This window comes from Neisseria sp. HMSC078H04 (genome assembly GCF_001838135.1).
Taxonomy (GTDB): Bacteria; Pseudomonadota; Gammaproteobacteria; order Burkholderiales; family Neisseriaceae; genus Neisseria.
The window spans coordinates 114,538-172,208 of the sequence record NZ_KV835825.1 but is presented as its reverse complement, the minus strand read 5'-3'; the positions used below and the strand labels follow the sequence as shown (position 1 = coordinate 172,208).

Below are 57,671 nucleotides of genomic sequence, written 5' to 3'. Positions count from 1 at the left end.
CCGACAATATTTTTGATATATTCAATAAAATATCTGATACTAAATTAATTTCTTTTGGCCGACCCGACTCCAACGCAATCCATCTTGCAGTTTTATATTGTGCCAAACCTGGCAATCCTATTTTGTCAGAATGGCGCAAAACTGCTCAAGATCGTTTAATCAACAAACCCAAACAATATCCATGGAGCTATTTTGGCAATGGTATTATTAATCCCCTATTTAAAAAACCAGAATACAGCGATAGTTTTTATATCATCGACCGCACACAAAGTGGAAATATTTTAGAATCTGTTGCATTCCCTAATTCGCAAGATCCGGTTTCAGATTATAAGAAATTTTACTTTGATGAAAAGTTTGGTTTCCAACCAAATATTCTAGATAAAGTTACCTGTGGTGTTATCTCTCTACATAACTCTTGGTCGCCAACCATCTACAAAAATCTTTATGACAAAGAGACACTATTCTTGAAATCAGAGCCTATTGTTAAACTTCTATCATATGTTTTAAATAATAACACAGGGAAATCCTATATCACCTTGCCTATTTTAGAAGCACAAATCACTTCGAAATTAGACGCCAATGGGATTTCATATAAGAAAAAATATTTTAAAAATTTATTGGTTTTAGACTTTTCCGTAAACAATGTAGACTTCGCATTCGATATCAGTGAAAATCAAGCAAATTTTGATATAGACATTATTTTCCGCAACACTTCATCGGAAATATGTAAGAACTTATCCCACTTTAGAAAGATTTCCTTCAATGGCAATAAAGGCAGCCTTCTTTCAAACGCTAATGGGGAGAATATTTGGAGAGAGATCTTAAACTCTTACAATTGCATAAAAAACGATATTACACATGATAAAAAAATTAATATTAGAACAGATGCTCTGATTGATTTAAGAATGTTCAAACTTGTAAACAATTTACTAATTTTAGAAGGCATCGGCATTCTTACAGGCCAAAGTGCCAAAGAATACAGCGATATTGATTATAAATTGATCATTAAAAGCCAATCTAGCGAATTTGTGAAAAGTCTGGCAAAAGTCCATCGCCCAGATTTAACTGCAACCTACTCCTTTCACCCGAGCATTTCCTACGACAAATGTTGGTTTGCCACACCGGGCTACAAAGGCATAGACATCTCGGACATACCTCCCGGAAGCTACGAACTATTCTTAAAAATCAAAATCAACGGCTTTGATACGACTTTCGTACTTAAATCTCAAAAACCGGTTTACTTTGAACATGAAATAGTGGACTTTTATTTTTCTGAGCAAGGCAATCGGCTAATTATTAAACAAGATTTGAAAAATGCTCATTTAGGCACGGTAGATGTGTTTTATGTACCTAAAAAATTTAAATCTGAAAAAATCAGTGTAACCGGTTATTATCAAGATGAATTCAACAACATTATTGAAGCACCATCAGGCCTGCATAATGTACAAGTCCAATTTTTCGGTAAAAATAATCGTGTTGTGCTACACAACAACTCAGCCTTAAAAAATACTTTTATTGAATTTAAAGGCAATAACGGAACCTTCAGCATTGGAGAAAAAGCCGGTATTTTCGGCACATTTCGTGTTGGCCATGATTGCAACATTAAAATTGGTAATGGCGTAACTAGCACCAATCCCGTTTATGTAACTTGTGCCGAAAAAACCAATATCCATATCGGCAATGATTGTATGCTGGCTACCAACAACCAAATCCGTACCGATGATTCGCATGGTATCTATGATTTAGACACCGGCAAACGACTCAACCGTTCCAAAGATATTTTTATCGGTGACCATGTGTGGCTAGCCTATGGTGCAACCGTGTTAGGTGGTGCACATATTGGTAGCGGTTGTGTGTTGGGGGCATTTTCTCTAGCCAAGAAACAGTTTCCTGAAAACTGTGTACTGGCTGGTGTGCCTGCAAAAGTGATGCGTGAAAATATTTTCTGGAAACGCCCTCTTTTGCTCAATAATCCATACGCAGAAGATGAAATTGCTTATCCGGATATATAAGAAATCCTAGCGTTGTTTACACTTTTCCTTTTCTGCCTGAAGATCAATTTTAGGATTTTAGGTATTGTTAAAAATGACGAATGGCACGACAACATAGTTCTTGATAATCCGAAATCCTAAAACAATCCTTTCAGGCAGAAGATAAAAGCCGTTTTGCATAAGAGTGTAAGCAACCCAACAATTTCCAACTGAAACAATTCGTATAATTTATACTTTTAAATATAGATAGGTCGTCTTGAACACTTTCAGACGGCCTGTTCCACAATTCTGTATAAGGAAAACGCTATGAGCATACTCGTTACCGGCGGCACGGGCTTTATCGGCTCGCACACCGCAGTTTCCCTGACTGCATCAGGCTACGATGTTGTGATTCTTGACAATTTATGCAATTCGTCTGCCAACATCCTCCCGCGCTTGGAAAAGATTACTGGCAAGTCTGTGCCTTTTTACCAAGGGGATATCCGTGATCGTGAAGTGTTGTGTCAAATCTTTGCAGAACACGATATTGATGCCGCCATCCATTTTGCTGGCTTGAAGGCAGTCGGTGAAAGCGTGGCCGAACCAATGAAATACTATGACAACAATGTGTCGGGCAGCTTGGTTTTGGCTGAAGAAATGGCGCGTGCCGGTGTATTTAAGATTGTGTTCAGCTCATCTGCTACGGTTTACGGCGATCCGGGCAAAGTGCCTTATACGGAAGATATGCAACCGGGAGATACGACCAGCCCTTACGGCACGTCGAAGTCTATGGTGGAGCGCATTTTGACGGATATCCAAAAGGCCGATCCGCGTTGGAGCGTGATTTTGTTGCGCTATTTCAACCCTATCGGTGCGCATGAAAGCGGTTTGATCGGCGAGCAGCCAAACGGTATCCCAAACAATCTGCTGCCTTATATCTGCCAAGTGGCTTCAGGCAAGCTGCCGCAATTGTCGGTTTTCGGCGATGACTATCCTACCCCAGACGGTACGGGTATGCGCGACTATATCCATGTGATGGATTTGGCGGAAGGCCATGTGGCGGCAATGCAGGCGAAAAGCGATGTTTCGGGTGTACACCTGTTTAATTTGGGTTCGGGACGTGCTTATTCGGTATTGGAAATCATCCGTGCCTTTGAGGCAGCCTCCGGTTTGACCATTCCGTTCCAAATCAAACCGCGTCGTGATGGCGATTTGGCCTGTTTCTACGCCGATCCCGCCTACACCAAAGCGCAGACCGGTTGGGAAACCAAACGCGATTTGGCGCAGATGATGGAAGACTCATGGCGTTGGGTCAGCAACAATCCAAATGGCTACGACGATTAAGTTGACCTGATACAGGCCGTCTGAAAGAGATGTTTTCAGACGGCCTCTTTATCTGAAAAACACACTTTCTGTCTGCTATAATCCGTTTATATTATTTTGACTATCCTCTGAAACTTATGAAAAAAATCCTTGTTACCGGCGGCGCGGGCTTTATCGGTTCTGCCGTTGTCCGTCATATTATCCAAAACACCCAAGACTCTGTCGTCAATGTCGATAAGCTGACTTATGCCGGCAATTTGGAATCTTTGACTGAGGTAGCCAATAATCCTCGCTATGCTTTTGAACAAGTGGATATTTGCGACCGCGCCGAACTCGACCGCGTATTCGCACAACACCAGCCTGATGCCGTGATGCACTTGGCTGCGGAAAGCCATGTCGACCGCTCTATCGATTCGGCAGGCGAATTTATCCAAACCAATATCGTCGGTACATTCAATCTGCTTGAAGCAGCCCGCGCCTACTGGCAACAAATGCCGTCTGAAAAGCGCGAAGCCTTCCGTTTTCACCATATTTCTACCGATGAAGTCTATGGCGATTTGCACGGCACAGACGATTTGTTTACCGAGACCACGCCATACGCGCCGTCCAGCCCCTACTCTGCTTCTAAAGCGTCCAGCGACCACCTCGTCCGTGCATGGCTGCGTACTTACGGTTTGCCGACCATCGTAACCAACTGTTCCAACAACTACGGCCCTTACCATTTTCCGGAAAAACTCATTCCTTTGATGATTCTGAACGCGCTTGACGGCAAACCGCTGCCCGTTTACGGCGACGGTATGCAAATCCGCGACTGGCTGTTTGTCGAAGACCACGCGCGCGCGCTGTATCAGGTTGTTACCGAAGGTGTTGTCGGCGAGACCTACAATATCGGCGGCCACAATGAAAAAGCCAATATTGAAGTCGTCAAAACCATCTGTACCCTGCTGGAAGAGCTTGTTCCTGAAAAACCGGCCGGCGTGGCACGTTATGAAGATTTGATTACTTTCGTACAAGACCGTCCCGGCCATGACGTACGCTATGCCATCGACGCTGCCAAAATCGGCAGGGAGCTGGGCTGGAAACCTCAAGAAACATTCGAATCCGGCATCCGCAAAACAGTGCAATGGTATTTGGACAACAAAACCTGGTGGCAAAACGTATTGAACGGCAGCTACCGTTTAGAGCGTTTAGGCACCGGAAAATAAGTTTTCAGACGGCCTGTTCCCATATTAGGCCGTCTGAAAATCACGCAAACACACACTACTCAGGAGAAAACCCATGAAAGGCATTATCCTTGCCGGCGGCAGCGGCACTCGCCTCTACCCCATCACGCGCGGGGTATCCAAACAGCTGCTGCCCGTGTACGACAAGCCCATGATTTACTATCCCCTGTCCGTATTGATGCTGACAGGAATCCGCGATATTTTGGTCATTACCACGCCTGAAGACAACGCCTCTTTCAAACGCTTGCTTGGCGACGGCAGAGATTTCGGCATTTCCATCAGTTATGCCGTGCAACCCAGTCCGGACGGCTTGGCACAGGCATTTATCATCGGCGAAGAATTTATCGGTAATGATAATGTCTGCTTAGTTTTGGGCGACAATATTTTCTACGGTCAATCGTTTACGCAAACATTGAAACAGGCCGCCGCCAAGACCCACGGCGCAACCGTATTCGGTTATCAGGTCAAAGACCCCGAGCGTTTCGGCGTGGTTGAATTTGACGAAAACTTCAACGCCCTGTCTATCGAAGAGAAACCGCAACATCCCAAATCCGATTGGGCGGTAACTGGCTTGTACTTCTACGACAACCGCGCCGTCGAGTTCGCCAAACAAATCAAACCGTCCGCCCGCGGCGAATTGGAAATTTCCGACCTCAACCAAATGTATTTGGAAGACGGTTCATTGTCGGTTCAACTTTTAGGACGCGGTTTCGCATGGTTGGACACCGGCACCCACGAGAGCCTGCACGAAGCCGCTTCATTCGTCCAAACCGTGCAAAACATCCAAGACCTGCAAATCGCCTGTCTGGAAGAAATCGCTTGGCGCAACGGTTGGCTTTCTGATGAAAAACTGGAAGAACTGGCGCGCCCGATGGCGAAAAACCAATACGGCCAATATTTGCTGCGCCTGTTGAAAAAATAATGTTTGAGGCCGTCTGAAACTTTTCAGACGGCCTTTAGATGAAAGATAAAACGATGAATATCATTGATACCGCCATTCCTGACGTAAAACTGCTTGAGCCACAAGTCTTCGGCGACGCGCGCGGCTTTTTTATGGAAACCTTCCGCGACGAGTGGTTTAAAACCCAAGTCTGCAACCGTACCTTCGTGCAAGAAAACCACTCCAAATCCGGCAAAGGCGTATTGCGCGGCCTGCACTATCAAACTGAAAACACACAAGGCAAACTCGTGCGCGTGGTTGTCGGCGAAGTATTTGACGTGGCTGTTGACATGCGTAAAGACTCCCCCACGTTCGGCAAATGGGTAGGCGAGATTCTGTCCGCAGAAAACAAACGCCAACTGTGGGTACCCGAAGGTTTCGCACATGGCTTCTATGTACTGAGCGATGAAGCCGAATTCGTCTATAAATGTACAGACTATTACAACCCCAAAGCCGAACACTCACTGATTTGGAATGATCCGACCGTCGGTATCGACTGGCCGCTGCAAGGCGAGCCGAACCTGTCGCCTAAAGACTTAGCAGGCAAAGTATTGGCTGAAGCGGTAACGTTTTAAAAAGTTTTAAAAATAATTCAGGCCGTCTAAAAGAATGTTCCTCTTTTCAGACGACCTACAATCCATTAATAACAATAATCGACGAAAACGCATTGTGAAAAACGCCTACATTCCCTCTCGCGGCATCCGCAAAATCCCCCATCTCTCCACCCTATTGCCTGAATTTCATATCTGCAAAGATGGGAAAGGAGCAGAGGCTGTGGTCGGCTGGGGTTTGCGCCCGACGACACACAAAGCGCGTGCGTTTGCCGCTGAGCACCAGCTTCCCTTTATTGCTTTGGAAGACGGCTTTTTACGCTCGCTCGGACTAGGCGTCTCTGGTTATCCGCCCTACTCCATCGTCTATGACGACATCGGTATCTACTACGACACCACGCGTCCTTCGCGTTTAGAACAACTGATTCTTGCCGCCCATACCATGCCGTCTGAAACCTTGGCTCAGGCGCAGCAGGCGATGGATTTCATCCTGCAACACCATCTGTCCAAATACAACCACGCGCCCGAGCTTTCAGACGATCATCCTTTACACTCCCCATCCAAACCCGGAACCGTCCTCATCATCGACCAAACCTTCGGCGATATGGCCATCCAATATGGCGGCGCAGACACCTCTACGTTTGAACTGATGTTTCAGACGGCCTTGAATGAAAACCCGCAAGCCGATATCTGGGTAAAAACCCATCCCGATGTTTTGTGCGGCAAAAAACAAGGCTATCTGACCCAACTGGCGCAGCAACACCGCGTCCATCTTTTGGCAGAAGACATCAATCCGATTTCTTTGTTGCAAAACGTCGATAAAGTTTATTGCGTTACCTCGCAAATGGGTTTTGAGGCGCTTTTGTGCGGCAAACCGCTGGCCACTTTCGGCCTGCCGTGGTATGCCGGATGGGGCGTAAGCGACGACCGCCATCCAAAAATCGACAGCCTTGTTCAAACCCAACGCCGCACCCCCCGCAACTTGCTGCAACTCTTCGCCGCAGCCTATCTACAATACAGCCGCTACCTCAACCCCAATACCGGCGAAGCAGGCAGCCTCTTTGATGTCATCGACTATCTGGCGACGGTCAAACGCAAAAACGACAAACTGCGTGGCGAGTTGTATTGCGTCGGCATGTCTTTGTGGAAACGCGCGGTTGCCAAACCGTTCTTTAACGTACCCTCTTGCCGTCTGAAATTTATCTCCTCAACCCAAAAACTGGCCGGGGCCAAACTGTCCGACGATGCACGCATCCTTGCCTGGGGCAACGGCAAAGAGGCCATCGTCCGCTTTGCCGAACAACACAACATCCCCCTACTGCGCATGGAAGACGGCTTTATCCGCTCGGTCGGACTCGGTTCCAACTTAGTACCGCCGCTGTCGCTCGTTACCGACGATATGGGTATTTACTTTAATGCCGAAACCCCGTCCCGTCTTGAACACATCCTGCAAAACCAAAACTTCGACGACCAAGACTTTCAGACGGCCTTGAAGCTGCAAAAAATGCTGACCGAAAACCACATCAGCAAATACAACGTCGGCAGTTCAGACTTCACCGCCCCGTCAACCGACAAAACCGTTATCCTCGTTCCCGGCCAAGTTGAAGATGATGCGTCTATCCGCTACGGTTCGCCCCAAATCTATCGCAATCTGGATCTACTCCGTACCGTACGCGAACGCCATCCCGATGCCTACATCATCTACAAACCACATCCCGATGTAGTCAGCGGTAACCGTATCGGTCATATTTCCCCTGAAGATGCTGCACGATATGCCGACCAAACCGCCGAGCAAGCCGATATCCTGACCTGTCTCCAATACGCAGACGAAGTTCACACCATGACTTCGCTGACCGGTTTTGAAGCCCTGTTGCGCGGCAAAAAAGTCAGCTGCTACGGTCTGCCTTTTTACGCAGGTTGGGGGCTTACCCAAGATCTGCTTTCCATTCAGCGCCGCAGCCGCAGGCTTGAGCTTTGGCAGCTGATTGCCGGCACGCTCATCCACTACCCCGACTACATCCACCCCGAAACCCATCAGGCCATCAATGCGGAAACTGCAGCCCAAATCCTGATACGTCAAAAAAATATGCAAAAAAACAACAACGGATTACATCGCGGGTATTTTGCTAAAAAATTCGGTAAAATCAAACAACTATATCGATCTTTCAAATAAACACCATCAAAGTTAACAATGCGTCATAAACCAGCTTCAATTGCGGCATCATTGCCTTTGCATCGTTAATACGCTTGGCGTATGCTTGAAAGTTCAACTCAAAACTATTACATAAAAAACAAAACCACATTGCGACATGAAACAGACCGTCCTCAAAAACAACCTGCAAAACCTGCTTGAAAGCGCAGAAAATATCCTGCTGCTTCAAAGTCCTGTCGGCGATTTTTTTCTGCGCCTTGCCAATTGGCTGACTGAAAACGGCAAAACCGTACATAAATTCAACTTTAATGCAGGCGACGACTATTTTTATCCGCCCACTCAAGCTCATACCGTTGTTTTTAACGACAACTACGATGCCTTTCCTGAATTTTTGCAAGAATACATCGTTCAACATCACATCCAGGCGGTTGTCTGCTTTGGCGACACACGCCCTTATCACGTCATTGCAAAACGCATTGCAAACGAAAACCAAGTCGGTTTCTGGGCGTTTGAAGAAGGTTATTTCCGCCCCTACTACATCACCTTAGAAAAAGACGGCGTCAACGCATTTTCCCCGTTACCGCGCCGTGCCGACTTTTTTTTGGAACAATTCCCCAAGCTGGCACAGCAAGAATACAAAGCGCCGACGCCGGTACGCGGCGGGTTTATGCCCATGGCCAAAAACGCCGTCCGTTACTATATCGAATTGTTCCGCAACCCGAACAAGTACCCGAACTACATCCACCACCGCGCATCCAATGCCGGCCATTACCTCAAACTGTGGTCGATCTCCATCCTCAAGCGTTTGAACTACTATATTGAAGACATCCAAATCGCCAAACGCGTGGAGGCGGGCAAATACGGCAAATTTTTTATTGTTCCCTTGCAGGTATTCAACGACAGCCAAGTCCGCATCCATTGTGACTTTTCCAGCGTCCGCAGCTTCCTGCTCCATATTTTGGCCTCCTTTGCCGCGCACGCGCCTGCCGATACCAACCTCATCATCAAGCATCATCCGATGGACCGCGGCTTTATCGACTACTCGCGCGACATCAAACGCTTTATCAAAAAACACCCCAAACTCAAAGGCCGTATCACTTACGTCCATGATGTCCCCCTGCCCGTTTTCCTGCGCCACGGCCTCGGCATGGTTACCATCAACAGCACCAGCGGCCTGTCCGGCCTGATTCACAATATGCCAGTTAAGGTTCTCGGCCGTGCCTATTATGATATTCCCGGCATTACTGACCAAAATACCTTGGCAGAATTTTGGAATCATCCGACACCGCCTGACAAAGAGCTGTTCCATGCCTACCGTATGTACCACCTCAACGTGACCCAAATTAACGGCAACTTCTACAGTCAGGTCTTTTTCCCCAACAAAAACACCTCCGACTCTTCTACACCAGCAACCTGACTTAGCGAAGGAAAAGTTCAGGCCGTCTGAAAAACATTTCAGACGGCCTGAAACAATCAATACCTTAGCTACTGCCATGTAAATAAAACACAAAAACCTGCATTTATCATTAACAATAAATTACAAAAACAGTATAATGACCGAGCTGTCATGAGCGCATACCGACTCAACCTGAGCTCTTTGTAACACACAAAATATGGATGTACCCCTAGGCAAAACAATATAACAAGCCAAACATCCTAAAGATAAGCCAGCAAGGCAATACACTCTGCAAAACTATACCGAGCAATATTTTTACAAAGCCCTCAACCGGTATCGCCACCCATATGCCGCAGCATCCGTCTTCCACTTTACACCCACCCGCAAACCATGACCGCCGCTCCTGATATCCTCTACCGGCAAGCCGCCGCCCTTTTGGAACAATCCAATACCGCCCAAGCCCTGCCACTGCTGCAACAGGCCGCAGAGCAGGGATATACGGAAGCTGCTTTTGTATTGGGCGACCATCTGCTGCAAAACGGTCATCCGGAGCAGGCACTTCCATGGCTGGAAGCCGCCGCGGCCCAACGCCATCCTAAGGCACTCTTTATCCTGCTGCAACAACGCGAACACAATGGTATCCCAACCGGACAGCTTCTTAACGACTACGCCTGGCTGGGTGAGCAAGGTCACCTCGAAGCCCAATTAATCCTTATGCGTTACCACGCGCAGCGCAACGATCCACAATCCCTTTACTGGGCGGAGCTTGCCGCTGCCCGATATGCCGCGCCTGCATATTACCATCTGGCACGCCATCATCAACGCCAAGGCGACGTTGCAACTGCCATCGAACAATACGAAAAAGCGGCAGCGCTCGGCGTGACTGCAGCCTGCTGGCAACTCGGTCAAATCTACTTCTACGGCACAGGTGTCAGCCCCAACCACGCACAAGCCGAACAATACCTCGAACAAGCCGCGCAAGCCGGCCACATCGCCGCACAAACCCTACTGGCCGACCTTCTTGCCGCCCAACGCAAACCCGAAGCCTTAGAATGGTATCGTCGTGCCGCCGATAAGGAGCAAGCGGAAGCACAGGCCAAGCTGGCCCAATACGCCCTGACCGGCGAACTTTCCGAGCGCGACCCATTCCAAGCGGCGCGCTATGCCAAAGCCGCTGCCGAGAAAGACCATCCCGAAGCCCTGAAAATCATGGGCGACCTCTACCGCTACGGCCTCGGTATCAAAGCCGACAACCATATTGCGCATGATTACTACCACCGTGCCGCCGCACTGGGTTCTGCCTCCGCCGCACAAAAACTCATCAGCGACGCCGCGCTGTACCATCCGCAACAATACGAACAAATCAAAACAGCCGCCCTGCAACAGCAACAAACTGAAACCATCTACCGTTTGGCGGAAGCACAAGCCCACGCCATCGGCTGTCCTGCCGACTACAATGCCGCGCGCAAAAATTACATGGAAGCGGCCGAGTTCCATCATAAAAATGCGGCGGCAGCCTTAGGTCGCATCTACCATTACGGCCTCGGTACAGCGCAAGACCCTCGGGCGGCTGCACACTGGTACGCCATCGCTGCCGAACAAAACCACCCTTCCGCCCAATACCACCTCGCCTGTTTTTACTATCACGGACAAGGTGTCGGCTGTCATGTTCCGACCGCCTGCTACTGGCTGCAGGCCGCCATCAGCAACGGCCACACTTCGGCCGAATCTTTAACATCCCTATTAGAACAATGGCGCCGCGAAGCGCATCATGCCATCGGACAAAAGGCCGTCTGAAAAGATTTACACTCGCATTTTTTGACAAACTTTAACTATTCCCCTAATATTTGCCAGTTATTTTTCACGGACACATCATTGTTTTCATTTCTTTCTGAAAACACCTTGTCCGCGCATCAATACCATGACACTCGGCGGATAACGCCAAGCGTTGAAACACACTACATCCGGAACAAAAACGGATGCTCGGAAAAACATTTCTAGGAGGTGAAACAACATGGAATGGGAATTCAACAGTTATTACACACTGATTGCCGCCACGCTCGTGTTGCTGGTTGGTAAATTTCTGGTTCAAAAAATCAAATTCTTAAGAGACTTCAATATTCCCGAGCCGGTCGCCGGCGGTTTGATTGCCGCTATCGTCCTGTTCGCCCTGCATGAAGCCTACGGCGTCAGCTTCAAATTTGAAAAACCGCTGCAAGATGCGTTCATGCTTATCTTCTTTACATCCATCGGTTTGAGCGCCGACTTCTCCCGTTTGAAAGCGGGTGGTTTGCCTTTGGTTATCTTTACCGCCGTGGTGGGTGCATTCATCATCGTCCAAAACTTCGTCGGTGTCGGCTTGGCGAGTGCATTGGGCTTGGATCCACTGATTGGCCTGATTACTGGTTCGATTACCCTGACCGGTGGTCACGGTACCGCCGGCGCATGGGGTCCTGACTTTGAAAGCAAATTCGGCCTGACCGGCGCAACCGGCTTAGGTATGGCTTCTGCAACATTTGGTTTGGTATTCGGCGGTTTGATCGGCGGTCCTGTTGCACGCCGTCTGATCAACAAAATGGGCCGTAAACCTGTCGTCAAAACTGCCAAATCCGACGACAACGATGCTGCCGACGACATCTTCGAACAAGCACAGCGTACCCGCCTGATTACTGCCGAGTCTGCTGTCGAAACCCTGGCTATGTTTGCCGGCTGTTTGGCATTTGCCGAAATCGTGGATGGCTACGACAAAGCCTTCTTCGACTTGCCTAAATTCGTATGGTGTCTGTTTGCAGGTGTGGTCATCCGCAACGTCCTGACTGCCGCTTTCAAAGTCAATATGTTTGACCGCGCCATCGACGTATTCGGTAACGCTTCCCTGTCGCTCTTCCTTGCCATGGCTCTTCTGAACCTGAAACTGTGGGAATTGACCGGTCTGGCAGGCCCTGTGACCATCATCTTGGCCGTACAAACCGTCGTGATGATTCTGTACGCCACTTTCGTTACCTACGTCTTCATGGGTCGCGATTACGACGCTGCCGTATTGGCGGCAGGCCACTGCGGCTTCGGTTTGGGTGCCACCCCAACTGCCGTTGCCAACATGCAGTCTATTACCCAAACTTTCGGCCCGTCACACAAAGCCTTCTTGATTGTACCTATGGTTGGCGCCTTCTTCGTTGACTTGCTCAACGCCGCCATCCTCTCCGGCTTTGTCAGCGTCATCAAAGGCTGATACTTCTGACATAGAAAAGCACTTGCCGCATTTACTTGCTGCAAGTGCTTTTGTTATGATAAGCACGTCAGGCCGTCTGAAAGGCCGTCACCTTCAGGAGTACCCATGTACAAAAAAACCGCTTCCATATTGATTTTAAGCACGATTCTGCTTGCTGCATGCAGCAAAGAAGAGCCCAAAGCCGCGCTTGATTGCGCCCAACCGGCCACACTGCAAAACATCCGTACCACCATCGAAGACACCCTCAAACAACAAGCGCGCTCCTTTGCCCGCAATGACAACCGCCAATTCGTCGATGCCGACAAAATCATCGCCGCCGGCCTCGAATTAGAAACCCTGTTTGAAGACCCCAAAGAAACCGAAGACAACGGCAAAGCCATCTGCCGCGCCAACCTCAAAATCCGCATTCCCGACACCATCCTCAAAACGGCCATAGACAACAGCCCGCTGATTTACGGCAACACTCCGTTGTCTGACATGCTCGAACAAAAACTGATGGGCAGCAACCTGACGTTTGAAAACAACACGTTCAGCACCACCCTGCTCTACACTCCCGACAAAGACGGCAAACCGGTTCTCGAAGACAACACCCTGAGCACCACGGCCCAAACCCTTTCCGCCACCCTGCTGCCCTACGGCGTGAAAAGCATCGTCATGATAGACGGCAAGCCTGTATCAAAAGAGCAGGCCATCAAGCTGCTGCAAAACCAAAACACAGAAGAGCCGCCGACTGTCAATCCGCAAGACATCCTCGAAAACAACGCCGCCAGCCAAGCCGTCGGCTTGACCGATGATGACGATAATTCAGACTACGAAGTCCTGCGCCCTGACCGTGAAACTCCGCGCAACGAGCCGCCCGGCCTCAGCCAAAGCGAACTCGACAACGCGCGTGCGCAAAACCGTCAGGCAGACAGCGAGATCAACGACCTCTGGGGCGGCATGGACAGCGATGTCAAACAACAAATCCTCGGCGAACAACGCGCCTGGATTCAAAGCAAAAAACTCAACTGCCAACAAGCAGCCGCGTCCGCAGACAGCGCCGCACAAGCAGAATACCTGCGCCTGCAGTGTGAAACCCGTATGACCCGCGAACGTACGCAATACCTGCGCGGCTATTCCATCAACTAAAACCGATAAGGCCGTCTGAACATTCAGACGGCCTACAAGAAAGCACATCACATCATGCAATACCGAATCCACCGTGAAGGCGATGCCCCAAACACACCATCTTCAGCCTCCACACCTGTTGACAACTGGGAGCGCAACACCCTGCGCGAAGTCCTCCTCGCCGCCTACCAAGAACAGCGCCGCGCCCGCATTTGGCGCAATATCTGGCGCGGCGTCGCTGTCCTCATCTTCCTCAGCCTGATCTTCGGCTTTGCAGAAGAAGAAGGAAAAACCACGAGCATCCACGCCCGCGGCGAACACACCGCCGTTATCGACCTGACCGGCGAAATCGGCAACGACATCGACGACCAAGTCCAAATCCTGCGCGACAGCATGGAAGCCGCCTACGAAAACGGCAACGCCAAAGCCATCATCATCCGTGCCAACAGCCCCGGCGGTTCGCCTGTCGTGTCCAACACGGCCTTTAACGAAGTCCGCCGCCTCAAAGCCGAACACAAAGACATCCCGGTCTACCTCGTTGCCGAAGACATGTGCGCTTCCGGCTGCTACTACATTGCCGCTGCAGCCGACAAAATTTACGCTGACCCTTCCAGCATTGTCGGCAGCATCGGCGTAATCGGCGGCGGTTTCGACTTTACCGGCCTGATGGACAAAGCCGGTGTCAAACGCCGTCTGAAAACCGCCGGCAGCAACAAAGGCATGGGCGACCCTTTCACGCCTGAAACACCGGCACAAACCCAAATTTGGGAAAGTATGTTGGGCGATATCCACCAAGAATTTATCAAAGCCGTCAAACTCGGCCGCGGCGCAAGGTTGAAAGACAAACAGTATCCCGATGTTTTCAGCGGACGCATCTACACCGGCAAAGAAGCCAAACAGGTCGGCCTGATTGACGACTTCGGCAGCATTTACAGCGTCGCCCGCGATGTCGTCAAAGCCCCCGAGCTGGTCAACTACACGCCGCAAGACGATTTCAGCAAAATGCTCAGCCGCCGCTTTGGTGCGGAAGTGAAGGCCAAAGTCAAAGAAACTTTGTCTGAAATTTGGTAAACCAAAAAACCAAAAGGCCGTCTGAAACCCAAAACATGGGGCTTCAGACGGCCTTTTTATATGGTTTTTAAAATAAAACGCTGATTATTGTCCAAACATCCATCGACTTCATCAAATCAGCAGGCAGATGCTCCCTGATGATGCTTTTATGGGAACACATTACGCCTGCAAACGATTAAACCTCCACGCTTCAGACGGCCTGCTGCATATTGTGCGCCATATCAAGCGCGGCGCGGACGGCGGTAATCAGGCTGCCGGAATCGGCTTTGCCCGTACCGGCCAAGCTCAAGGCCGTGCCATGATCGACGGAGGTGCGGATAAAGGGCAGGCCGAGGGTGATGTTCACGCCTTCGCCGAAACCGGCGTATTTGAGTACCGGCAGCCCTTGGTCGTGATACATGGCGAGGACGGCATCGGCATCTTTGAGCAGGAAGGGTTGGAACACGGTATCGGCCGGATAAGGGCCGCGTGCGTCTATGCCTTCGGCCTGCAGGGCATGAAGTGCCGGAATAATGGTGTCAATTTCTTCGTGTCCCAAATGGCCGCCTTCGCCGGCGTGGGGATTAAGGCCAGTAACGAGGATGACCGGATTGGCTATGCCGAACTTATGGCGCAGGTCGTGTTCAAGAATGCGGACAACCGACTCGATTAAAGGCTTCGTGATGGCAGCGGAAATGTCTTTCAGCGGTAGATGGGTGGTCACCAATGCCACGCGCAGGCCGCCGCCGGTCAACATCATGACAACTTGTTTGGTATGGCTTTTTTCGGCGAGGTATTCGGTATGGCCGCTGAAAAAGCCGTTGCCTGCGTGGGCATCGTTGATGATGCCTTTATGCAGCGGCGCGGTAACCATACCGGCAAACAGGCCGTCTGAAATGCCTTGATACGCTGTATCCAGCAGCCGGAGGACATACGCGGCATTGGCAGGATTGAGCTCGCCCGCCCAACACTCGGCATCTAAAGAAATATGCAGAACTTCAAGTTCGCCCTTGGGCAACGGATCAGTAGCTTGGGTTTGGAAGTCACGCAGGATGACGGATTTGCCGAGCTGTTCGGCCCTTTGCGCCAACAGGTTTTTGTCGCATAAAACAACGGGGCGGCAAGGAAGGTCGGCGAAAGCCAAATCGAGGCAGATGTCGGGGCCGATGCCGGCCGGTTCGCCGGAAGTGATGGCGAGAATGGGAGCAGTCATGGTGTTTCTCGGTATGGTTTACAGTATTTAGACAACGTCAGGCAAAATGCCTGCCCTACTTTTGCAGATTAACACAAATACAAAAAGGCCGTCTGAAAACAGTTTTTGCTTGGTCAAACTGTTTTCAGACGGCCTTGGCTGTTTACCGTTTTACACTTAAGAACGGCGGCCGATCATGCGGTATAAAACATCGTGGCCTTGAATGCGGTGAACGACAACCATGACGATGTGGCCGGCGACAAGCGCGAAGAGCAGCCAGCCGAGTTTGCCGTGCGCCATATTGCCGAGATTGGACATCCATTCGATTTTCTCTGGCGAACCCTGCATCACTTCGACACCGAATACTTTCAACGGGCCGCGACCGCCGCCGTATTGGCGGATCATGCCGATAACGGGAACAGCGAGCATGAGGACGTAAAGGGCAAGATGGCCTGCTTTTGCGGCAAAGCTGTCGGCGGCAGGGCGTTTGGACGCATTGAGCAAAGCCCAAACAATGCGCATGGCAATCACCAGCAGCGTGATGAAACCGATGGATTTATGCACGCCGAAGAGCGATTTGACCCATTCTTCGCCATCGTAGATGGTCCAAACGGTAATGGTGGAGAGGATGCCGATGAAACCGAGTACGGTCAGCCAATGCAACGCGCGCGCAACGGCATCGTAGGTTTGTGGGCGTGTAGTGGTCATAATGTTTCCTTGTTTTTGATTTGTTTGGTTTTTTGAATCGGCGGCATTGTAACAAAAATGCCCAACTGATTATGTTGCCTTTTTGAAGAGATTTCGTAAATATTTGAAAAATTTGAAGAAATGGCGGTTTTATCCGTCAGGCTGCCCGGGCCGTCTGAAAACAAGGGCAGGAATACCACCTTCTATGTCGAACTCGGGCTAAAATAGGCGTTTTTATTCTCGGGTACGCATCGATGCAGGTTTGGATTCGGCGGTTTGCGCTGTTGCTTCTGCCTTTGGGTTTCTTGGCGGTCATGGTGGCCGCGCCTTTGCTGTCGCTGGCGTTTTACGACGGCGAAGGCGCTTGGGCGGAAGTGGTGGCTGATGACTATATGCGCCTGCGCTTAGGCTGGACAGTGGCGCAGGCGGTTTTGACCTGTGTCTTGGTCACGGCTTTGGGCGTACCTGCGGCGTGGGTGCTGGCGCGGATGGACTTTGCCGGACGGCGCACGGTTTTGCGCCTACTGATGCTACCTTTCGTGATGCCGACTTTGGTCGCGGGCATGGGCGTGCTGGCCTTGTTTGGCGCACACGGCATGCTGGCTTCAGGTTGGCAGGACACGCCGTGGCTGCTGATTTACGGCAACGTGTTTTTCAACCTGCCGGTTTTGGTGCGCTCGGCGTATCAGGGATTTGTGCGTGTGCCACAGGCGCGGTTGCTGTCGGCGCAATCTTTGGGCGCGGACGCGTGGCGGCGGTTTGTCTGGGTCGAATGGCCGGTAGTTCGTGCGTGGGTTGCCGGTGGCGCGTGTCTGGTGTTTTTATATTGTTTTTCAGGCTTCGGGCTGGCCTTGCTGCTCGGCGGCGAACGTTTTGCAACAGTGGAAGTGGAAATCTACCGGCTGGTGGCGTATGAGTTGGACATGGCGCGTGCGTCGGTGTTGGTGTGGCTGGTGCTGGCGGTTACGGCGGCGGCAGGCGGTTTGTATGCGTATTGGAGCAGGCGCGTGACTGTGGATAAGTCGGTCTCGCCTTTGCCTCCGCGTGCGCCGATATGGGCTTGGGAAAAATGGCTGACGGCAACGGTATTGGCCATGTTGGCAGTATGCTGCCTGCTGCCTTTGGCGGCGGTGTGGCTCAAGGCGGTATCGGCAGGCTCTTCGTGGGCAGTCTTGCTGGAAGCGCAAACGTGGGCGGCGGTGTGGAATACCGTCCGTTTCTCTGCGGCAGCGGTGGCGGCGGCAACGGTTTTAGGCGTGCTGTATGCGGCGGCGGCACGGCAAATGGCGTGGTTGCGCGCGCTGATGTTTTTGCCGTTTATGGTGTCGCCTGTGTGCATCGCGTTCGGCGTATTGCTGCTCTATCCGCAGTGGACGGCTTCGCTGTGGCTGCTGACGGCGACTTACGCGCTGTTGGCGTATCCGTTTGTGGCCAAAGACGTACTGGCCGCGTGGGACGGTTTGCCCAAAGATTACGCGGCGGCGGCGCGCACCATGGGCGCAAACGGTTTTCAGACGGCCTGTTATGTAACCGCGCCTTTATTGAAACCGGCCTTGCGGCGCGGTCTGACTTTGGCTTCGGCAACGTGTATCGGAGAATTTGCGGCCACATTATTCCTGTCGCGCCCCGAATGGCAGACGCTGACTACTTTGATTTACGATTATCTCGGGCGCGCCGGTGCGGACAATTACGGACGGGCGATGGTGTTGACGGCGCTATTGACCGCTTTGGCTTTGACGGCGTTTTTGCTGGTGGACGAAGCGGAAGGACAAAAGGCCGTCTGAACATGATCTGCTTAAATTCCCTTCACATTCACCACACTATTGCCGCGCCTTGTATCGAAAATTGATTGAATCCGCTATATAATTTGTTTTTAACCGCACTCAACACGCCCCTATCATGACCGATTTTGACACCAAACGCCTTGAAACCCAAGCCATGCTGGACAATGCCGACTTGCTGTTTGACCAAGAAAAATGCCGCGCGGCCTTGCAAAAAGTTGCCGACGACATCACCCGCGACTTGGGCGGCAAATATCCCCTGCTCCTGCCTGTGATGGGTGGTGCGGTGGTGTTTACAGGGCAGCTGTTGCCGCTGTTGCGCTTCCCTTTGGACTTTGACTACGTCCATGTTTCCCGCTACGGAGACAAACTCGCAGGCGGCGCGTTCAACTGGAAACGCATGCCCGACCCCGAGCAAATCAAAGGCCGTCATGTAGTCGTTTTGGACGATATTTTAGACGAAGGCCACACCATGGCCGCCATTCAGGAAAAACTGTTGAAAATGGGCGCGGCAAGCTGCCGTGCGGCCGTGTTTGCCAACAAACTGATCGACAAAGAAAAACCAACCAAAGCCGATTATGTCGGTTTGGACGTGCCCAACCGCTACGTCTTCGGTTACGGCATGGATGCCGCCGGCTGTTGGCGCAACCTCGGCGAAATCTACGCCTTAAACAATAAATAAAACAAAGGCCGTCTGAAAAATCTTCAGACGGCCTCAACCCCAATAATAGGAACACATCATGATAGGTTTGTTAATCATTACACATGAAACCATAGGTGAAGCCTATCGCGGTTTGGCCGACCATTTCTTTCCCAACGGCTTCCCCGAAAATCTCCACATCCTCGGCGTACAGCCCGACGAGGATCAAAACGACATCATCAACAACGCCATCGCCGCATTGCAGGAATTTCCCAACAACCGCGGCGTGCTGATCATGACCGACATCTTCGGCGCAACCCCATGCAACGCCGCACGCCGGCTGGTGCGCGAAAACAAATCCGCCATCCTGACCGGCCTCAACGCCCCGATGATGATTAAAGCCATCCAATACTCATCACAAGCCGAAAACCTCTCCGACTTCACCGAAACCGTCAAAGAGGCCGCCATCCGGGGCATTTTCGCCATTACATCCGCACCTGAAGACCTGGTGTGCAAAGAACACGGCTAAGGCCGTCTGAAAACATTCACTTTACGAACATTACATTTAGGGGACATCCATGCTCAAACAAGAAATCGAAATCATCAACAAACTCGGCCTGCACGCGCGCGCCTCCAGCAAATTCACCCAAACCGCCTCCCAATTCCAAAGCGAAGTCTGGGTCACCAAAAACGGCAACCGCGTCAACGGCAAAAGCATCATGGGCCTGATGATGCTGGCCGCCGCCAAAGGCACCGTGATTGAGCTGGAAACAGAAGGCGCAGATGAAGCCGCCGCCATGCAGGCGTTGACCGACCTCATCAACGACTACTTCGGCGAGGGCGAATAATGAGCATCGTCCTACACGGGGTGGCCGCGGGCAAAGGCATTGCCATCGGCCACGCCCACCTCATCACGCGCGGCACAACGGAAGTCCCCCAATACGACATCGATCCCGACAAACTCGATGCCGAAGTTGCCCGTTTCGACAACGCCATCAAAGCCACGCGCAAAGAATTGGAACAGCTGCGCGGCGCAATTCCCGAAAACGCCCCGACCGAATTGGGCGCGTTCATCTCCCTGCACCTGATGCTGCTGACCGACGTCACCCTCTCGCGCGAACCCATCGACATTTTGCGCGAGCAGAAAATCAACGCCGAATGGGCATTAAAACTGCAAAGCGACAAGCTTGCCGCCCAGTTCGACAGCATCGACGACGACTACCTGCGCGAACGCAAACAGGACATGCTCCAAGTCGTCCGCCGCATCCACAACAACCTTGTCGGCCAGAGCAACGAAATCAACCTCGCCGGCAACCTGTTTGACGACACCGTCCTCATCGCGCACGACCTCTCGCCTGCCGATACCGTATTGTTCAAAGAGCAGCACATTACCGCCTTCGTAACCGATGCCGGCGGCCCGACCAGCCACACCGCCATCTTGGGCCGCAGCCTCGACATCCCTTCCGTCATCGGCCTGCACAACGCCCGCAAACTCATCACCGAAAACGAAATCGTCATCGTCGACGGCATCAACGGCGTCCTCATCATCGATCCCGACGAAGTCGTCCTCAACGAATACCGCCGCCTCGCCCGCGAATACCGCAGCCACAAGCGCGAACTCAACAAAATCAAAAAAACCGCCGCCACCACGGCCGACGGCATCAACATTGAGTTGCTCGCCAACATCGAATCCGCCGAAGACATCAAAGCCCTGCACAACTTCGGCGCAGACGGCGTCGGCCTGTTCCGCAGCGAATTCCTCTACCTCAACCGCGACAACATGCCGACCGAAGACGAACAATACGAAGTCTATGCCGGCATCGTCAAAAAACTCAAAGGCAAAAACATCACCATCCGCACCGTCGATTTGGGCGTCGATAAAAATCCGCGCTGGTTCGGCCAAAACAGCACACCCAACGGCAGCCTCAACCCCGCACTCGGCCTGACCGGCATTCGCCTGTGCCTCGCCGAGCCGGTCATGTTCCGCACCCAAATGCGCGCCATCCTCCGCGCCGCCGCCCACGGCCCCGTACGTATGATGTGGCCGATGATTACATCCATTTCCGAAGTGCGCCAATGCCTTATCCATCTGGACACGGCCCAACGCCAGCTGACCGAACGCGGCGAAACCTTCGGCCCGGTCAGCATCGGCTGCATGATTGAAATCCCGTCCGCAGCCATGACCGTCGGCAGCATCCTCAAGCTCGTCGATTTCATCTCCATCGGCACCAACGACCTGATTCAATACCTCCTGTCGGTCGATCGCGGCGACGACAGCGTCAGCCACCTCTACCAACCCGGCCACCCTGCCGTCCTCAAAACGCTGCAACACATTATCCGCACGGCAAACCGCATGGAAAAAGGCGTGTCCATCTGCGGCGAAATGGCCGGCGATACCGTCTTCACCCGACTGTTGCTCGGCATGGGCTTGCGTCGCTTCTCCATGAACCCCAACAACCTGCTTTCGGTTAAAAACATCATCCTGCACAGCCACACCGGCCATCTCGAAAACGATGCCGCCAAAATCCTGCGCTGCGAAGACCCGGAAAAAGCCGAAAAACTGATTAAAATCCTCAACCAAAGCGAACAGGCGGAATCACAGGCCGTCTGAATCTCTAAAAAGGGCGTGTTTCGATACACGCCCTTTTTATTTGTCCCCATTTTTAGTTTATGCCCGATTCTCCCTCAAGCCCTCTTCTTCCCTATTTCGCCATTTCAAAAACCAACCTTTTTCACTTTTCCCAAACACTGCTTACAGGCCGTCTGAAAAATATAGGACGCAAGTGAAATAAAACTTTTATGCCTCCACCAAAGGCCGTCTGAACCCTGATTGCAAGGTTTCAGACGGCCTTGTTTTCAACCGAATACCTTTTATTTTTTTTGCAATAAAAAACCCTTTACCGATCCATTCCAGCTACTGCCCACTATGGCTTTAGGTACCCCATATCATTCCTTTTTACTAGGTCTTCAGTACACCAAAGCCCTATATAAACACTATCCCTTCGTTTTAATGATGAAACTTTTTATTTCGAAATATGTCTATCCCTACATTCACTTGAAAAAAGATTCAATACCTTGTAAATTTATAAAAAGATAGTAATTATCATCATATTTTAAAGGAATGATTCATGAGATTTACGCAACTTTCTGCTTTGATTGCCGCCGCCGCTTTATCAGTCAGCTCCGTATCCGCTTTTGCCAAACCCGTTCAGCTGACCGATATCCTCGGCCGTAAGGTAACTGTCGACCTGCCTGCCAAGCGCGTGGTGTTGGGCTTCTACTACCAAGACTACATGGCCATCGGCGGCAAAACCGCGCTGGACAACGTCGTCGGTTTCTCCAAAGCAGTTTGGGCCGACTGGGCGCCGCCAAGCTGGGCGGCATTCAGCAAAGCCGTGCCTAAACTGAATCAGCTGACCGACGTGGGCGAAGTGGAAGTCGGCACTTTCTCGATTGAGAAAGTATTGGCGCTGAAACCCGATTTGCTGGTTTTGGCCGAATGGCAATACAAGGCTTTGGGTTCCGATCTCGACCGCATCAACAAGGCCGGCATCCCCATCGTCGTGTTGGACTACAACGCGCAAACGGTGGCCAAACACGTCCAATCGACCAAGCTTATCGGCACGCTGACCGGCCAGCAGCAAAAAGCCGACAAACTGGCGGCAGACTACAAACGCGTTGCCGACACCATCCAAGCGCGCGTGCAAAAAGCCAACCTGCCCAAGCCTAAAGTCTATATCGAGTTCGGCAACAAAGGCCCTGCCGAACACAGCGTTACCTTCGGCAAAAGCATGTGGGGTTCGATGGCGACACTGGTCGGCGGCAACAATATCGCCGCTTCTTCGGTCGAATTCTACGGCCCGATCAATCCTGAAAAAGTCCTCGCCGCCAAACCCGACGTGATCGTGATTACCGGCCGCGAAACCGAATTGAAGAAAAACCCTGCCGCCATGGTGATGGGCTGGGGCATTCCAAAAGCCGAAGCGGAAAAACGCTTGGCAGGCTTTGCCAAACGCGCCGGCTGGGCCAACCTGCCTGCGATTAAAAACAACCGCCTCTACGCCGCCTACCACGCCAACTCGCGCACGCTGTCCGACAGCGCGTCGATTCAGTTTATGGCCAAAGCGATTTATCCGCAGTTGTTTAAGGATTTCAACCCTGAGAAGACCTATCTGGACTTCTACCGCCAAAACCTGCCCGTCGTACCGAACGGCACGTTCTACCTCTATCCGAAAGGACAATAAGGTAATTTAGATTTTCAGACGGCCTTTTAAATCGGAAGGCCGTCTGAAATTTTTGCGGAAGAAAAAGGCAAACCTGTTTCTCCCCTTTCACAACACTCTTTTTTAAAGGTTTGAAACATGAATGATTCGGTTGTCGCCGAGATTGTGAAAAACCAGCGCAAGTTGGAAGGCAAGCGTTGGTTGATTGTGTTGATGTTTTTAGTCATCGCGGCGGTCAGTTTCCTATTCGACATCGCCACCGGCCCTGCGATGACGGACACGCTGCCCGTCGGCGAAGTGGTCAATGTTTTGCTGGGCAAACCCGAAGTCGATGAAATGAACCGCCTGATTGTGATGGATTTGCGCCTGCCGATTGCGGTGATGGCCTTGGTGGTCGGCGCGGCTTTAGGTGTCGGCGGTGCGGAAATTCAAACGCTCCTGAACAACCCGATGGCCAGCCCTTATACGCTGGGCTTGGCGGCGGCGGCGGGTTTGGGCGCGTCGGCGGTGATTGCGTTCGGCGGTTTCGGGCTGCCTGAAACGGTCGCCGTTCCCATCGGTGCGTTTGTGATGACCATGCTGGCTTCGGGCATCTTGTTTCTGTTTGCCTCGGCACGCCGCTTCAACTCGGCGATGTTGGTGCTGGTGGGGATTGCGCTGTTGTTTCTGTTTCAGTCGATTTTGTCGCTGATTCAGTTTATCGCCGCGCCTGAGATTTCGCAGCAGATTCTGTTTTGGCTGTTCGGCAGTTTGAACAAGGCAACTTGGGAAACAGTCATCGTTACGGCGGCAGTTACGGCGGTATGCGTGTTTCTGCTTTCGCGCGATGTGTGGAAGCTGACTGCGCTGCGCTTGGGCGAAGAACGCGCCGTCGGGCTGGGCATCAATCTGCAATTTTTACGCCTGAAAACGCTGGTGTTGGTGGCGGTAATGACGGCGACGGCCATCAGTTTTGTCGGCGTGATCGGCTTTATCGGCTTGGTTGCGCCGCATGTGGCGCGGATTCTTTTGGGCGAAGACCAACGTTTCTTCCTGCCCGGCGCGATGCTGGCAGGGGCGGCGTTTTTGTCGGTCGCCAGCGTGTTGTCCAAGGTGATTATCCCGGGCGCGCTGTTTCCGGTGGGGATTGTTACGTCGTTTGTCGGCGTGCCGTTCTTCTTCTGGATTGTATTAACGAAACGATAGGCCGTCTGAAATGTTGAAACTTGAAAACGTACACATCCGGCGCGGCGATTATGTAGTCGCCGACAATATCGATTTGACGCTGGAACAAGGCAAAGTCTATTCCGTGCTCGGCCCCAACGGCACGGGAAAATCCTCGCTGATGAAAACGATTTTCGGCGAAGTAGCACACAAAGGTACCATCCGCTACGGCGACGAAGTGTTGAGCAAAATCCACCTGCAAAGCTGGCGCAAACGCATAGGTTATATGCCGCAGGACACCGCCGCCGAAGCCTCGCTGACCGCGCTGGAAGTCGTGTTGCTCGGCCGCATGGACGCGCTGCACATGCACGTCGGCGACGAACTACTGCACGAAGCCGCAAGTATCATGGCGGAGCTGGGCATCGGCCATCTGGCGCACCGCGACGTCATGCGGCTTTCCGGCGGACAGCGGCAGCTCGTCATGTTTGCCCAAGTCATGCTGCGCCGTCCCGAAATCCTGATGCTGGACGAACCGGTCAGCGCGCTGGATATGCACCATCAGCTCAATCTTTTGGAGCGCGTGGTGCAATACACGCACGAACACAATCTGGTTACGCTGATGGTCTTGCACGATTTGAGCCTCGCCGCGCAATTTTCAGACGGCGTGATTCTGCTCGGCGAAGGCAAAGTACAGGCGCAGGGCGCGCCGCAGGACGTATTGCAGGCGGACATAATCGGCAGGCTGTATAAAGTGGACATCGAGCTTTTATACTGCAGCAAAGGCCTGCCCGTTATCCGCCCGATGCGGAAGAGTGCGTAACTTAACCGCTCCTGAAATGTCGGATTTGAGCATCCGGCCTGCGAACTCCCTGCAACTTATCCCCTCTCCCGCGAGAGAGGGTTAGGGAGAGGGCGGTAAACCCAAGGCTTGCCTCTCCGACTCATCAGCCCGCACCATATTTTTTATCCTTAGAAAGGACTTTCTCCATGAAAAAATCCCTCTTCCTCCTGATGCTGACCGCCTCCCTTAGCGCATACGCCGCCAACCACGAAGTCAAAATGCTCGACAACGGCAAAGACGGCAGCATGGTGTTCGAGCCCGGCTACGTCAACGCCAAAGTCGGCGACACTGTTACCTTCAAAGCCGCCAACAGTGGCCACTGGGTACAAAGCAAAGCCCTGCCCGAGGGCGTTGCCGACTTCCTCTCCGAAGACGGTAAAGACTTCACCCTCAAACTCGACAAAGAAGGCGTGTACGTCTACACCTGCCCGCCGCACCGCATGATGAACATGAGCGGCGTGATTCAGGTCGGCAAACCGGTGAACAAAGCCAAAGCACAAGCCGTTGTCGATGAAATGGAAAACCGCGCCATGCAAAGCAAAGGCCGTCTGAAAAAATACATGGCGCAAGTGAAATAAACGCGTTTATGCCCGCATTAAAGGCCGTCTGAAACCTTTCAGACGGCCTGTTTCCTTTGCGTAAAACACGCATCAAAGCTATATCTTCCGTTTCAGTTTCCGATAAAATAGGCCTATTCCGACACAAGACCCGTAAGCATGATATGCCGCCTTTACGCCACGCTGTGGCACCTCGCCCCCTTCCTGATCCGCCGCCACCTGCGCCACCGCGCCCTCAAATCCCCAGCCTATCTCGAGCATTGGGACGAGCGTTTCGGGCAGGCGTATCCCTATCCCGTACAACGCCCGATTTGGATACACGCCGTATCCGTCGGCGAAACGCGTGCGGCCGAACCTTTGGTGCAGGCATTACACCGCCATTTTCCCGACTCGCCGTTTTTGATTACCCAAATGACGCCGACCGGCCGCACCACCGCGCAATCCCTGTTCCCCGATGCGCAATGCCGTTACCTGCCCTACGACAAATCCGAATGGGTTGCCCGATTTTTAGCCGAACACCGCCCCATCTGCGGCATTTTGATGGAAACCGAAATCTGGCCCAACCTGATGCACGGCTGCCAAGAAGCAGGCATTCCCCTCTTTTTGGCCAACGCGCGCCTCTCCGAAAAATCCCAACGCGGCTACCTCAAAATCCGCAAGTTGGTTGAGCCTGCCATGCAGACCCTCTCCGGCTGCTTTGCCCAAACCGCTGCTGATGCCGAGCGCCTGCACCTTATCGGCGCGTCCAACGTCCACGTCTGCGGCAACACCAAATACGACATCGCGCCCCCCGACGACTCGCGCCCTCTTGCCGCCGCCTTTAAAGAACGCATCGGCGCACGCCCCGTCGTCGTCTGCGCCAGCACACGCGTATACAAAGGCACAGACGAAGCCGAGCTGCTCCTCAAAGCATGGCAGGGCTACCGCGGCAATGCCTTGCTGGTCATCGTCCCGCGCCACCCCGAAAACTTTCAGACGGCCTACGATACCGCCAAATCGCTTGGTTATACCGTCCAAAAACGCAGCGACGGACAACCCGTTTCCCCCGATACACAGGTTTGGATAGGCGACAGCATGGGCGAACTTGCCGCCTACTACCTCAGCGCAGACATTGCCTTCGTCGGCGGCAGCCTCGTCGATGCAGGCTGCCAAAACATCATCGAACCCATCGCCTGCCGCGTCCCCACCCTCTTCGGCTACTCCAACTACAACTTCGCCCAAGCCTGCAAAGGTGCAGTCGAAGCCAAAGCCGCCGTCCGCGTCGAAACCGCCGAAGCCTGGTATAGAACCACGCGCCAATACCTCGACGATAAAACGCTGCGCCAACAGCTGATCAGCCACACCGAGCAATTCATTTCGCAACACCAAGGCGCCAGTGCCAAAATTGCCAAAGCGATTGCAGATTGTTTGAATCAGCGTTAAACAATAAAAAACCGCCCGTTCATGACAAACAGGCGGAAACTGAAAAACAGTTTTTTGTTTTCAACCGTTTAATTGACTAAGAGCAGGAACAGGGTTAAGATAATCCTAACGACTGTCCGCAGTCTCAGCCATGAACGACCCGTGCGAGTGGTATGTTTCATGCTTGAAACCATCCTTTCTAGGGCGGTTTCAGCACAAAGCCCCACTGCAATGGGGCTTTTTTGCTACCAGCCCCGCGATAATTATACCCAAACTTCCTAAAATCATTCCAAAAAAATTTCCACTAAAAAGGCCGTCTAAAACCCCAATGTTTTGGGTTCCAGACGGCCTTTTCTCAACCTACAAACTTAACGTCCTGCTTTCAACACGCGGCGTGCAAACACGAACATACCGAAGACAAAAAACGCCAAGCCCAGCCATTTGGCGGCCGTATCCCAGTTTTCCAAGTTCAGGGCCAAAGGCGCATCCGAACCGCCGTTGGTTACGGAGAAGGCAATGATAAACGCCATAATCACACCAATCAGGCTCTCGCCGACAATCAAACCGGCAGAGAACAACGTACCGATACGTTCCGCATTTTTCAGACGGCCTTCACGGTTTTCTTGACGGCGGGCGATGACGGATTTCAACACCGCCGCCAATACCGCACCAATCACAATCGGCATATTCACAGACGGCGGCAAGTAAATGCCCATGCCCACGGCCAATACCGGCAAAGCACGCTTGCCGCCGGAAGATTTGCGCAATGTGAAATCGACCGCAATCAATGCCACGCCGATGGCCACGCCGGTGAAAATATAATCCCATTGCAGATTGTGCGAGAAAATACCTTGGGCGATGGTGGTCATCAAAGTTGCCTGAGGCGCGGCAAGGGCTTGGGCAGCATCCATGCCTTCACGCGGCATCGCGCCGGTAAAGCCGTAGGCTTCATACAAAAGCTCCAACACAGGCGAAATCACCACAGCACCGACAACGCAGCCGACAATCAGCGCAACCTGCTGTTTCCAAGGCGTCGCTTTTACCAGATAACCCGTTTTCAAATCCTGCAGGTTGTCATTAGAAATCGAAGCCACACAAATCACAGATGCGCCGCAAAACAGCGTCAACGCCAGCAGGAATTTGCGGTTTGCCTCATCCGCCATCAGGCCGCCGGATTCGCCGACCAACAGCAACACCAGCGAAATGATAACGATAGAGACGATGCCCACACCCGAAATCGGGCTGGAAGACGAACCGACCAAACCGGCCATATAACCGCAAGCCGCGGCCACCAAAAAGCCGATAATCGAAGCCAGCAGCGTACATACAACCACCAACAGCCAAGCCAAACCGCCGGAAATATGCGAGTCGCCAATAAAGTGGAAGAAAGACACGCCCAACACCAGCATCATCGCCAACACCCAGGCAATCATCGCCTTAGGCGACAAATCCTGTTCCGTCCGCTCGGTCATCTGCGCGCCGCCGAAATTGCGGAAAGACAGGCGCATACCCTCGACCATCGGTTTCATCAAAGTCAACAGCGTCCAAATCGCCGCAATACCGATCGTACCCGCGCCGATAAAACGGACTTTTTCCTTCCACAAAGACATCGCAAAAGGAATCATCTCCATATCGGCAGGTTGCGGAATATGCGCCGACAGATAAGGCACGGCCACACCCCAGGCAATCGAAATACCCAGTAAAATCGCGATACCGCCGGTCAGTCCGACCAAATAGCCCGCGCCCAGCAAGGCCAGCGAAAAGCCCATCGGCACTTGGAACACCGACGCGCCGCCTTTAAACCAAAAGCTCGCGCTGTCGGCCACCACGCGCAAACCGCTTGCGCAAAAGCTCATCAAACCGGCCAATGCGCCGCCCGACACCAATTCCTTGATACCGCTGCCGCCTTCCTATTGGTCCGCATCATGGTCGCCGACCTTCAAAATCTCAGCCGCCGCCACGCCTTCCGGATAAGGCAAATCGCTCTTCACCACCATCGCATAACGCAAAGGCACAGTGAAAATCACGCCCAAAATACCGCCGGACATACACAGCAGCGTAGTCTGCCAAAACGGAAAGCCCGCCCAATAACCGGCCATCAGCAAACCCGGCAAAATAAAAATAATACTGGAGAGCGTCCCCGCGGCTGAAGCCTGAGTCTGCACCATATTATTTTCCAGAATATTGCTGCCTTTAAAAAACTTCAAAACCGCCATCGAAATCACCGCAGCCGGAATCGAAGACGCAAAAGTCAAGCCCACCTTCAAGCCCAAATACACATTGGATGCCGTAAAAATCACCGTAATCAACGCGCCAAGTATCATCCCCCGCAGCGTCAGTTCACGGAAACTCGCATAAGGATCAACCGCCTGTTTCATAAAAATCTTCCTGTATCAGGTAAACAATCAAATCAAAACTTTTCAGACGGCCTTTTGATGCATCCATCAGGCCGTCTGAAAAGCCTCTCTCTTACCATTTTAATGAACTATCCGATTACACGCAAAAGCCCTATTTATTTTCATTTGACGCCAAACAATAAAATCATATCGATACAGACGTTTGGGGCAGTTTGACGGTTTCAGGTAAAATAACGCCAAATTCATCAACCGTTCAGAAAGCCGCCGCCATGTATTCACTCGTCCGCCCCATCCTGTTCCGTTTCGATGCAGAAAAGGCCCATCATTTCACGCTCAACAGTTTGCGTACCGCTGAAAAACTCGGCCTGCTGCCCAAAGTGGACAGCCGCACCCGACCAACCGAGCTGATGGGTTTGCAGCTGCCCAATCCGGTCGGCTTGGCGGCAGGTTTGGACAAAAACGGCGAGTGTATCGATGCGTTTGCCGCTTTAGGTTTCGGCTTTGTCGAAATCGGCACGGTAACGCCCAAGTCGCAGCCGGGCAATCCGCAGCCGCGCCTTTTCCGTGTTCCCGAACACCAAGGCATCATCAACCGCATGGGTTTCAACAACCACGGCATCGACGCGATGATCCGCAACATTGAAAACAGCCGCTTTAAAGGCATTTTGGGCATCAACATCGGTAAAAATGCCGTTACGCCGATTGAAAACGCGGCCGACGATTATCTGATTTGCTTGGAAAAAGCCTACGCCCACGCGAGCTACATCACGGTCAATATTTCCTCTCCCAATACGAAAAACCTGCGCGCTTTGCAAGGCGGCGACGAATTGAGCGCATTGTTGGAGGCCTTGAAAAACAAACAGGCGCAACTGGCGGCCGCTCATGGCAAATATGTGCCGCTGGCGGTCAAAATCGCACCGGATTTGGACGAAGCGCAAATCGACGACATCGCCCATGTGGTCAAATCCGTGGAAATGGACGGCATCATCGCCACCAACACGACCATCGACAAATCAAGCTTGGGCAGCCATCCGCTTGCAGGCGAACAAGGCGGCTTAAGTGGCTTGCCCGTACGCGAGAAAAGCAATCAGGTGTTGAAACTTTTGGCGGAACGCATTGACGGCAAGCTGCCGATTATCGGCGTCGGCGGCATTATGAACGGCACGGACGCGGCAGAAAAAATCCGCTTGGGTGCCAGTGCGGTTCAGGTGTACAGCGGTTTGATTTATCGCGGCCCTGAATTGATTAAAGAGTGTTTGGCTGCGTTGAAATAATACTTGTCCAAAAATAAGGCCGTCTGAAATCTTTCAGACGGCCTTTTGCTATGCTTTCATTCTTCAAACAGATTGCCTTGTGCCAATAAGGTTTTGACTGGTGCGAAATCGCGGCGGTGTTCCGGCAATACGCCGTATTGTTTCAATGCGGCCAAATGTTGCGCCGTGCCGTAGCCTTTGTGCCGGTCAAACCCATATTGCGGATAGCGTTTCGCCAATTCATACATTTCCGCATCACGTGCGGTTTTGGCCAAAACCGAAGCGGCGGAGATTTCGATGATTTTACTGTCGCCTTTGACCACAGCCTCGGCAGGGACATTCAAATCTTTCGGCACGCGGTTGCCGTCTATCCACACTTTGTCGGGAGTGACCGACAGCCCCTCGACTGCGCGCTTCATCGCGGCCATGGTTGCGTGCAGAATGTTCAGTTGCAGGATTTCGTCGGGATCGGCAAAGGCAATGCTCCACGCAACCGCCTGTTCCTTAATCATCTGCGCCAACATATCGCGCTTTTTTTCGCTCAGTTTTTTTGAGTCGGTCAAACCCGGCAGGTCAAAATGTTCCGGCAAAATCACTGCCGCCGCAAATACGCTGCCGACCAAAGGGCCGCGCCCCGCTTCGTCCACGCCTGCGCTTAAAACCGTCGCCATTTCTTCACCGCCTGTCTGATTCAAAGCCGCCATTATATCCGCTTGCGGCAGATAAAATCCGCAATAGGACAAGCCGTTTGGGAGCAGTTCAAATTTCATCTGCTTTACCAATCAGTTATAATTTACATCCCCACATACCGATACGTCTTACAACATGCCTGCCCAATCCGAACGCCTCCATTTTTCCGAACGCTGGCTCAACGCCTACGAACGCTACCGCTATCGCCGCCATATCCACGCCGTCCGCCTCGGCTTGGCAATCGTGTTTTCCACCCTGTTGGCCAAAGTCTTCCACCTGCAACACGGCGAGTGGATCGGCATGACCGTCTTTGTCGTCCTCGGCATGCTGCAATTCCAAGGCGCGATTTACTCCAAAGCGGTCGAACGCATGCTCGGCACGGCCATCGGTTTGGGCGTCGGTTTGGCCGTTTTATGGTTGAACCAGCATTATTTGCAAGACGGCGTTTTCTTCTATCTGATTATCGGTGCCGCCAGCGCAGTGGCCGGTTGGTCGGCGGTCGGCAAAAACGGTTATGTCGCCATGCTTGCCGGTTTGACCATGTGCATGCTCATCGGCGACAGCAGCCACCATTGGCTTGACAGCGGCCTGATGCGCGCCATGAACGTTTTGATTGGTGCCGCCATCGCCATTGCCGCCGCCAAACTCCTGCCCCTGCGCTCCACCCTGATGTGGCGCTTCATGCTTGCCGACAACCTCACCGACTGCGCCAAAATGATTGCCGAAATCAGCAACGGCAAACGCATGACGCGCGAGCGTTTGGAACAAAACATGATTAAAATGCGCCAAATCAACGCCCGTATGGTCAAAAGCCGCAGCCATCTGGCCGCCACATCCGGCGAAAGCCACATCAGCAACAATATGATGGAAGCCATGCAGCATGCTCACCGCAAAATCGTCAACACCACCGAGCTGCTCCTGACCACCGCCGCCAAACTTCGCGCGCCCACGCTCAACGAAAGCGAAATCCGCCTGCTCGACCGCCACTTCAACCAACTCCAACGCGAACTGCGCCTGACCGTCCGCCTCATCAAAGGCCACTACGCCCGCCGCATCCGCATTGATACTTCGCTCAATACCGAACTAAGCAAACCGGCCGCCCGCCTGCATTACGACTGGCAAGGCTTCCTTTGGCTCAGCACCAATATGCGCAACGAAATCGCCGCTTTGGTGATCCTGTTGCAACGTTCGCGCAATAAATGGTTGGACAAAAAAGAGTTGCAACGCCTGAAAGAACACCTGCGCAACGATACCGATCCAGAGCAACAATAGACCGTCTGAAAAACACAAACTCAAAATAAAAGCGAATTAGCCGCCGATGGCATCGGCCAATAAAAAAGGCCGCCTGAAACACAATAGTTCAGACGGCCTTTCAATCAATCCAATCAACAATAAATGCTACATAAAGCAAAATCCCCTGCGATTGCAGGGGATTTTTATATTTGGTTGCGGGAGCAGGATTCGAACCTACGACCTTCGGGTTATGAGCCCGACGAGCTACCATGCTGCTCCATCCCGCGTCAGAAGTTGTAACTATACGGAAAGACGGAATCGCTGTCAAGTGTTTTTGACAGAAAAAGCGAAAAACGCCGCTTTACAAAAAACCGTCCGCATGGTTTAATTTTCGTTAATAAAGAAACAGGGGTGCTGCTTTCAAACCGAGCGGCTGAGAAATACCCTTTACACCCGAACAGGATAATACCTGCGTGGGGAGTTTCGGCAAATGTGATTTTAAACGGTTGATTGAAGATATCCATAAGGCCGTCTGAAAAAAAGCAATGCTCCTGTTTCCATTTCATAACTGAGAAACAGGAGCAATTTTTTATGACTACCGCTAAAAAAACCGGCGATGAGGCGCGCCGTCTTTCCGACTTGAGCGAAGACATCGGCATCCGCTTCCAATATCCCAATTCCGACCGCGTCTATATCCCGGGCAGCCGCGCCGACATCCGCGTGCCTTTGCGCGAAATCCGTCAGGACGATACCTACACGGCACAAGGTACGGAAGCCAATCCGCCTATTCCGGTGTACGACACCAGCGGCGCATACGGCGATCCGGCGGCACACATCGATCTAAAACAGGGTCTGCCGCACGTCCGCACCGCATGGCTGAACGAACGCGGCGATACCGAAATCCTGCCCAAGCTTTCCAGCGAATACGGCACTGAACGCGCGCACGATCCGAAAACCGCCCATCTGCGCTTCAACCAAATCACCCGTCCGCGCCGCGCCAAAGCAGGCCGCAATGTAACCCAGCTTCACTATGCGCGCCAAGGCATCATCACGCCGGAAATGGAGTTTGTCTCCATACGTGAACGCATGAAGCTGGACGAGCTTTTCAGACGGCCTGAATACGCCAAGCTCTTGAAACAACACGCAGGGCAAAGTTTCGGCGCGAATATCCCAACCCATCCCGACCAAATCACACCCGAATTCGTGCGCCAAGAAATCGCCGCCGGACGCGCGATTATCCCTGCCAACATCAACCACCCCGAACTCGAACCGATGATTATCGGCCGCAACTTCCGCGTCAAAATCAACGGCAACTTGGGCAACTCCGCCGTCACTTCCAGCCTGACAGAAGAAGTTGAAAAAATGGTGTGGTCGCTGCGTTGGGGCGCAGACACGATTATGGACTTATCCACCGGCGCGCACATCCACGAAACGCGCGAATGGATTATCCGCAACGCGCCCGTCCCCATCGGTACGGTGCCCATCTATCAGGCTTTGGAAAAAACCGGCGGCATCGCCGAAGACCTGACTTGGGATTTGGTGCGCGACACCTTAATCGAGCAGGCAGAACAAGGCGTGGACTATTTCACCCTGCACGCAGGCGTGTTGCTGCGCTATGTGCCGATGACCGCCGACCGCCTCACCGGCATCGTATCGCGCGGCGGCTCCATCATGGCGAAATGGTGCCTTGCCCACCATCGGGAAAACTTCCTCTACACGCATTTCGACGAAATCTGCGAAATCATGAAAGCCTACGACGTGTCGTTCAGCCTCGGCGACGGCCTGCGCCCCGGCTGCATTGCCGATGCCAACGACGAATCCCAATTCGCCGAATTGCACACCTTGGGCGAATTGACCGCCAAAGCGTGGGAACACGACGTCCAAGTCATGATCGAAGGTCCCGGCCATGTGCCGTTACAACGTGTCAAAGAAAACATGACCGAAGAGTTGCAACACTGCTTTGAAGCGCCTTTCTACACCCTCGGCCCGCTCGTTACCGACATCGCCCCCGGCTACGACCACATCACCTCGGGCATAGGCGCGACCAATATCGGCTGGTACGGCACAGCCATGCTCTGCTACGTTACTCCGAAAGAGCATCTCGGCCTACCCGACAAAGAAGATGTGCGCACCGGCATCATCACCTACAAACTCGCCGCCCACGCCGCCGACCTCGCCAAAGGCTGGCCGGGCGCGCAGTTGCGCGACAACGCCCTGAGTAAGGCGCGTTTCGAGTTCCGTTGGCGCGACCAATTCCGCTTAAGCCTCGACCCCGAACGCGCCGAGAGCTTCCACGACGAAACCCTGCCCGCCGAAGGCGCAAAAATTGCCCACTTCTGCTCAATGTGCGGCCCCAAATTCTGCTCGATGAAAATCACGCAGGAAGTACGCGACTACGCCGACAAGCAAAAAGCCCAACAGCAAGGCATGGAAGAAAAAGCGATTGAGTTCGTCAAAAAAGGAGCGAAGCTTTACAGTTAAAACATAAAACAAGAAAAGGCCGTCTGAAAATGTTTCAGACGGCCTTTTTAGCAAATAGTCTTGAAGCCAAGCACATACGCCCTGCGGCTGCTTATTTTTCTACCCTGCGGAAATGGTACGGACGGAAGCCGAGCACGGCGAGGGAAACGAAGTAGAGGCCGCCACCCAAGGCAATCAGAATGCAGAGTTGGCCTGCTTTTTTAAAGCCGCCGACGTGTACCCATTCAAACGGCAGATAATATTGCGCCAGCCACAAACCGCCGCCCATGACGACCAAAGAGATGGCCATTTTGACCAAAAACGCAGCCCAACCTTTGCCGGGGCGGTAGATGCCGTGTTTGCGCAAAAGGAAAAACAGCAAACCTGCATTCAAACACGCGCCCAAACCGATAGCGAGGGACAGGCCGACGTGTTTGAGCGGCGAAATGAAGGCGAGGTTCATCAACTGCGTGCAAATCAGCGTGAAAATAGCGACTTTAACGGGGGTTTTGATGTTTTGGCGCGCGTAGAAACCGGGAGCCAACACTTTAATCATAATCAGACCGATCAAGCCGAAGGAATAGGCAATCAGCGCGTGTTGGGTCATTTGCGCATCGTGCAGCGTAAATTCACGGTACATGAACAAGGTCGTAACCAAAGGGAAAGACAACACAGCAAGGCCGACGGCGGCAGGCAGGGTCAGCAGCATGCACAGGCGCAAACCCCAGTCGAGCAGGCCGGAAAACTGCTCGGTATCCTGACTGGCGGCGTGTTTGGACAAGGTAGGCAGCAAGATTGTACCGAGTGCCACACCCAAAACGCCGGTAGGCAATTCCATCAGTCGGTCGGCGTAATACATCCACGACACGCTGCCGGACTGCAAAAATGAGGCAAAAATGGTGTTGATAACCAAGGAAATCTGCGCCACGCTCACGCCCAAAATAGCCGGCGCCATCTGTTTCATCACGCGGTTGACCGCTGCGTCTTTAAAGCTGAGTTTGGGCATTTTCAAGAAGCCCAGTTTCGCCAACCAAGGCAGTTGGAACACCAGCTGCAACACGCCGCCGACAAATACCGCCCACGCCAAAGCCATAACAGGCGGATCGAAATATGGTACGAAAAACAGGGAAAAGACGATAAAGGAAATGTTCAAAAATGTCGGCGTAAAGGCGGGAATACCGAATTTATGATAGGAATTGAGTATCGAACCGACAAAAGACGACAAGGAAATCAAAAAGATATAAGGAAACGTCACCCGCAGCAAGTCGATGGAGAGCTGAAATTTATCGGCTTCTTTGGCAAAACCGGGTGCAGAAACATAAATCACCCACGGCGCGGCAAGTATGCCCAGCGCAGTAACGATGACCAACACAAACGACAGCATGCCGGCCACATGACGCACAAACGCCTGCGTGGCTTCGGGCGAGCGGGTTTCTTTGTATTCCGCCAAAATCGGTACGAAGGCTTGGGCAAATGCGCCCTCTGCAAACACTCGCCGCAGCAGGTTGGGCAGTTTAAACGCGACAAAAAACGCATCCGTCGCCATGCCTGCACCAAACGCACGGGCGATAATCGTATCGCGCACAAAGCCCAAAATGCGCGACACCATTGTCAGGCTGCCAACCTTGGCCAAGGCTCCCAATAAATTCATGTATTTTCCTTACTTGTCTTTCAGGCCGTCTGAAAATCCGGCTTCCTCCAATACTGCCGCCGCCGCCAATGCTGCCGTATCTTTTTTCAACAGCAGATGCAAGGCGTGGAAATCCTGTTCCAACGCGGCTACGGCTTCAGGGCGGTCATACCAGTCTGCCACGGCCTGCGCCAGTTTTTCAGGGACGGCATCGTGTTGCAGCAGCTCGGGAACGGCGGCTTTACCCAACAGAATATTAGGCAAACCGACATGCGGCACTTTGATTTTGCGTTTCACATACGCATAAGTCAGCGGCGAAATTTTGTAGCTGATAACCATAGGCCGCTTGCACAAGGCCACTTCCAAAGTCGCCGTACCGCTGGTGACCAATACCACGTCGGCAGCGGTGCAAACCGTATCCGACTGCTTGTCGGTCAATGTAATGGGAAGGGCGGCAAATTCAGGTTGCGCCAAAATTTCACTAATGCGTTTGCGCGTTGCGACCGTCGCCACAGGCAGCAAAAACCGTGCCTGCGGATAACGTTTCAGCAGCAATAAGGCCGTCTGAAAAAACACCGCCGCCATATAATCGATTTCGCTCACGCGGCTGCCGGGCAAGATGGCAAACACGGGCACGTCCGCAGGTACGCCCAGCTTCTGCCGCGCAGCCGCCCTATCCGCTTCCACGGGCATGGTTTGCGCCATCGGATGGCCGACAAACTCAGCCTTGCCTCCGGCATCGATATAAAGCTGCGGCTCCATCGGAAACAGGCATAACACGCGGTTGACCTGATGCACAATTTTATTGACCCGTTCGCGTCGCCACGCCCAAACCGACGGGCTGACGTAATGAATGGTATGAATGCCTGCCTGCTTGAGTTTTTCCGCCACGCCGAGATTGAAGTCCGGCGCATCGATGCCGATAAACACATCCGGCTTGAGGCGGATTAAATCGCTCACCAGCCCTTTGCGGATTTTCAAAATCTGCGGCAGGCGTTTGATGACTTCAACAAAACCGCGCACCGCCAGCTTTTCCTGATCGTATAAACTCTCAAAACCCTCCGCCTTCATGCGCTCGCCACCGATGCCGGTAAACCGCGCATTCGGGCAACGCGCCTTAATGGCACGGATTAAATGTGCGCCGAGCAAGTCGCCGGAAGCTTCGCCGACGCTGATGGCGATAAGGGGGGAAGGATTGGAGTTCATATTGTTGAGGTTCGGAAGCTAAAAGATTTTGTAGCGGACATTTGCCCACCCGTTTTCAGACGGCATCAGCGGCAAACGGACAAAAAACCTGCCCTACTGCTCGGATTTTTGCAATCCAAAGGCCGTCTGAAAAAGTTTCAGACGGCCTTCAATCCATCAATCAACGGATAATGCCGCGTGTGGATTGTGCAAAAAAGTCTTTAAATACCGCCAATTCGCTTTGTGTTTCGGCGCGTTTCAGAATCTCTGCCTTGGCTTCTTCAAATGGAATGCCGCGATGGTAAATGGTTTTATACGCATCTTTGACGGAGGCAATCTGTTCGGCGGTAAAACCGTTGCGGCGCATACCTTCGCTGTTGAGGCCGGCCGGTTCAGCGCGGTAGCCTGCAGCCATGAAGTACGGCGGTACGTCTTTGTGTACGCCGGCGGCAAACGCGGTCATGGCGTAGTCACCGATTTGGCAGAATTGGAACACCAGCGTGTAGCCACCCAAGACGACGTAGTCGCCGATGGTAACGTGGCCTGCGAGTGAGGCGTTGTTGGCGAAGATGGTATGGTTGCCGACCACGCAGTCATGGGCGAGGTGGCAGTAGGCCATAATCCAGTTGTCGTCGCCGATACGGGTTTCGCCGATACCGGTGACCGTACCGAGGTTGAACGTCGTAAATTCGCGGATGGTGTTGCCGTTGCCGATAATCAGCTTGGTCGGCTCGTCGCGGTATTTTTTGTCCTGCGGAATTTCACCGAGGCTGGCAAATTGGAAAATGCGGTTGTTTTCACCGATAGTCGTATGGCCGTTGATGACGACGTGCGGACCGATTTCGGTATTCGCACCGATTTGCACATTGGGACCGATGATGCTGTATGGGCCGACTTTGACGCTGGAGTCAAGTTCGGCTTTAGGGTCGATGACGGCGGTCGGATGGATAAGGGTCATGCTGTCTCCTTGCTGTCTGATACAGGTATTGCCTGCAAGATGCCGTTTGAACTTTCAGACGGCCTGTCCCATTCTTACACCACGCGTTTGGCGCACATAATCACGGCTTCAACGGCAACTTGGCCGTCGACTTTGGCAACGGCGTTGAATTTGCCGATACCGCGTTTGTTGGTCAACAGCTCAACTTCAAAAACCAATTGGTCGCCGGGGATGACTTGGCGTTTGAAACGGGCGTCGTCGATACCGGCGAAGAAGAAGAATTCGTTTTCTTTGCGGCCGCCTTCGCTGAGGATGGCGAGTGTGCCGCACGCTTGCGCCATGGCTTCGATAATCAGCACGCCTGGCATCACGGGCAGGTCGGGAAAGTGGCCTTGGAACTGCGGCTCGTTCATGGTGACGTTTTTAATTGCAGTCAGGGTTTTCATCGGTTCGAACGCAGTAATGCGGTCAAGTTGCAAAAACGGATAACGGTGTGGGATAAGTTTTTGAATGTCTTTGGCTTCGATAGGGAGTTGTACGTCCATGATGTTCGTCTTTCCTTGTTTGTATTGGGTTTAAACGTATTCGGATGCGGGGCGCAGACTGTTTGCGCCGCCTTTAGGCTTCGTCGCTGTCGGCAAGCTGTTTTTCCAGCATTTTGAGGCGTTTGTTCATTTCGCTCAAACGGTGGATATAAACGGCATTGCGCGCCCAGTCTTTGTAGCCCGACATCGGGAAAATACCGGCCAGATGCTGGCCGCTTTCGGTAATGCTGTGGGTAACGGATGTACCGCCGCCGATGGTGGTTTTATCGGCGATTTCGATGTGTCCGACCGTGCCGACGCCGCCGCCGATAATGCAATAATTGCCGATGGTGACGCTGCCAGAAATGCCGGTCTTGGCGGCGATAACGGTGTGCGAACCGATTTTGCAGTTGTGGCCGATTTGGACTTGGTTGTCGATTTTGGTGCCGTTGCCGACGGTCGTGTCGCTCATCGCGCCACGGTCGATATTGGTATTTGAGCCGATTTCCACATCATCGCCCAACGTGACTGCGCCGGTTTGCGGAATTTTAAACCATGAATCGCCGGCAAAGGCCAAGCCGAAACCGTCCGCGCCGATGACGGCGCCGCTGTGGATTTCGACACGGTTGCCCAAAGTACAGCCGTAATAGATGACAGAGTTGGGATGCAACACGACTTCATCGCCCAACGTGCAATCGTGTTGGACAACGGCATTGGCCAAAATACGGCAGCCTTCGCCCAATACGGCATTCGCGCCGATATAGGCATTTGCGCCGATTTCGCAGCTTGCCGGCACTTTGGCGCTTGCCTCGACAACAGCGGTCGGATGTATGCCGCACTGTGCTTTGACAATCGGCGAGAACAATCGTGCCACTTTGGCGAAATAAAGATAAGGGTCGGCAGCCACAATCAGGTTGCGGCCTGCAAATTCGTCTGCGGCTTTCGGCGACACAATCACTGCGCCTGCCTGGCTGTCGTGTACTTCGGCTTTGTATTTCGGGTTGGCCAAAAAGCTGATGTGTTCCGCCTGAGCCTGATCCAACGGACGGACGGCGGTAATGGCGATGTCTTCGCCTTTCCATTCGCCGCCGAGCTGGGAAACGATTTGGGACAGGGTGTATGCTTGTGAAGTCATGATAATCTGCCGTCAAGATGTCAGGCCGTCTGAAAGATGCCGGTTTGGATTTCAGACGGCCTTAGGTTTGTCTGTATGGTCACATTCGCTGCCGAGCAGAGTCAGTGAGCATTTAGGGCTTTGATAACGCTGTCGGTAATGTCGTAACGGCCGTTGACGTAAATCACGTCCTGCAAGATAAAGTCGTAACCTTCGCGTTTGGCCAAATCGACGATGACGTGGTTAGCGTTTTGCTGGAGCGCGGCGAATTCTTCATTGCGGCGCAGGTTGTAGTCTTCAGCCAACTCGGCCTGCTCCTTGCGGAATTTTTGTACCAGATTGCGCCATTTTTGGGTTTCCGCTTCCCTTTGGCTGTCGCTGAGTTTGTTGCTACTCAGTTTTTTCTCCAAAGCCTCGCCTTCCTGCTGCAGCTTTTGCAAGGCGGTTTGACGGCTTTTGAACTCTTTTTCCAAAGTCGTCTGAATGCTTTGCGCCTGCTTGGATTCCTGATAAACGCGCTCGGTATTGATAAAACCGATTTTCTGCACGCCATCCGCCGCCGCTTGCGGCAAAAGCACGAAACCCGGCAGGGCTACGGCGAGGACACGGAGGGTGTCGGCTATTTTACTCATGATAAAAATCCTTGCTTGAAAACAAACGGGCAGTTTGCAATAAGCTTGCCGCCAATCTGCCATGAGGCCGTCTGAAACGGACAAACCCGGTTTCAGACGGCCTAAACATCATCAGAATGTCGTACCGAGTTGGAATTGGAAGCGTTGGATTTCGTCGCCTTCTTTTTTCTTAATCGGATAAGCATAACTGAACTTCATCGGACCCAGCGGGGAGAGCCAAGTCACGGCAGCACCGGCAGAGTAACGCAATTCGTTTTTGAATGTCGATTTGTGCGTTGTGCCTACGCCGTACACGTTTTGGAGCGCGCCATTGGTGTAATAAGAATTGCTGCTGCTGTCGTTGTAGGTTTTGTCATCCCACACGCTGCCCGCATCGGCAAACAGGCTCAGACGGACGGTACGCGAGTCTTTAATGCCCGGCATCGGGAAGAGCAACTCTGCGGAAACGTTGGCTTTTTTGTTACCGCCGTAGCTGATTTTCTCGCCGTATTCGTCATAGACTTTCGGGCCCAGCGTACCGCTTTCAAAGCCGCGGACGGAGCCTAAGCCGCCGCCGTAGAAGTTTTCAAAGAACGGCATGGTTTTGGTTTTGCCGTAGCCGTTGCCATAACCGACTTCGCCACCTAACATTAATGTGAAATCTTTGCTCAACGGGAAGAACCAAGTTTGGTTGTGGGTCAGGGTGTAGTATTGCAGGTCGCTGCCCGGCAAAGCGATTTCGCCGTTTACGCCGGTCAGGTAACCGCGGGTCGGCCACAAGGCATTGTCGGTTTTGTTGCGGCCCCAGCCAATGGTACCTTTGTACAACCAGCCTTTGAAGTTACCCACGCCGCTGCCGTTGCCTTTACCGTATTGGTTGATAAAGTCGGCATAGCGTTTAGGCGCACCTTTGTAGGTGTTCACGGTCAAGCGTTCTGCGGCCAAACCGAAGTTCACACGGTCATATTCGGTAACCGGAATACCGATACGCAAACCGCCGCCGAAAGTCGTGGTTTTATACTGTTTCGCGCTGGAAGAAGCTTTACGCGGGTCGTAAGTCTTGCCGTAAAGGTCGTAGCCCAAGCTTACGCCGTCAGGTGTGAAGTATGGGTCGGTAAACGACAATGAGCCGTTTACTGTGGTTTTACTGCGGGAAGCGCGCAGGGCAACGGATTTACCCGTACCGAACAGATTGTCTTGAGCCACACCGGCAGACATCACCAAACCGGTATCCTGAACCCAACCTGCGCTCAAGTCGAGCGAGCCGGTAGAACGTTCGGTCAGGCTCATGTTCAGGTCAACTTGGTCAGGTGTATTGGCCACAGGAACCGCATCAAATTGAACGTTGTCGAAGTAGCCCAACAACTCAACGCGCTCTTTAGAACGTTGCAGTTTGGCAGAGTCGTAAGGCGCCGATTCCATTTGGCGCAACTCGCGGCGGATAACTTCGTCACGGGTTTTGTTGTTGCCGGTAATATTGATTTCGTTTACATAGATTTTGCGGCCCGGTTGGACGGTCAGCACAAAATCAACAGTATGCGTTTCGGCATTGGGAATCGGTTGGACATTGATTTCGCTGAATGCGTAACCTGCCTGACCCATGCGGTTTTGGATGGCTTCGAGCGAATTGGACATTTGTGCGCGCTCGTACCATTTGCCCGGCTTCATGGTCAGCAGTTTTTCCAAATCTTCTTTCGGCACTTCCAGCGTATCGCCTTCGATGCGTACATTACCCCAGCGGAAGCGGTCGCCTTCGCTGACGGTTACTTTAATGGTCTGCTTGGTTTTGTCTTCGTTGGTTTGGATATCGGTATCCAAAATGCGGAAGTTGAAGTAGCCGTTGTTTTGGTAGTAATTGGTGATTTTTTCCATGTCCTGAGCAAATTTTTGCTCATTGAACTGGTTGCTCTTGGTCACCCAAGTCCACATGCCGCCTTCGCTCAGGGACATTTGTTTCAGCAGGCGGCGGTCGGAATAAACTTCGTTGCCTTCAAAGGAAATATCGGTAATCTTGGTAGATTTGCCCTCTTCGATGGCAATATCGATAGACACGCGGTTGCGAGCAAGTTTGGTAACGGTCGGCGTGATTTTGACCGACTGTTTGCCGCGGCTCAAATACTCTTCTTTCAAACCGGCAACGGCTTGGTTCAGCGTTGCTTGGTTGAAGTATTGGGATTGCGCCAAACCAAAGGCTTCAAGGTTTTTCTTGATGGCATCGTTTTGCAGCATTTTCGCGCCGGTAATATTGAGCGAGCTGATGGTCGGACGCTCAATCACGGTCAGCAGGACTTGATTGTCCATGGTCTCGACGCGTACGTCGTCAAAGAAACCGGTTGCATAGAGTTTTTTGATGATTTCTTCACTGCGCGCATCATTGAAATTATCACCGACTTTAACGGGCAGGTAGTTGAAGACGGTACTCGGCTCGGTGCGCTGCAGGCCTTCGACGCGGATGTCCTGAATGGTAAAGTCAGCCAATGCCAGTGGAGACAGGCTCAATACCATTAAAGCGGAAGCAATCTGGTTCAGTTTCATAAATTATCCAAACAAACGGTTGATGTCATTAAAGAAAGCCACAGCCATCATCAAAAGCATGGCTGCCAGTCCGAAGCGCAGGCCGACTGCCTGTATGCGCTCGCTCAAAGGCTTTCCGCGTATCCATTCGGCGGTATAGAAAACCAAATGTCCGCCGTCTAAAACGGGCACGGGCAAAAGGTTCAACACGCCTAAGCTGATGCTGACCAAGGCCAGAAATTCAAGATAGCTCTGCAATCCATGTTTTGCGGATTGTCCGGCGACATCGGCAATGGTCAGGGGGCCGGAAATATGGTTCAAAGAGGCATTGCCCGTAACCAGTTTTCCGAAAAATTTGAGGGTCGTCCACGAATAGTTGACGGTTTTGTTCCAACCCAATTCAAAGGCTTGGGCAACGGAAGGCGTATAACGGTAGCGGATGGTTTTATCCCACTCTTTATCCGCCTGGGCGGCAAGCCCTGCTCTACCTACCAGCACGCCAGCCGACTGCTCGACGCTGTCCGGCCGGATAGCGGTTGCCAGCACTTTGCCGTCGCGCTCGTAAGTCAGTTCGATTCGTTGGCCGGGGCTGGCGCGGAAAAGTTCCGTCCATGCCTGCCAGCTTTCGATGGGCTTCCCATCGGCGGTCAGCAGTTTGTCGTTTTCCTTCAAACCTGCTTTTTCGGCCGGACTATCAGCCAAGACTTTGCCGATGCGGTTAGTAATTCTAAAAGGCAAAAGGCCGATGTTGCCTTGGCTTTTCGCAACTTTACCTGCTTCAGGCGTGCCGGCGGCATCAATTATGCGGACGGCTTGGGTATTTGAGGCCGTCTGAACAGCGACTTTTACAGGACCAGATTCAAGGTTCAACACCATCTCGGTTTGCGCATCGCTCCAGTCTTTAACGGCAATTCCGTTGACCGATACAATTTTATCGCCTGCCTGAAAACCTGCTTTGGCGGCAATACTGGCAGGCTCGACCATGCCGACATAGGGGCGCAACTCGGTTACGCCGAAGGAAAAGCTCAAACCGTAAAGCAAAACGGCCAAAATCAAATTAGTCAAAGGGCCGGCGGCGACAATGGCGATGCGCTTGGCCGGATGCTGTTTGTCAAAGGCGTAGGGCAAATCTGCTTCTGCCACCTCGCCTTCGCGCGTATCGACCATTTTAACGTAACCGCCCAGCGGAATCGGGGCAAGACACCACTCGGTATTACCGCGTTTTCGGGTGAAAAAGGGCTTACCGAAGCCGACGGAAAAGCGCACGACTTTAACGCCGCACCAGCGGGCAACAATATAGTGTCCGAACTCATGCAGGCTGACCAAAATCAGAATGGCGACGATAAAGGCTAAAAAGGTTTGCAAAAAAATCCCCTGAGTGGAATGTGATAATCAACGGATAAGGCCGTCTGAAAACCGATTATAAAGGCAGTTGTTCCATTTTGTCTGCCTAAATGCCAAGCGGTTGGCGTTTCAGACGGCCTGTCATTGAAGCCTTAATATTTACCGATAAAGGCTTCTGCCTGTCTGCGTGTTTGCGCGTCTTGCGCCAGCAGGCTTTCGATATCATGATGGCCGTCTGAAAAATCTTGGGCAAGGCAGTGGGCTACGACTTGGGCAATATCGGTAAACTTGATGCGTTTATCCAAGAAAGCGGCCACGGCAACTTCGTTGGCGGCGTTCAACACGCAAGGCGCGGCGCCGCCTGCATTCATAGCCTGATAGGCAAGTTTCAAACATGGGAAACGGTCAAAGTCAGGCTTTTGAAAGGTCAACGCGGACAATGCGCCGAAATCCAGTTCGCCCACGCCGGAATCGATGCGTTCGGGCAAACCCAAACAATAAGCAATCGGTGTACGCATATCGGGATTGCCCAACTGCGCCAATACCGAACCATCGCGATAACGCACCATGCTGTGTATCACGGATTGCGGATGGATGACGACTTCCAGTTTTTCCGGCGGACAGTTAAACAGCCAATGCGCCTCAATCAACTCCAAGCCCTTATTCATCATTGACGCGGAATCGACGGAAATTTTGCGCCCCATGCTCCAATTCGGATGCTTGACCGCCTGCTCGGGTGTAATGCTGTCAAATGTACTTAAATCGGTGTTAAGGAACGGGCCGCCCGATGCAGTCAGGATAATCGAATTGATACCGTGCTCATTCAGACGGCCTGTGTAATCCCTTGGCAATACTTGGAAGATGGCGTTGTGTTCGCTGTCAATCGGCAAGACGGCGGCGCCGTTTTGACGGGCAGTTTCCATGAACAATGCGCCGGAAACCACCAGCGTTTCTTTATTGGCCAGATAAATGGTTTTGCCCTTTTGAGCGGCGGCTAAAGCCGAGGGCAGACCGGCCGCACCGACAATGGCACACATCACGCCGCTGACTTCATCGGCCGAAGCCACATCAATCAGGGCTTGAGCACCATATAAAACCTGCGTATCGATGCCTTCTTGTTTGAGTTTCTTTTCCAGCTCGGCCGCATGGCCGGCATCGCCGACAACGGCATATTCCGGACGGAACTGTTTGCATTGCGCCGCCAGCTTGTCCACCTGCCTATGCCCTGCCAGCGCGAACACGCGGAATTTTTCGGGATGGCGGGAAACAACGTCCAAAGTGCTTTCGCCTATGCTGCCGGTACTGCCTAATATGGTCAGAACTTGTTGTGTCATGGTGTGTTCTTTGTGTGCTGTGCAAACGGTATTCATTGTGTTTGAAATAGATTTCTTTGCCGTTTCCAATTTTCAGACGGCCTTTTACCTCCCGGCTAAACAGGCCGTCTGAAAGAATTACTCAATGCCGTATTCGATGGTAACAACCAGTCGGACTTGTTTGCCGACGGTGCTTTTATCGTAAGAACCGCCGTATTCGTCGTCCTCACTGCTGCCAGTGTCGGCATAGATATTGAACGAGCCTTGCGAAGCAGAACGCATGGCACCCACTTTGCCGCCGCCGGTTTTGGCAAATTCGGCCGCGCGTTTCTGCGCATCCTCAGTCGCCTGCGTGATCAAATCGCGTTTGATGGTTTCCAAATTGCCCAGCAAATATTGCGGATTGTCGAAGCGGATAAATTCGTTTTGCGCACGGAAATTCAAAATGGCGCGCTGGGCGGCTTGGATTTTGTCCAGTTTTTTGGTGTTGACCACAATATTGAGGTCGCCGTCGTAGCCGTTGGGCGTGCGGGTTACGTTGCCCAGTTCGTCGCGGGTTTCATTGAAAACGCGCGACACTTCGGGCAGGCCCACTTTCATTTCAGCCGCCGTAAAGCCTTGCTCGCCCAAAAACTTAGACAGCTTCTTGCGTCTTGCCGTCAGCAAATCCAAAACTTCCTGATAGCTCTCGCCGTGCGCGTTCACGCCCGTATTCCACGTCGCGCTGTCGGATTGGAAATTTTTCTCCGCCAAACCTTTTACGGTAATCGTCCCCGGTTGGCGCAGATTCTTAAACTGCACGCCCAAAATAAACGCCGCAGCCATCAATCCCAGTGCCAACAATACGCCCAAAATCGATAAAGATGAAATCTGTTTTTGTTCGGACATAATCAGCTCCCTCAACAACGTGAGACAGGCGGTTTAAAACAAATATACAAAGGCGGCATAAATGCTGATAACGGCAATCAGGCTGTCCACACGGTCGAACACACCGCCGTGTCCCGGCAGCAGATTGCTGCTGTCTTTGATACCGGCCGCACGTTTGAGCCAGCTTTCCAGCAAATCGCCGCACACGCTGACAACGGTCAGAATCAAGCCGATCAAAATCGTTTTGAACCAACCGGCTTCAAAAGCCAGCCAACCGGCTTTCCATACGATGGTCATGTACACAGCAACGCACAATGCGCCGCCGATTGCACCTTCCCAGCTTTTACCCGGGCTGATGGTCGGCGCAATTTTGCGCTTGCCAAACGACTTGCCGCAGAAATACGCGCCAATATCGGCCACCCATACCAAGCCCATAATCGCCAATAAAGACAGCGCGTCTTCAGGCTGGGGGCGCAGGTAAACCAGTGCGAACCAAAACGGCATCACCAACAACCAACCGACCGTGTAAGCCTGCCAGCCGCCGTTTAGCTTCCATTTCGCTTTCAGCCACCAAGGCATGACAATCAGCCAAAACGCCAATACGACACACCAAACCAAATTGGGCAACTGCCAACCGCCGGCATAGGCAATCACGCCGAACACCAGCGTTGACGCCAAATAATGATTGATTTTCAGCTTATCCAAGCCGCTCATGCGGGCATATTCCCACAAAACCAACATGGCAATCAGGCCGCAAAACGCCGCCCACAGCCACATAGGTGCATAAAACAGCATGACCAGCATCAGCGGCAAGAGCCACAGCGCCGTTAAAATCCGTTGTCTCAACATAATTCTCAACCCCGTTGCTGCTCAAGCGGCAGCTGTTCGGAAGTCCGCCCGAAGCGGCGTTCCCGTTTTTGAAACGAAGCAATCGCCTCGTTCAGCGATTTCTCATTAAAATCAGGCCACAGCGTATCCGTAAAATACAATTCCGCATACGCCATCTGCCACAGTAGGAAATTACTGATGCGCGTCTCGCCGCCGGTTCGGATAAACAAATCCGGCTCGGGTGCATCGCCCAACATCAAATAGCGCGACAATGCCTCTTCCGTAATCTCAGTTGCACCCTCGGCAATCAACTGATTTGCCGCCTGCAAAATATCCCAGCGGCCGCCATAATCGGCGGCAATGCTCAAAGTCAAACCGGTATTGTTTGCCGTCAACGCCTCTGCCGCCTCAATCCCCTTCAGGATTTCAGCATTAAACCGCTCACGGCTGCCGATGACTCTCAAGCGCATATTGTTATCGTGCAAACGGCGCACCTGCTTTTGCAAAGCCTGCAAAAACAGCCCCATCAGAAAAGAAACCTCTTCCTCGGGGCGTCGCCAGTTTTCAGTCGAAAAAGCAAACACGGTCAAATACCGCACACCCAGTTCAGCACAATGCTTCACCATGTTCTCCAGCGCATCCAAGCCGCGCTTATGCCCCATCACACGGGGAAGAAAACGCTTCTTTGCCCAACGTCCGTTGCCGTCCATAATCACAGCAATATGTCGGGGGATGGCAGAGTGTTCCAAAATCGTCTGCGTACTGCTTTTCATGTCTGCCTTTCAGGGAGCAAACCGTCCAAAGGCCGTCTGAACGGTTTGCACACAGGATTAAATCGCCATCAAATCTTCTTCTTTGGCAGCCAAGAGCTTGTCTGCCTCAGCAATGTATTTGTCGGTCAACTTCTGAACCGCTTCCTCGCCACGGCGGGCTTCATCTTCAGAAATTTCTTTGTCTTTCAACAATTTTTTGATGTGGTCGTTTGCATCACGGCGCACATTGCGGATAGACACACGGCCCTCTTCCGCCTCGCCGCGTACCACTTTGATCAAATCTTTACGGCGTTCCTCAGTCAGCATAGGCATAGGGACACGGATCAAATCGCCGACAGAAGCAGGGTTCAGGCCCAAGTTGGAATCACGGATCGCTTTCTCGACTTTTGAAGCCATATTGCTCTCGAAAGGTTTCACACCGATCGTACGCGCATCCAAAAGCGTTACGTTTGCCACTTGGCTCACAGGCACCATGCTGCCCCAGTATTCCACTTCCACTTGGTCAAGCAGGCCGGTATGCGCACGGCCGGTACGCACCTTAGCCAAGTTTTCTTTCAACACTTCCAGAGAACGCTGCATTTTGCCTTCAGCTGTCTTTTGAATATCATTAATCATCTTATACTTTCAATTTCATAGGAATAAAACAGGATTAACCGAGAATAGTACCGTTAAACCGCCCCCACGACAAGGCTTTACGCCCCAACAGCCTTGTTTTCTAACCGATATTTAACATCAAACAAAATAAAGGCCGTCTGAAAATCTTTCAGACGGCCTTTTCCCTATTCAAATCCGATTCCTACTCTCTATTTCGCTCATTCCAAAAGTAACGCCATACAAAGCATGGAAAAGCAAAAATCAGGTAGAGGCAAACCACGGTCGCGTAAAACTCCCAATCTTGGGCATGCACGGCACCGGCGCGCGATTCGAGAATATAGGCGAGGATCGCGGTAAGAAGGAAGCCCGCCAGCAATTCGATCAAGTGATGGCCGATATGTTTGCGTTTCAGGGCGATGATGCCGAAGAATTTAGTGGTAATAAAGGGCGCGTTGGCAAAGATAAGTGCCAACAGCAAAAGAATGTACATGGATGAGGTCATGGTGGTCTTTCTGTTTTCAGACGGCCTGTGTGTGATTTTAACATGTTGAACGGGCATTTTTGCCCATCATTATCCGTAGGATATTCAATCTCTTGATGACACCTGCCTCGGGTATATTTCACCCGGATGCGAATCCTAACAAAAACGGCGGCTTTGGAATAGCCGCCGTCGGTTTTGTTTAAAGCTTACAGGGTATTTTCCAATGCTTTGGCGCACCAGTCGATAACGGTTTGCGGCATGATACCCCACAGGAGCAGCAGGAAGGCATTAACCGTCAGGACAAATTTGGCGGCATAGTTGCTGCCGACCGGCTGGTCATGGTCAGGCGCATCGAAGTAGATGACTTTGACCACGCGCAGGTAGTAGAACGCACCAATCAGCGACATGATGACGGCAAATACGGACAACCAAACATGGTCTTGTTTCAAGAGCGCCATAATCACGCCGAATTTGGCGTAGAAGCCCATCAGCGGCGGAATACCTGCCATGGAGAACATGGACAGCAGCATCAAGAAGGCAAACCATGCATGGCGTTGGTTAAGGCCTGCGAGGTCTTTGATGTTTTCACATTCAATGTCTTTGGTGGACAATACCATCAAAACGCCGAAGCTGACAGCCGCCATCAAAGCATAGGTAATGGCGTAATACAGGCCTGCGGTAAAGCCGACTGCGCCTGCCATAAACGCCAACAGGATAAAGCCCATGTGCGATACGGTGGAGTAGGCGAGCATACGTTTGATATTGGTTTGCATGATGGCGGCAAGGTTACCGACCACCAAAGAAGCAACGGCAAGGATGGCCAACATCGGCGCCCAGTCTGAATGTACTGTACCCATGCCGGTCACAAGAATACGGAACGCAAAGACAACGGCGGCAATTTTCGGAGCCGTACCCACAAAGGCGGCAACGGATGTCGGCGCGCCATCGTACACATCGGGTACCCACATATGGAATGGAACCGCACCCAATTTAAATGCAATGGCAACTACAATAAACACCATACCCAATTTCAACAACCATTCATTGGCCTGCTCATTGAAAGCAGAAGCCAAGACGGAAGCAAAATCGAGGGAACCGGTGGCGCCGTAAACCATGGAAATACCATAGAGCAGCAAACCGGAGGCCAATGCGCCCAATACGAAGTACTTCAGCGCGGCCTCGGCAGAGCGGCCGGAATCGCGGCGCAGGGCAATCATGGCGTACAGCGACAAAGACAACAATTCCAAACCGATATACGCAGTCAGGAAATGTGCCGCGCTGACCATGACGCTCATGCCCAACAGGGCAAACAGCGACAGGGTGTAAAACTCGCCTTTAAAAATTTGGCGGTCTTGGTTGTACGGTTTACTGTAAATAAACAGACCGAAAGTCAGCGCATACAGCACCAGTTTTGCCAAACGGGACATGCCGTCTGCAATATACATACCGTGAAAGGCATCGACACTGCCCTGTTCCCATACTGCCAATTGGGTAACGGCCACGATGATGACCGTTCCCAAACTCATCAGATGGGTCAGATAGCGGTTTTTATCGCAAATCCACAAGTCTGCCAGCAATACGACACCCAATAGCGCAAGCAGCACGATTTCGGGCATGGCAGGCATTAAATTCAAATCAGACCAGTTCATTTACACACCTCAAATCTTGCTTTGTGCCACATGGGCAATCAAATCGTTTGCCGCTTGATGTACCACTTCGATAAACGCTTGCGGATACAGACCCATGCCCAAAACAGCAACCGCCAAAATCGCCAAAATCGCAAATTCGCGGCAATTGATGTCTTTCATTTCGGCAACGTGCGGATTGTGGATCGCACCAAAAATAACGCGTTTGTACATCCACAGGGTATAAGACGCACCGTAAATCAAGGTCATGGCAGCCAACGCGCCTACCCAGAAATTCACTTTAACCGCGCCCATAATCACCATAAACTCGCCCACGAAGCCGGAAGTTGCAGGCAAACCGGCATTGGCCATACCGAACAACATCATAAACGCCGCAAACTTAGGCATCACATTGACCACGCCGCCATAATCGGCAATATTGCGGGTATGCAGGCGGTCGTACATCACGCCGATACACATAAACATCGCGGCAGACACAAAACCGTGGGAAATCATTTGAACGATTGCGCCTTTCAATGCCCAGTCATTCAATTGGCCGTTCACGAACAGGAACATGCCCAAAGTGACAAAACCCATGTGGCTGATGGAAGAGTATGCCACCAGCTTTTTCATATCGGTTTGCACCAAAGCCACCATACCAATGTAAATCACGGCAATCAGGCTCAATACGATGATCACCGGGGCAAAATAGCGTGCCGCATCCGGCATAATCGGCAGGATAAAGCGCAAGAAACCATACGCACCCAGCTTCAGCGTAATGGCCGCTAACACCATCGAACCGCCGGTCGGCGCTTCAACGTGGGCATCCGGCAACCACGTGTGTACAGGGAACATCGGCACTTTTACAGCGAATGACAGGAAGAATGCCGCAAACAAAAGCTGTTGCACGCCCAACGGAATCTGTTTGATGTTTTGGAAATCGACAATAGAGAAGCTGCCTGTCTGATAGTACAGGTAAACCATGGCAACCAGCATCAAAAGCGAACCCATCAGCGTATAGAGGAAGAGCTTGACCGACGCATAGACGCGGCGCGGACCGCCCCATACACCGATAATCAGGTACAGCGGAATCAGCATACCCTCGAAGAACACATAAAACAGAATCGCATCCTGCGCGGCAAACGCACCGTTAATCAAACCCGACATCATCAGGAATGCCGCCATATACTGCGCCGGACGTTTCTGAATGACTTCCCAACCGGCCAATACCACCAACAGCGTAATAAACGCATTCAAGATGATAAAGAGCACTGAAATACCGTCCACACCCAATGCGTAGTTGATTTTCAGAAGCGGAATCCACTCGTGGAACTCGGTAAACTGATAACCGCCGCTCAACCGGTCGAAACCAGTAAACAGGGGCAGCGTTACCAAGAAACCGGCAAGCGCACCGATTAAAGCGAGCACGCGGGCAAACGGCGCACGGCTGTCCGGCCCCGTCGCCAAAACCAGCACGCCCGCAGCGATGGGTATCCATATTGCCAAGCTGAGTAGGTAGTTGGAAAACATAGTGGTTAACCTGTGGTTAAAATAAAAAATATAGTTGTATGGGTTGGTTTCCAGACGACATTTCAGGAGGCCGTCTGAAAAAGATTGTGTATTTTGTGTACGGCAAAATCAAGAAAAATGTATATCTGCCGTCATTCTCTTATTCTGTTGCTGTCTCAAACCTTCTTTTCAGACGGCCTCAAACGCTGTCCTCTTTCTCAATCACCAGAATCCGCGCCTCGCCGCACGGATGGGCGACGTGTTCCGTGCCGATTCCTGCATAGAAGATATCTCCGCTTTTTAAACGAACGATGTGTTCTTCGCCGTTTTCTCGGTAGTGCATCTCAACTTCGCCATCCATCACAGCAAACACTTCCTCGCCGTCGTTGATGTGCCATGTGTAGGGCTGGTCCGCCCAGTGCAGGCGCACGGTGGTGCCGTTCATATTGGCGATGTCGAGTGCGCCCCATGCGCGGGAAGCGGTAAATTCGGCGGAGCGGATGGTTTGTGTGTCTGACATGGTTTTTTCTCGCCTCTATATTTCAGACGGCCTCTTCCCTATTTTTCTTGTCAAAACCATTATCCGAAGATTTTGACTACGCTCCGTTGGTACGGTTGGTGTCCATCTCAAGTTTAATGAACGCATCAATCATACTGCGCCAAACTGCTTCTGCTACTTCGGGCGACAAACCGGTCTTTTCGGCATAAGCGCGGCGCGAGGCAATCACTTGAGCCACCCGTTCGGGCGCGGAAACCGCCTGCACATCGTTTTTAGGTTTCAGACGACCAGCCTGCCGTACCAATTTCTGCCGGCGGGCGAGTAATTCGATTAATCCCTTATCCAAACCATCGATGGCTTCACGGACTTCGTCCAGGGTTTGCGGTAATTTGTCTTCAATCATTGTTGCTCAAATTTTCTTTTTCAGACGGCCCTATACACAAACTATAGACAGGCCGTCTGAAATCCCGCTTTTATCGGAACAATCCCCAGAAGGTCATGCCGAGCAGTACCAATACGCCGAATACCATAGCGGCGGCGTAGGTGTAGATAAAGCCGGTTTGGACTTTACGCACTTGCGCGGCAATCGCGCCGACCAGTTTGGCGGAGCCGTTGACGATGCCATTGTCGATAATGGCGGTATCGCCGACTTTCCAGAAGAAAGTACCCAATGCGCGCGTGCCTTTGGCGAAAACATTGAAATACAGGGCGTCGAGGTAGTATTTGTTTTCAAACAAAACGTAAACCGGACGGAACGCCTGTGCAATTTTCGCAGGCAGGTGCGGCAGTTTGACGTACAAGAGCCATGCGCTCAATACGCCTGCGATAGCAAGGTAGAGTACAGGCGAATGCAGGCTGTGCGACACCATTGCCAATGCGCCGTGGAATTCTTCCTTCATGATGTGCATGGTCGGATGCGCGTCGGCATTAACGAAAATCACGTCTTTGAAGAAATCGCCGTAAAGCATAGGCTCGATAGCAACATAGCCGATGATGACGGACGGAATGGCAAGCAAAATCAAAGGCAGGGTAACGACCAGCGGGCTTTCGTGCGGATTGTCGTTTTTGCCCAAGCCGTGATGCTCTTCACCATGATGATCGTCATGATGTTCAGGCAGACTGCGCCATTTTTCTTCGCCGTGGAACACCATAAAGTATTGGCGGAACGCGTAAAATGCGGTAACGAACACGCTGGCGAGGACGGCAAAATAGGCAAAGCCGCTGCCCGGCAGGGTGCTGTATTTCGCTGCTTCGATAATCGAATCTTTGGAATAGAAGCCGGAGAAGAACGGCGTACCGATCAGCGACAAGTTACCGATCAGCATGGTTAGCCAAGTAATCGGCATGTATTTTTTCAGGTTGCCCATGTGGCGCATATCTTGGTCATGGTGCATACCGATAATCGCGCTACCTGCAGCCAAGAACAACAAGGCTTTAAAGAAAGCGTGGGTCATCACATGGAACATCGCCACGGAATAGGCAGACGCGCCCAGAGCCACGGTCATGTAGCCCAATTGAGACAAGGTGGAATACGCAACCACACGTTTGATGTCGTTTTGAATCACACCCAAGAAACCCATAAACAGGGCAGTAATCGCACCAATTATCATGATGACAGACAACGCAGTGCTGCTCATCTCATAAATCGGCGACATACGCGATACCATGAACAGACCGGCAGTAACCATGGTTGCGGCGTGAATCAATGCGGAAATCGGTGTCGGGCCTTCCATCGAATCAGGCAGCCAAACGTGCAACGGGAACTGCGCCGATTTACCCATCGCACCGACAAACAGGAGCAAACAGGTTACGGTAATCAAAGACCATTCCACACCGGGGAACAGTTGGATGGTGGCATTTTGTACGTTGGGCAGATAGGCGAATACATCTTGATAGCGCAGGCTGCCGCCGAAATAGGCAAGCACCAAGCCGATACCGAGCAAAAAGCCGAAGTCGCCGACACGGTTGATCAAAAAGGCTTTCAGGTTGGCAAATGTTGCGCTCGGACGTTTGAAATAGAAACCGATCAAAAGGTATGACACCAAACCCACAGCCTCCCAGCCGAAGAAGAGCTGGATGAAGTTGTTGCTCATAATCAGCATCAACATGCTGAAAGTAAACAAAGAAATATAGCTGAAGAAGCGTTGGTAGCCGACTTTTTCATCGTGCATATAGCCGATGGTATAGATATGTACCATCAACGACACGCCGGTAACCACGACCATCATCATCGCCGTCATCGTATCGACCAAGAAGCCGACGGAGAAATCCAAACCGCCCATTGTCAGCCAGGTATAGACGTTCTCGTCAAACTTGGTACGGCTGCCATTGAGGAATCCCCACAGCACATAAGCCGACAGCACGGCAGACACCGCCACACCGAGTATTGTTACGGTATGCGCACCGGCACGTCCGATTTTGTTGCCGAACAAACCTGCAATCAGTGAGCCTGCCAAAGGCACAAGGGCAATTACCAAATATAAAGTCATGTCGTTCATGATTACCCTTTCAACTCATCCAAATCGGCAACGTTGATTGTTTTTCTGTTACGGTACACCAATACCATAATCGCCAAACCGATGGCAGATTCGGCAGCAGCAACGGTCAGTACGAAAAATACGAAAATCTGTCCGGCGGTATCACCCAAATATTGGGAGAAGGCGATAAAGTTGAAGTTCACCGCCAAGAGCATCAGCTCAATGGACATCAGCAATACCAGCACGTTTTTGCGGTTCATAAAGATACCCATTGCGCTGATACCGAACAGGAGCGCACCCAATACCAGATAATGCGTCAAGGTAATCATGCTTTGCCCTCCCCTTCCGGCTTGAGGCCGTCTGAAACTTCGCTTTCTTCGGCAGATTCGACTTGCGGTTTGACCGCTTCCATTTTCACCAGACGCATACGGCCTTGATCGGCGCGTACTTTAACTTGGTCGGCAGGATCCATACGTTTCGGATTAACCGTTTTACGGTGAACCAGCGCAATCGCGGCCACCATACCCAACAGCAGCAATACCGCCGCCAACTCAAACGGTAACAGGTAGTCGGTATAAATACGGCTGCCCAAATCGCGGATATTGTTGTAATCGGCCGGAATGTCTTTCATCAGACCAAATGCGGCCAGGTTGGTTTTCGGATTGACCAGAATCAGGATCAGGGCAACCGCCAACAATGTGCCGACCACACCGGCAACCGGCGCATGACGCCAGAAACCGGCGCGCATTTCTTCAATGTCGATATTCAACATCATCACGACGAACAGGAACAACACCATCACGGCGCCGACGTAAACCACCACCAACGTCACGCCCAAGAATTCGGCCTGCATCAGCATCCAAAGCATCGCGCTCACGCAGAAGGTCAGCACCAAATGCAAAGCAGCATGCACAGGGTTTTTAGCGGTGACGGTACGGACCGCACCGTACAAAACGATGGCGGCAAGGATATAGAACAGAATCGCGGAAAAAGTCATTCGTCTGCTCCTTAACGATACGGCGCGTCAGCGGCTTTGCGTTTGGCGATTTCAGCTTCGTATTTGTCGCCAATGGCCAAAAGAATCGGCTTGGTCATGTGCAAGTCGCCTTTTTTCTCGCCGTGGTATTCAAAAATATGGGTTTCCACAATCGCATCGGTCGGGCAGGCCTCTTCGCAGAAACCGCAGAAGATGCACTTGGTCAGGTCGATATCGTAACGCTTGGTGCGGCGGGTGCCGTCTTCGCGTTCTTCCGATTCAATGTTAATCGCCATTGCCGGACAAACTGCCTCGCACAATTTACACGCAATACAGCGCTCTTCGCCGTTCGGATAACGGCGCTGCGCGTGCAGGCCGCGGAAACGCACGGATTGCGGCGTTTTTTCTTCGGGGAAGTAAATCGTGTCTTTGCGGGCGAAGAAGTTTTTGAGCGTTACGCCCATGCCTTTC

General features: G+C 52.2%; 49 protein-coding genes, 1 tRNA gene, 1 pseudogene and 1 riboswitch (2 of these 52 only partly in view). Of the genes and pseudogenes, 24 read left to right on the top strand and 27 right to left on the bottom strand.

The genetic code is table 11. The features are described from left to right. From HMPREF2560_RS10810 to HMPREF2560_RS02685, 11 genes are all read left to right on the top strand, one after another. Positions 1-2,012, top strand: the 3' portion of a protein-coding gene (locus HMPREF2560_RS10810) for a capsular polysaccharide synthesis protein (RefSeq protein ID WP_083314043.1). 292 nt of this gene lie to the left of the window's left edge; only the last 2,012 of its 2,304 coding nucleotides appear in the window; the start codon falls outside the window, past its left edge; it ends in the stop codon at positions 2,010-2,012. Between the two features lie 285 nt (positions 2,013-2,297). Further along, positions 2,298-3,314, top strand: coding sequence for a UDP-glucose 4-epimerase GalE (gene galE / locus HMPREF2560_RS02730; RefSeq protein WP_070695248.1), 1,017 nt, complete (start codon positions 2,298-2,300; stop codon positions 3,312-3,314). A 116-nt stretch (positions 3,315-3,430) separates the two neighbouring features. Continuing rightward, complete coding sequence (gene rffG, locus HMPREF2560_RS02725) at positions 3,431-4,498, top strand: dTDP-glucose 4,6-dehydratase (RefSeq protein ID WP_049335785.1); 1,068 nt, start codon at positions 3,431-3,433, stop codon at positions 4,496-4,498. Positions 4,499-4,571: 73 nt separating this feature from the next. Further along, positions 4,572-5,438 carry a glucose-1-phosphate thymidylyltransferase RfbA gene (gene rfbA / locus HMPREF2560_RS02720; RefSeq protein ID WP_070873689.1) on the top strand — a complete coding sequence of 289 codons (867 nt, stop codon included), beginning with the start codon at positions 4,572-4,574 and terminating at the stop codon, positions 5,436-5,438. 53 nt (positions 5,439-5,491) lie between these two features. Further along, positions 5,492-6,031, top strand: coding sequence for a dTDP-4-dehydrorhamnose 3,5-epimerase (gene rfbC, locus HMPREF2560_RS02715; protein ID WP_070873736.1), 540 nt, complete (start codon positions 5,492-5,494; stop codon positions 6,029-6,031). A 34-nt stretch (positions 6,032-6,065) separates the two neighbouring features. After that, on the top strand, positions 6,066-8,180 hold the full coding sequence (locus HMPREF2560_RS02710; RefSeq protein WP_070873688.1) for a capsular polysaccharide biosynthesis protein: 2,115 nt from the start codon (positions 6,066-6,068) through the stop codon (positions 8,178-8,180). A gap of 136 nt (positions 8,181-8,316) precedes the next feature. Further along, the gene (locus tag HMPREF2560_RS02705) at positions 8,317-9,576 is read left to right on the top strand and encodes a capsule biosynthesis protein (RefSeq protein WP_070873687.1); all 1,260 of its coding nucleotides are present in this window, start codon (positions 8,317-8,319) and stop codon (positions 9,574-9,576) included. 369 nt (positions 9,577-9,945) lie between these two features. Continuing rightward, positions 9,946-11,352, top strand: a complete 1,407-nt coding sequence (locus tag HMPREF2560_RS02700) for an SEL1-like repeat protein (protein WP_070873686.1) — start codon at positions 9,946-9,948, stop codon at positions 11,350-11,352. Positions 11,353-11,569: 217 nt separating this feature from the next. Then, positions 11,570-12,784, top strand: a complete 1,215-nt coding sequence (gene gltS / locus HMPREF2560_RS02695) for a sodium/glutamate symporter (RefSeq protein ID WP_070873685.1) — start codon at positions 11,570-11,572, stop codon at positions 12,782-12,784. A gap of 105 nt (positions 12,785-12,889) precedes the next feature. Further along, on the top strand, positions 12,890-13,912 hold the full coding sequence (locus tag HMPREF2560_RS02690) for a lysozyme inhibitor LprI family protein (protein ID WP_070873684.1): 1,023 nt from the start codon (positions 12,890-12,892) through the stop codon (positions 13,910-13,912). A 54-nt stretch (positions 13,913-13,966) separates the two neighbouring features. Continuing rightward, positions 13,967-14,962 carry a S49 family peptidase gene (locus HMPREF2560_RS02685; protein ID WP_070873683.1) on the top strand — a complete coding sequence of 332 codons (996 nt, stop codon included), beginning with the start codon at positions 13,967-13,969 and terminating at the stop codon, positions 14,960-14,962. Positions 14,963-15,152: 190 nt separating this feature from the next. On the opposite strand, the gene pdxA is transcribed toward HMPREF2560_RS02685, so the two are convergent. After that, on the bottom strand, positions 15,153-16,154 hold the full coding sequence (gene pdxA, locus HMPREF2560_RS02680) for a 4-hydroxythreonine-4-phosphate dehydrogenase PdxA (RefSeq protein WP_070606320.1): 1,002 nt from the start codon (positions 16,152-16,154) through the stop codon (positions 15,153-15,155). 156 nt (positions 16,155-16,310) lie between these two features. Beyond that, positions 16,311-16,841, bottom strand: coding sequence for a cytochrome b (locus tag HMPREF2560_RS02675; RefSeq protein ID WP_083306153.1), 531 nt, complete (start codon positions 16,839-16,841; stop codon positions 16,311-16,313). A 233-nt stretch (positions 16,842-17,074) separates the two neighbouring features. Between HMPREF2560_RS02675 and HMPREF2560_RS02665 the strand changes: the two genes are divergently transcribed. From HMPREF2560_RS02665 to waaA, 10 genes are all read left to right on the top strand, one after another. Next, positions 17,075-18,604 (top strand): ABC transporter permease, encoded by a 1,530-nt coding sequence (locus HMPREF2560_RS02665; RefSeq protein WP_070606325.1) that lies wholly within the window; start codon positions 17,075-17,077, stop codon positions 18,602-18,604. 115 nt (positions 18,605-18,719) lie between these two features. Next, positions 18,720-19,283: a hypoxanthine-guanine phosphoribosyltransferase gene (locus tag HMPREF2560_RS02660; RefSeq protein WP_070606327.1), complete on the top strand. Its 564-nt coding sequence runs from the start codon at positions 18,720-18,722 to the stop codon at positions 19,281-19,283. Between the two features lie 58 nt (positions 19,284-19,341). Beyond that, positions 19,342-19,770, top strand: coding sequence for a PTS sugar transporter subunit IIA (locus HMPREF2560_RS02655; RefSeq protein ID WP_049335776.1), 429 nt, complete (start codon positions 19,342-19,344; stop codon positions 19,768-19,770). Positions 19,771-19,819: 49 nt separating this feature from the next. After that, on the top strand, positions 19,820-20,089 hold the full coding sequence (locus HMPREF2560_RS02650; RefSeq protein ID WP_003683718.1) for an HPr family phosphocarrier protein: 270 nt from the start codon (positions 19,820-19,822) through the stop codon (positions 20,087-20,089). Then, positions 20,089-21,852, top strand: coding sequence for a phosphoenolpyruvate--protein phosphotransferase (gene ptsP, locus HMPREF2560_RS02645; protein WP_070606328.1), 1,764 nt, complete (start codon positions 20,089-20,091; stop codon positions 21,850-21,852). The genes HMPREF2560_RS02650 and ptsP overlap by 1 nt, the downstream gene beginning before the upstream one ends. A gap of 517 nt (positions 21,853-22,369) precedes the next feature. Beyond that, a complete protein-coding gene (locus tag HMPREF2560_RS02640) occupies positions 22,370-23,485 on the top strand; it encodes an ABC transporter substrate-binding protein (protein ID WP_070873682.1) in 1,116 nt (371 codons plus the stop codon). 117 nt (positions 23,486-23,602) lie between these two features. After that, positions 23,603-24,649, top strand: coding sequence for a FecCD family ABC transporter permease (locus HMPREF2560_RS02635; protein ID WP_004519102.1), 1,047 nt, complete (start codon positions 23,603-23,605; stop codon positions 24,647-24,649). A 10-nt stretch (positions 24,650-24,659) separates the two neighbouring features. Then, on the top strand, positions 24,660-25,427 hold the full coding sequence (locus HMPREF2560_RS02630; protein WP_070873681.1) for an ABC transporter ATP-binding protein: 768 nt from the start codon (positions 24,660-24,662) through the stop codon (positions 25,425-25,427). Positions 25,428-25,594: 167 nt separating this feature from the next. After that, positions 25,595-26,026 (top strand): plastocyanin/azurin family copper-binding protein, encoded by a 432-nt coding sequence (locus tag HMPREF2560_RS02625; RefSeq protein ID WP_070606337.1) that lies wholly within the window; start codon positions 25,595-25,597, stop codon positions 26,024-26,026. Positions 26,027-26,164: 138 nt separating this feature from the next. After that, positions 26,165-27,427 (top strand): lipid IV(A) 3-deoxy-D-manno-octulosonic acid transferase, encoded by a 1,263-nt coding sequence (gene waaA, locus HMPREF2560_RS02620; RefSeq protein ID WP_070873680.1) that lies wholly within the window; start codon positions 26,165-26,167, stop codon positions 27,425-27,427. A gap of 347 nt (positions 27,428-27,774) precedes the next feature. Here waaA and HMPREF2560_RS02615 read toward each other — a convergent pair. After that, positions 27,775-29,784, bottom strand: a pseudogene (locus HMPREF2560_RS02615) (oligopeptide transporter, OPT family). A 248-nt stretch (positions 29,785-30,032) separates the two neighbouring features. Between HMPREF2560_RS02615 and HMPREF2560_RS02610 the strand changes: the two are divergent. Then, entirely contained in the window at positions 30,033-31,037 is a 1,005-nt protein-coding gene (locus tag HMPREF2560_RS02610) for a quinone-dependent dihydroorotate dehydrogenase (RefSeq protein ID WP_070606343.1), read from the top strand. 56 nt (positions 31,038-31,093) lie between these two features. Here HMPREF2560_RS02610 and rnhB read toward each other — a convergent pair whose 3' ends face one another. Then, positions 31,094-31,687 (bottom strand): ribonuclease HII, encoded by a 594-nt coding sequence (gene rnhB, locus HMPREF2560_RS02605; RefSeq protein WP_070606673.1) that lies wholly within the window; start codon positions 31,685-31,687, stop codon positions 31,094-31,096. A gap of 154 nt (positions 31,688-31,841) precedes the next feature. On the opposite strand from rnhB, the gene HMPREF2560_RS02600 reads away from it, so the two are divergent. Beyond that, positions 31,842-32,978: an FUSC family protein gene (locus tag HMPREF2560_RS02600; protein WP_070606345.1), complete on the top strand. Its 1,137-nt coding sequence runs from the start codon at positions 31,842-31,844 to the stop codon at positions 32,976-32,978. A 171-nt stretch (positions 32,979-33,149) separates the two neighbouring features. Here the strand turns inward: HMPREF2560_RS02600 and HMPREF2560_RS02595 are convergent. Then, positions 33,150-33,226: transfer RNA gene (locus tag HMPREF2560_RS02595), tRNA-Met, on the bottom strand. A gap of 110 nt (positions 33,227-33,336) precedes the next feature. Next, a riboswitch (TPP riboswitch) is annotated at positions 33,337-33,436 on the top strand. 94 nt (positions 33,437-33,530) lie between these two features. On the opposite strand from HMPREF2560_RS02595, the gene thiC reads away from it, so the two are divergent. Next, positions 33,531-35,420 (top strand): phosphomethylpyrimidine synthase ThiC, encoded by a 1,890-nt coding sequence (gene thiC / locus HMPREF2560_RS02590; RefSeq protein WP_070873679.1) that lies wholly within the window; start codon positions 33,531-33,533, stop codon positions 35,418-35,420. Between the two features lie 91 nt (positions 35,421-35,511). On the opposite strand, the gene murJ is transcribed toward thiC, so the two are convergent. The 22 genes from murJ to nuoI all read right to left on the bottom strand — a co-directional run. Beyond that, on the bottom strand, positions 35,512-37,050 hold the full coding sequence (gene murJ / locus HMPREF2560_RS02585) for a murein biosynthesis integral membrane protein MurJ (protein WP_070873678.1): 1,539 nt from the start codon (positions 37,048-37,050) through the stop codon (positions 35,512-35,514). Between the two features lie 9 nt (positions 37,051-37,059). Further along, entirely contained in the window at positions 37,060-38,235 is a 1,176-nt protein-coding gene (gene lpxB / locus HMPREF2560_RS02580) for a lipid-A-disaccharide synthase (protein ID WP_070606393.1), read from the bottom strand. 160 nt (positions 38,236-38,395) lie between these two features. Then, positions 38,396-39,172: an acyl-ACP--UDP-N-acetylglucosamine O-acyltransferase gene (gene lpxA / locus HMPREF2560_RS02575; protein ID WP_070606394.1), complete on the bottom strand. Its 777-nt coding sequence runs from the start codon at positions 39,170-39,172 to the stop codon at positions 38,396-38,398. Positions 39,173-39,246: 74 nt separating this feature from the next. Continuing rightward, positions 39,247-39,696: a 3-hydroxyacyl-ACP dehydratase FabZ gene (gene fabZ, locus HMPREF2560_RS02570; RefSeq protein WP_003681704.1), complete on the bottom strand. Its 450-nt coding sequence runs from the start codon at positions 39,694-39,696 to the stop codon at positions 39,247-39,249. 73 nt (positions 39,697-39,769) lie between these two features. Then, complete coding sequence (gene lpxD / locus HMPREF2560_RS02565; RefSeq protein WP_070606395.1) at positions 39,770-40,810, bottom strand: UDP-3-O-(3-hydroxymyristoyl)glucosamine N-acyltransferase; 1,041 nt, start codon at positions 40,808-40,810, stop codon at positions 39,770-39,772. Between the two features lie 101 nt (positions 40,811-40,911). After that, positions 40,912-41,421 (bottom strand): OmpH/Skp family outer membrane protein, encoded by a 510-nt coding sequence (locus HMPREF2560_RS02560; RefSeq protein WP_070606398.1) that lies wholly within the window; start codon positions 41,419-41,421, stop codon positions 40,912-40,914. Between the two features lie 111 nt (positions 41,422-41,532). Further along, positions 41,533-43,935: an outer membrane protein assembly factor BamA gene (gene bamA / locus HMPREF2560_RS02555; protein ID WP_070606400.1), complete on the bottom strand. Its 2,403-nt coding sequence runs from the start codon at positions 43,933-43,935 to the stop codon at positions 41,533-41,535. Between the two features lie 3 nt (positions 43,936-43,938). Beyond that, complete coding sequence (rseP, locus tag HMPREF2560_RS02550) at positions 43,939-45,279, bottom strand: RIP metalloprotease RseP (RefSeq protein ID WP_070606403.1); 1,341 nt, start codon at positions 45,277-45,279, stop codon at positions 43,939-43,941. Between the two features lie 131 nt (positions 45,280-45,410). Beyond that, entirely contained in the window at positions 45,411-46,592 is a 1,182-nt protein-coding gene (gene ispC / locus HMPREF2560_RS02545; protein ID WP_070606683.1) for a 1-deoxy-D-xylulose-5-phosphate reductoisomerase, read from the bottom strand. Positions 46,593-46,709: 117 nt separating this feature from the next. Next, complete coding sequence (locus HMPREF2560_RS02540; protein ID WP_003747899.1) at positions 46,710-47,459, bottom strand: SIMPL domain-containing protein; 750 nt, start codon at positions 47,457-47,459, stop codon at positions 46,710-46,712. Between the two features lie 33 nt (positions 47,460-47,492). Continuing rightward, entirely contained in the window at positions 47,493-48,287 is a 795-nt protein-coding gene (locus tag HMPREF2560_RS02535; RefSeq protein WP_070606405.1) for a phosphatidate cytidylyltransferase, read from the bottom strand. A gap of 5 nt (positions 48,288-48,292) precedes the next feature. Beyond that, entirely contained in the window at positions 48,293-49,039 is a 747-nt protein-coding gene (locus tag HMPREF2560_RS02530; protein WP_070606407.1) for an isoprenyl transferase, read from the bottom strand. A 57-nt stretch (positions 49,040-49,096) separates the two neighbouring features. Beyond that, positions 49,097-49,654, bottom strand: a complete 558-nt coding sequence (frr, locus tag HMPREF2560_RS02525; protein ID WP_003747893.1) for a ribosome recycling factor — start codon at positions 49,652-49,654, stop codon at positions 49,097-49,099. 181 nt (positions 49,655-49,835) lie between these two features. Next, on the bottom strand, positions 49,836-50,135 hold the full coding sequence (locus HMPREF2560_RS02520) for a DUF2818 family protein (RefSeq protein ID WP_070606409.1): 300 nt from the start codon (positions 50,133-50,135) through the stop codon (positions 49,836-49,838). Between the two features lie 185 nt (positions 50,136-50,320). Beyond that, positions 50,321-51,763 (bottom strand): NADH-quinone oxidoreductase subunit NuoN, encoded by a 1,443-nt coding sequence (gene nuoN, locus HMPREF2560_RS02515; RefSeq protein WP_070606411.1) that lies wholly within the window; start codon positions 51,761-51,763, stop codon positions 50,321-50,323. Between the two features lie 9 nt (positions 51,764-51,772). Then, positions 51,773-53,269 carry an NADH-quinone oxidoreductase subunit M gene (locus HMPREF2560_RS02510; protein WP_070606414.1) on the bottom strand — a complete coding sequence of 499 codons (1,497 nt, stop codon included), beginning with the start codon at positions 53,267-53,269 and terminating at the stop codon, positions 51,773-51,775. Between the two features lie 178 nt (positions 53,270-53,447). After that, positions 53,448-53,768, bottom strand: coding sequence for a cupin domain-containing protein (locus HMPREF2560_RS02505; protein ID WP_070606417.1), 321 nt, complete (start codon positions 53,766-53,768; stop codon positions 53,448-53,450). Between the two features lie 76 nt (positions 53,769-53,844). Further along, on the bottom strand, positions 53,845-54,150 hold the full coding sequence (locus HMPREF2560_RS02500) for a chorismate mutase (protein ID WP_070606420.1): 306 nt from the start codon (positions 54,148-54,150) through the stop codon (positions 53,845-53,847). Between the two features lie 70 nt (positions 54,151-54,220). Beyond that, a complete protein-coding gene (nuoL, locus tag HMPREF2560_RS02495) occupies positions 54,221-56,245 on the bottom strand; it encodes an NADH-quinone oxidoreductase subunit L (RefSeq protein ID WP_070734944.1) in 2,025 nt (674 codons plus the stop codon). A gap of 2 nt (positions 56,246-56,247) precedes the next feature. Beyond that, the gene (gene nuoK, locus HMPREF2560_RS02490) at positions 56,248-56,553 is read right to left on the bottom strand and encodes an NADH-quinone oxidoreductase subunit NuoK (protein WP_003747881.1); all 306 of its coding nucleotides are present in this window, start codon (positions 56,551-56,553) and stop codon (positions 56,248-56,250) included. Next, on the bottom strand, positions 56,550-57,221 hold the full coding sequence (locus HMPREF2560_RS02485) for an NADH-quinone oxidoreductase subunit J (RefSeq protein WP_070734945.1): 672 nt from the start codon (positions 57,219-57,221) through the stop codon (positions 56,550-56,552). The genes nuoK and HMPREF2560_RS02485 overlap by 4 nt, the downstream gene beginning before the upstream one ends. Before the next feature lie 11 nt (positions 57,222-57,232). Next, a protein-coding gene (gene nuoI, locus HMPREF2560_RS02480; protein WP_002216341.1) for an NADH-quinone oxidoreductase subunit NuoI crosses the window boundary here: on the bottom strand, positions 57,233-57,671 show its 3' portion. The gene runs 41 nt beyond the window's last position; the window shows 439 of its 480 coding nt (coding positions 42-480); the start codon falls outside the window, past its right edge; it ends in the stop codon at positions 57,233-57,235.

Excerpts from the sequence above, each read along its gene's own strand:
- HMPREF2560_RS02700 (WP_070873686.1), top strand. The coding sequence starts at position 9,946 with ATGACCGCCGCTCCTGATATCCTCTACCGGCAAGCCGCCGCCCTTTTG.
- HMPREF2560_RS02675 (WP_083306153.1), bottom strand. The coding sequence starts at position 16,841 with ATGACCACTACACGCCCACAAACCTACGATGCCGTTGCGCGCGCGTTG.
- murJ (WP_070873678.1), bottom strand. The coding sequence starts at position 37,050 with ATGAATTTATTGGGAGCCTTGGCCAAGGTTGGCAGCCTGACAATGGTG.
- HMPREF2560_RS02505 (WP_070606417.1), bottom strand. The coding sequence starts at position 53,768 with ATGTCAGACACACAAACCATCCGCTCCGCCGAATTTACCGCTTCCCGC.
- waaA (WP_070873680.1), top strand. The coding sequence starts at position 26,165 with ATGATATGCCGCCTTTACGCCACGCTGTGGCACCTCGCCCCCTTCCTG.
- ptsP (WP_070606328.1), top strand. The coding sequence starts at position 20,089 with ATGAGCATCGTCCTACACGGGGTGGCCGCGGGCAAAGGCATTGCCATC.
- galE (WP_070695248.1), top strand. The coding sequence starts at position 2,298 with ATGAGCATACTCGTTACCGGCGGCACGGGCTTTATCGGCTCGCACACC.
- HMPREF2560_RS02510 (WP_070606414.1), bottom strand. The coding sequence starts at position 53,269 with ATGTTTTCCAACTACCTACTCAGCTTGGCAATATGGATACCCATCGCT.
- HMPREF2560_RS02560 (WP_070606398.1), bottom strand. The coding sequence starts at position 41,421 with ATGAGTAAAATAGCCGACACCCTCCGTGTCCTCGCCGTAGCCCTGCCG.
- nuoK (WP_003747881.1), bottom strand. The coding sequence starts at position 56,553 with ATGATTACCTTGACGCATTATCTGGTATTGGGTGCGCTCCTGTTCGGT.
- HMPREF2560_RS02540 (WP_003747899.1), bottom strand. The coding sequence starts at position 47,459 with ATGTCCGAACAAAAACAGATTTCATCTTTATCGATTTTGGGCGTATTG.
- HMPREF2560_RS02650 (WP_003683718.1), top strand. The coding sequence starts at position 19,820 with ATGCTCAAACAAGAAATCGAAATCATCAACAAACTCGGCCTGCACGCG.
- ispC (WP_070606683.1), bottom strand. The coding sequence starts at position 46,592 with ATGACACAACAAGTTCTGACCATATTAGGCAGTACCGGCAGCATAGGC.
- HMPREF2560_RS02685 (WP_070873683.1), top strand. The coding sequence starts at position 13,967 with ATGCAATACCGAATCCACCGTGAAGGCGATGCCCCAAACACACCATCT.
- HMPREF2560_RS02640 (WP_070873682.1), top strand. The coding sequence starts at position 22,370 with ATGAGATTTACGCAACTTTCTGCTTTGATTGCCGCCGCCGCTTTATCA.
- rnhB (WP_070606673.1), bottom strand. The coding sequence starts at position 31,687 with ATGGCGACGGTTTTAAGCGCAGGCGTGGACGAAGCGGGGCGCGGCCCT.
- HMPREF2560_RS02655 (WP_049335776.1), top strand. The coding sequence starts at position 19,342 with ATGATAGGTTTGTTAATCATTACACATGAAACCATAGGTGAAGCCTAT.
- HMPREF2560_RS02535 (WP_070606405.1), bottom strand. The coding sequence starts at position 48,287 with ATGTTGAGACAACGGATTTTAACGGCGCTGTGGCTCTTGCCGCTGATG.
- HMPREF2560_RS02530 (WP_070606407.1), bottom strand. The coding sequence starts at position 49,039 with ATGAAAAGCAGTACGCAGACGATTTTGGAACACTCTGCCATCCCCCGA.
- frr (WP_003747893.1), bottom strand. The coding sequence starts at position 49,654 with ATGATTAATGATATTCAAAAGACAGCTGAAGGCAAAATGCAGCGTTCT.
- thiC (WP_070873679.1), top strand. The coding sequence starts at position 33,531 with ATGACTACCGCTAAAAAAACCGGCGATGAGGCGCGCCGTCTTTCCGAC.
- pdxA (WP_070606320.1), bottom strand. The coding sequence starts at position 16,154 with ATGACTGCTCCCATTCTCGCCATCACTTCCGGCGAACCGGCCGGCATC.
- bamA (WP_070606400.1), bottom strand. The coding sequence starts at position 43,935 with ATGAAACTGAACCAGATTGCTTCCGCTTTAATGGTATTGAGCCTGTCT.
- lpxD (WP_070606395.1), bottom strand. The coding sequence starts at position 40,810 with ATGACTTCACAAGCATACACCCTGTCCCAAATCGTTTCCCAGCTCGGC.
- fabZ (WP_003681704.1), bottom strand. The coding sequence starts at position 39,696 with ATGGACGTACAACTCCCTATCGAAGCCAAAGACATTCAAAAACTTATC.
- lpxB (WP_070606393.1), bottom strand. The coding sequence starts at position 38,235 with ATGAACTCCAATCCTTCCCCCCTTATCGCCATCAGCGTCGGCGAAGCT.
- gltS (WP_070873685.1), top strand. The coding sequence starts at position 11,570 with ATGGAATGGGAATTCAACAGTTATTACACACTGATTGCCGCCACGCTC.
- rfbC (WP_070873736.1), top strand. The coding sequence starts at position 5,492 with ATGAATATCATTGATACCGCCATTCCTGACGTAAAACTGCTTGAGCCA.
- HMPREF2560_RS02625 (WP_070606337.1), top strand. The coding sequence starts at position 25,595 with ATGAAAAAATCCCTCTTCCTCCTGATGCTGACCGCCTCCCTTAGCGCA.
- HMPREF2560_RS02665 (WP_070606325.1), top strand. The coding sequence starts at position 17,075 with ATGCAGGTTTGGATTCGGCGGTTTGCGCTGTTGCTTCTGCCTTTGGGT.
- nuoN (WP_070606411.1), bottom strand. The coding sequence starts at position 51,763 with ATGAACTGGTCTGATTTGAATTTAATGCCTGCCATGCCCGAAATCGTG.
- HMPREF2560_RS02600 (WP_070606345.1), top strand. The coding sequence starts at position 31,842 with ATGCCTGCCCAATCCGAACGCCTCCATTTTTCCGAACGCTGGCTCAAC.
- HMPREF2560_RS02500 (WP_070606420.1), bottom strand. The coding sequence starts at position 54,150 with ATGATTGAAGACAAATTACCGCAAACCCTGGACGAAGTCCGTGAAGCC.
- rffG (WP_049335785.1), top strand. The coding sequence starts at position 3,431 with ATGAAAAAAATCCTTGTTACCGGCGGCGCGGGCTTTATCGGTTCTGCC.
- lpxA (WP_070606394.1), bottom strand. The coding sequence starts at position 39,172 with ATGACCCTTATCCATCCGACCGCCGTCATCGACCCTAAAGCCGAACTT.
- HMPREF2560_RS02610 (WP_070606343.1), top strand. The coding sequence starts at position 30,033 with ATGTATTCACTCGTCCGCCCCATCCTGTTCCGTTTCGATGCAGAAAAG.
- HMPREF2560_RS02690 (WP_070873684.1), top strand. The coding sequence starts at position 12,890 with ATGTACAAAAAAACCGCTTCCATATTGATTTTAAGCACGATTCTGCTT.
- HMPREF2560_RS02710 (WP_070873688.1), top strand. The coding sequence starts at position 6,066 with ATGTTCCTCTTTTCAGACGACCTACAATCCATTAATAACAATAATCGA.
- HMPREF2560_RS02485 (WP_070734945.1), bottom strand. The coding sequence starts at position 57,221 with ATGACTTTTTCCGCGATTCTGTTCTATATCCTTGCCGCCATCGTTTTG.
- HMPREF2560_RS02635 (WP_004519102.1), top strand. The coding sequence starts at position 23,603 with ATGAATGATTCGGTTGTCGCCGAGATTGTGAAAAACCAGCGCAAGTTG.
- rfbA (WP_070873689.1), top strand. The coding sequence starts at position 4,572 with ATGAAAGGCATTATCCTTGCCGGCGGCAGCGGCACTCGCCTCTACCCC.
- HMPREF2560_RS02520 (WP_070606409.1), bottom strand. The coding sequence starts at position 50,135 with ATGACCTCATCCATGTACATTCTTTTGCTGTTGGCACTTATCTTTGCC.
- HMPREF2560_RS02705 (WP_070873687.1), top strand. The coding sequence starts at position 8,317 with ATGAAACAGACCGTCCTCAAAAACAACCTGCAAAACCTGCTTGAAAGC.
- HMPREF2560_RS02660 (WP_070606327.1), top strand. The coding sequence starts at position 18,720 with ATGACCGATTTTGACACCAAACGCCTTGAAACCCAAGCCATGCTGGAC.
- HMPREF2560_RS02630 (WP_070873681.1), top strand. The coding sequence starts at position 24,660 with ATGTTGAAACTTGAAAACGTACACATCCGGCGCGGCGATTATGTAGTC.
- nuoL (WP_070734944.1), bottom strand. The coding sequence starts at position 56,245 with ATGAACGACATGACTTTATATTTGGTAATTGCCCTTGTGCCTTTGGCA.